50 protein-coding genes, 1 tRNA gene and 1 pseudogene (2 of these 52 cut by a window edge) are annotated in these 56,666 nt (G+C 73.4%); 21 read left to right on the forward strand and 31 right to left on the reverse strand.

Annotated features, from left to right (window positions below):
- From ABVB68_RS20275 to ABVB68_RS20290, 4 genes are all read right to left on the reverse strand, one after another.
- Positions 1-988, reverse strand: partial view of a Cys-Gln thioester bond-forming surface protein gene (locus tag ABVB68_RS20275; protein ID WP_353602483.1) — the 5' portion only. 398 nt of this gene lie to the left of the window's left edge; 988 of the gene's 1,386 nt are visible here — the first part of the coding sequence; the start codon lies at positions 986-988; the stop codon falls past the left edge of the window.
- A 456-nt stretch (positions 989-1,444) separates the two neighbouring features.
- Positions 1,445-1,921 (reverse strand): single-stranded DNA-binding protein, encoded by a 477-nt coding sequence (locus tag ABVB68_RS20280; RefSeq protein ID WP_353602484.1) that lies wholly within the window; start codon positions 1,919-1,921, stop codon positions 1,445-1,447.
- 853 nt (positions 1,922-2,774) lie between these two features.
- The gene (locus tag ABVB68_RS20285) at positions 2,775-4,577 is read right to left on the reverse strand and encodes a YfjP family GTPase (protein WP_503006206.1); all 1,803 of its coding nucleotides are present in this window, start codon (positions 4,575-4,577) and stop codon (positions 2,775-2,777) included.
- A 2,091-nt stretch (positions 4,578-6,668) separates the two neighbouring features.
- On the reverse strand, positions 6,669-8,276 hold the full coding sequence (locus ABVB68_RS20290) for a dynamin family protein (RefSeq protein WP_353602485.1): 1,608 nt from the start codon (positions 8,274-8,276) through the stop codon (positions 6,669-6,671).
- Between the two features lie 319 nt (positions 8,277-8,595).
- Here ABVB68_RS20290 and ABVB68_RS20295 point away from each other — a divergent pair.
- Positions 8,596-8,671: transfer RNA gene (locus tag ABVB68_RS20295), tRNA-Arg, on the forward strand.
- A gap of 116 nt (positions 8,672-8,787) precedes the next feature.
- Here the strand turns inward: ABVB68_RS20295 and ABVB68_RS20300 are convergent.
- From ABVB68_RS20300 to ABVB68_RS20315, 4 genes and pseudogenes are all read right to left on the reverse strand, one after another.
- On the reverse strand, positions 8,788-9,420 hold the full coding sequence (locus ABVB68_RS20300; RefSeq protein ID WP_353602486.1) for a site-specific integrase: 633 nt from the start codon (positions 9,418-9,420) through the stop codon (positions 8,788-8,790).
- A 234-nt stretch (positions 9,421-9,654) separates the two neighbouring features.
- On the reverse strand, positions 9,655-9,993 hold the full coding sequence (locus tag ABVB68_RS20305; RefSeq protein ID WP_353602487.1) for a hypothetical protein: 339 nt from the start codon (positions 9,991-9,993) through the stop codon (positions 9,655-9,657).
- Positions 9,990-10,651: pseudogene (locus tag ABVB68_RS20310) on the reverse strand (GntR family transcriptional regulator). The gene ABVB68_RS20305 and the pseudogene ABVB68_RS20310 overlap by 4 nt, the downstream one beginning before the upstream one ends.
- A 630-nt stretch (positions 10,652-11,281) precedes the next feature.
- A complete protein-coding gene (locus ABVB68_RS20315; protein ID WP_353602488.1) occupies positions 11,282-11,560 on the reverse strand; it encodes a hypothetical protein in 279 nt (92 codons plus the stop codon).
- A 79-nt stretch (positions 11,561-11,639) separates the two neighbouring features.
- Here ABVB68_RS20315 and ABVB68_RS20320 point away from each other — a divergent pair, with 79 nt between their 5' ends.
- Together ABVB68_RS20320 and ABVB68_RS20325 are read left to right on the forward strand one after the other, a co-directional pair.
- Positions 11,640-12,395, forward strand: coding sequence for a GntR family transcriptional regulator (locus ABVB68_RS20320; RefSeq protein WP_353602489.1), 756 nt, complete (start codon positions 11,640-11,642; stop codon positions 12,393-12,395).
- 53 nt (positions 12,396-12,448) lie between these two features.
- On the forward strand, positions 12,449-12,697 hold the full coding sequence (locus tag ABVB68_RS20325; RefSeq protein ID WP_353602490.1) for a DUF7660 family protein: 249 nt from the start codon (positions 12,449-12,451) through the stop codon (positions 12,695-12,697).
- Positions 12,698-12,908: 211 nt separating this feature from the next.
- Here ABVB68_RS20325 and ABVB68_RS20330 read toward each other — a convergent pair whose 3' ends face one another.
- Entirely contained in the window at positions 12,909-13,676 is a 768-nt protein-coding gene (locus tag ABVB68_RS20330) for a hypothetical protein (RefSeq protein ID WP_353602491.1), read from the reverse strand.
- Between the two features lie 250 nt (positions 13,677-13,926).
- Here ABVB68_RS20330 and ABVB68_RS20335 point away from each other — a divergent pair, with 250 nt between their 5' ends.
- On the forward strand, positions 13,927-14,886 hold the full coding sequence (locus tag ABVB68_RS20335) for a D-2-hydroxyacid dehydrogenase family protein (protein WP_353602492.1): 960 nt from the start codon (positions 13,927-13,929) through the stop codon (positions 14,884-14,886).
- Positions 14,887-15,232: 346 nt separating this feature from the next.
- Here the strand turns inward: ABVB68_RS20335 and ABVB68_RS20340 are convergent, their stop codons facing one another.
- The gene (locus ABVB68_RS20340; RefSeq protein WP_353602493.1) at positions 15,233-15,796 is read right to left on the reverse strand and encodes a DUF2087 domain-containing protein; all 564 of its coding nucleotides are present in this window, start codon (positions 15,794-15,796) and stop codon (positions 15,233-15,235) included.
- Positions 15,797-15,971: 175 nt separating this feature from the next.
- Here ABVB68_RS20340 and ABVB68_RS20345 point away from each other — a divergent pair, with 175 nt between their 5' ends.
- A complete protein-coding gene (locus ABVB68_RS20345; RefSeq protein ID WP_353602494.1) occupies positions 15,972-16,244 on the forward strand; it encodes a chaplin in 273 nt (90 codons plus the stop codon).
- Between the two features lie 410 nt (positions 16,245-16,654).
- Here the strand turns inward: ABVB68_RS20345 and ABVB68_RS20350 are convergent, their stop codons facing one another.
- The 8 genes from ABVB68_RS20350 to ABVB68_RS20385 form a co-directional block, all read right to left on the reverse strand.
- Positions 16,655-17,521, reverse strand: a complete 867-nt coding sequence (locus ABVB68_RS20350) for a tyrosinase family protein (protein ID WP_353602495.1) — start codon at positions 17,519-17,521, stop codon at positions 16,655-16,657.
- Positions 17,505-17,999, reverse strand: a complete 495-nt coding sequence (locus ABVB68_RS20355) for a tyrosinase family oxidase copper chaperone (RefSeq protein WP_353602552.1) — start codon at positions 17,997-17,999, stop codon at positions 17,505-17,507. Before ABVB68_RS20355 ends, ABVB68_RS20350 begins: the two co-directional genes overlap by 17 nt.
- A 253-nt stretch (positions 18,000-18,252) precedes the next feature.
- Positions 18,253-18,765 (reverse strand): hypothetical protein, encoded by a 513-nt coding sequence (locus ABVB68_RS20360; protein ID WP_353602496.1) that lies wholly within the window; start codon positions 18,763-18,765, stop codon positions 18,253-18,255.
- A 101-nt stretch (positions 18,766-18,866) separates the two neighbouring features.
- Positions 18,867-19,040, reverse strand: a complete 174-nt coding sequence (locus ABVB68_RS20365) for a hypothetical protein (RefSeq protein WP_353602497.1) — start codon at positions 19,038-19,040, stop codon at positions 18,867-18,869.
- A gap of 178 nt (positions 19,041-19,218) precedes the next feature.
- The gene (locus ABVB68_RS20370; RefSeq protein ID WP_353602498.1) at positions 19,219-19,722 is read right to left on the reverse strand and encodes a DUF5949 family protein; all 504 of its coding nucleotides are present in this window, start codon (positions 19,720-19,722) and stop codon (positions 19,219-19,221) included.
- A 171-nt stretch (positions 19,723-19,893) separates the two neighbouring features.
- Positions 19,894-20,178, reverse strand: a complete 285-nt coding sequence (locus ABVB68_RS20375; protein ID WP_353602499.1) for a hypothetical protein — start codon at positions 20,176-20,178, stop codon at positions 19,894-19,896.
- A 374-nt stretch (positions 20,179-20,552) separates the two neighbouring features.
- The gene (locus ABVB68_RS20380; RefSeq protein WP_353602500.1) at positions 20,553-21,341 is read right to left on the reverse strand and encodes a hypothetical protein; all 789 of its coding nucleotides are present in this window, start codon (positions 21,339-21,341) and stop codon (positions 20,553-20,555) included.
- A 171-nt stretch (positions 21,342-21,512) separates the two neighbouring features.
- Positions 21,513-21,752: a chaplin gene (locus tag ABVB68_RS20385; protein ID WP_353602501.1), complete on the reverse strand. Its 240-nt coding sequence runs from the start codon at positions 21,750-21,752 to the stop codon at positions 21,513-21,515.
- A 234-nt stretch (positions 21,753-21,986) separates the two neighbouring features.
- On the opposite strand from ABVB68_RS20385, the gene ABVB68_RS20390 reads away from it, so the two are divergent.
- The 9 genes from ABVB68_RS20390 to ABVB68_RS20430 all read left to right on the forward strand — a co-directional run bounded on the left by ABVB68_RS20390 (position 21,987) and on the right by ABVB68_RS20430 (position 32,736).
- Positions 21,987-22,436, forward strand: a complete 450-nt coding sequence (locus ABVB68_RS20390) for a hypothetical protein (protein ID WP_353602502.1) — start codon at positions 21,987-21,989, stop codon at positions 22,434-22,436.
- A 53-nt stretch (positions 22,437-22,489) separates the two neighbouring features.
- Positions 22,490-23,770, forward strand: coding sequence for a glycosyltransferase (locus tag ABVB68_RS20395; protein WP_353602503.1), 1,281 nt, complete (start codon positions 22,490-22,492; stop codon positions 23,768-23,770).
- On the forward strand, positions 23,767-25,188 hold the full coding sequence (locus tag ABVB68_RS20400) for an exopolysaccharide biosynthesis polyprenyl glycosylphosphotransferase (RefSeq protein ID WP_353602504.1): 1,422 nt from the start codon (positions 23,767-23,769) through the stop codon (positions 25,186-25,188). Before ABVB68_RS20395 ends, ABVB68_RS20400 begins: the two co-directional genes overlap by 4 nt.
- Positions 25,189-25,191: 3 nt before the next feature.
- Positions 25,192-26,553: an O-antigen ligase family protein gene (locus ABVB68_RS20405; protein ID WP_353602505.1), complete on the forward strand. Its 1,362-nt coding sequence runs from the start codon at positions 25,192-25,194 to the stop codon at positions 26,551-26,553.
- A gap of 440 nt (positions 26,554-26,993) precedes the next feature.
- The gene (gene murJ / locus ABVB68_RS20410) at positions 26,994-29,066 is read left to right on the forward strand and encodes a murein biosynthesis integral membrane protein MurJ (protein WP_353602506.1); all 2,073 of its coding nucleotides are present in this window, start codon (positions 26,994-26,996) and stop codon (positions 29,064-29,066) included.
- A gap of 52 nt (positions 29,067-29,118) precedes the next feature.
- Positions 29,119-29,811 carry a polysaccharide deacetylase family protein gene (locus tag ABVB68_RS20415; RefSeq protein WP_353602507.1) on the forward strand — a complete coding sequence of 231 codons (693 nt, stop codon included), beginning with the start codon at positions 29,119-29,121 and terminating at the stop codon, positions 29,809-29,811.
- Positions 29,808-30,965, forward strand: a complete 1,158-nt coding sequence (locus ABVB68_RS20420; protein WP_353602508.1) for a glycosyltransferase — start codon at positions 29,808-29,810, stop codon at positions 30,963-30,965. Before ABVB68_RS20415 ends, ABVB68_RS20420 begins: the two co-directional genes overlap by 4 nt.
- On the forward strand, positions 30,962-31,615 hold the full coding sequence (locus ABVB68_RS20425) for a lipopolysaccharide biosynthesis protein (RefSeq protein WP_353602509.1): 654 nt from the start codon (positions 30,962-30,964) through the stop codon (positions 31,613-31,615). Before ABVB68_RS20420 ends, ABVB68_RS20425 begins: the two co-directional genes overlap by 4 nt.
- Positions 31,612-32,736: a GNAT family N-acetyltransferase gene (locus ABVB68_RS20430; protein WP_353602510.1), complete on the forward strand. Its 1,125-nt coding sequence runs from the start codon at positions 31,612-31,614 to the stop codon at positions 32,734-32,736. The genes ABVB68_RS20425 and ABVB68_RS20430 overlap by 4 nt, the downstream gene beginning before the upstream one ends.
- On the opposite strand, the gene ABVB68_RS20435 is transcribed toward ABVB68_RS20430, so the two are convergent.
- Positions 32,733-34,055, reverse strand: a complete 1,323-nt coding sequence (locus ABVB68_RS20435; RefSeq protein WP_353602511.1) for a glycoside hydrolase family 26 protein — start codon at positions 34,053-34,055, stop codon at positions 32,733-32,735. The two genes, ABVB68_RS20430 and ABVB68_RS20435, sit on opposite strands and share 4 nt — an antisense overlap.
- A 153-nt stretch (positions 34,056-34,208) precedes the next feature.
- On the opposite strand from ABVB68_RS20435, the gene ABVB68_RS20440 reads away from it, so the two are divergent.
- Positions 34,209-35,522, forward strand: coding sequence for a carboxylate--amine ligase (locus tag ABVB68_RS20440; RefSeq protein WP_353602512.1), 1,314 nt, complete (start codon positions 34,209-34,211; stop codon positions 35,520-35,522).
- The gene (locus tag ABVB68_RS20445; RefSeq protein ID WP_353602513.1) at positions 35,522-36,778 is read left to right on the forward strand and encodes an NAD(P)-binding domain-containing protein; all 1,257 of its coding nucleotides are present in this window, start codon (positions 35,522-35,524) and stop codon (positions 36,776-36,778) included. The genes ABVB68_RS20440 and ABVB68_RS20445 overlap by 1 nt, the downstream gene beginning before the upstream one ends.
- A 79-nt stretch (positions 36,779-36,857) precedes the next feature.
- Here ABVB68_RS20445 and ABVB68_RS36980 read toward each other — a convergent pair whose 3' ends face one another.
- The 3 genes from ABVB68_RS36980 to ABVB68_RS20465 form a co-directional block, all read right to left on the reverse strand.
- Entirely contained in the window at positions 36,858-37,889 is a 1,032-nt protein-coding gene (locus tag ABVB68_RS36980; protein WP_503006204.1) for a chaplin, read from the reverse strand.
- 116 nt (positions 37,890-38,005) lie between these two features.
- Entirely contained in the window at positions 38,006-38,233 is a 228-nt protein-coding gene (locus tag ABVB68_RS20460; RefSeq protein WP_353602514.1) for a chaplin, read from the reverse strand.
- A gap of 242 nt (positions 38,234-38,475) precedes the next feature.
- Entirely contained in the window at positions 38,476-38,874 is a 399-nt protein-coding gene (locus tag ABVB68_RS20465; protein WP_353602553.1) for a rodlin, read from the reverse strand.
- A 246-nt stretch (positions 38,875-39,120) separates the two neighbouring features.
- On the opposite strand from ABVB68_RS20465, the gene ABVB68_RS20470 reads away from it, so the two are divergent.
- On the forward strand, positions 39,121-39,525 hold the full coding sequence (locus tag ABVB68_RS20470; protein ID WP_353602515.1) for a rodlin: 405 nt from the start codon (positions 39,121-39,123) through the stop codon (positions 39,523-39,525).
- A gap of 51 nt (positions 39,526-39,576) precedes the next feature.
- Here the strand turns inward: ABVB68_RS20470 and ABVB68_RS20475 are convergent, their stop codons facing one another.
- The 9 genes from ABVB68_RS20475 to iolC form a co-directional block, all read right to left on the reverse strand.
- Entirely contained in the window at positions 39,577-41,496 is a 1,920-nt protein-coding gene (locus ABVB68_RS20475) for an AMP-dependent synthetase/ligase (protein WP_353602516.1), read from the reverse strand.
- Positions 41,497-41,632: 136 nt separating this feature from the next.
- Complete coding sequence (locus tag ABVB68_RS20480; protein ID WP_353602517.1) at positions 41,633-42,496, reverse strand: ABC transporter permease; 864 nt, start codon at positions 42,494-42,496, stop codon at positions 41,633-41,635.
- On the reverse strand, positions 42,493-45,144 hold the full coding sequence (locus ABVB68_RS20485) for a CocE/NonD family hydrolase (RefSeq protein ID WP_353602518.1): 2,652 nt from the start codon (positions 45,142-45,144) through the stop codon (positions 42,493-42,495). Before ABVB68_RS20485 ends, ABVB68_RS20480 begins: the two co-directional genes overlap by 4 nt.
- Positions 45,145-45,363: 219 nt before the next feature.
- On the reverse strand, positions 45,364-46,836 hold the full coding sequence (locus ABVB68_RS20490; protein WP_353602519.1) for an APC family permease: 1,473 nt from the start codon (positions 46,834-46,836) through the stop codon (positions 45,364-45,366).
- A gap of 546 nt (positions 46,837-47,382) precedes the next feature.
- The gene (mmsA, locus tag ABVB68_RS20495) at positions 47,383-48,885 is read right to left on the reverse strand and encodes a CoA-acylating methylmalonate-semialdehyde dehydrogenase (RefSeq protein WP_353602520.1); all 1,503 of its coding nucleotides are present in this window, start codon (positions 48,883-48,885) and stop codon (positions 47,383-47,385) included.
- A gap of 16 nt (positions 48,886-48,901) precedes the next feature.
- A complete protein-coding gene (gene iolD, locus ABVB68_RS20500; RefSeq protein ID WP_353602521.1) occupies positions 48,902-50,788 on the reverse strand; it encodes a 3D-(3,5/4)-trihydroxycyclohexane-1,2-dione acylhydrolase (decyclizing) in 1,887 nt (628 codons plus the stop codon).
- The gene (gene iolB, locus ABVB68_RS20505; RefSeq protein ID WP_353602522.1) at positions 50,785-51,609 is read right to left on the reverse strand and encodes a 5-deoxy-glucuronate isomerase; all 825 of its coding nucleotides are present in this window, start codon (positions 51,607-51,609) and stop codon (positions 50,785-50,787) included. The genes iolD and iolB overlap by 4 nt, the downstream gene beginning before the upstream one ends.
- Positions 51,610-51,616: 7 nt before the next feature.
- The gene (locus ABVB68_RS20510; RefSeq protein WP_503006207.1) at positions 51,617-52,501 is read right to left on the reverse strand and encodes a Cgl0159 family (beta/alpha)8-fold protein; all 885 of its coding nucleotides are present in this window, start codon (positions 52,499-52,501) and stop codon (positions 51,617-51,619) included.
- Positions 52,502-52,560: 59 nt separating this feature from the next.
- Positions 52,561-53,511: a 5-dehydro-2-deoxygluconokinase gene (iolC, locus tag ABVB68_RS20515; protein ID WP_353602524.1), complete on the reverse strand. Its 951-nt coding sequence runs from the start codon at positions 53,509-53,511 to the stop codon at positions 52,561-52,563.
- Between the two features lie 383 nt (positions 53,512-53,894).
- On the opposite strand from iolC, the gene ABVB68_RS20520 reads away from it, so the two are divergent.
- The 4 genes from ABVB68_RS20520 to ABVB68_RS20535 all read left to right on the forward strand — a co-directional run.
- A complete protein-coding gene (locus ABVB68_RS20520; protein ID WP_353602525.1) occupies positions 53,895-54,095 on the forward strand; it encodes a helix-turn-helix transcriptional regulator in 201 nt (66 codons plus the stop codon).
- A 162-nt stretch (positions 54,096-54,257) separates the two neighbouring features.
- Positions 54,258-55,208: a PrsW family glutamic-type intramembrane protease gene (locus tag ABVB68_RS20525; RefSeq protein WP_353602526.1), complete on the forward strand. Its 951-nt coding sequence runs from the start codon at positions 54,258-54,260 to the stop codon at positions 55,206-55,208.
- A gap of 73 nt (positions 55,209-55,281) precedes the next feature.
- Complete coding sequence (locus tag ABVB68_RS20530; RefSeq protein ID WP_353602527.1) at positions 55,282-55,521, forward strand: heavy-metal-associated domain-containing protein; 240 nt, start codon at positions 55,282-55,284, stop codon at positions 55,519-55,521.
- 86 nt (positions 55,522-55,607) lie between these two features.
- A protein-coding gene (locus ABVB68_RS20535; RefSeq protein WP_353602528.1) for a heavy metal translocating P-type ATPase crosses the window boundary here: on the forward strand, positions 55,608-56,666 show its 5' portion. It continues 1,188 nt past the right edge of the window; 1,059 of the gene's 2,247 nt are visible here — the first part of the coding sequence; it begins with the start codon at positions 55,608-55,610; its stop codon lies beyond the right edge, outside the window.

Here is a 56,666-nt window from a genome sequence, read left to right on the forward strand (position 1 = left end):
CCACTCCGCCCCTGGCGCAGTTCCTGCGCGCCGACACCGCCGGTATGGCGCCCTTGGCCGCCCAGGTGGCCGTCGCCGTGGCGGAGACCGTCGACTCGCTGGAACCGGCGAGGATCTGGGTCTGGCTGCGGCTGTCGGAGGCGAACGCACGGCCCACGGGCACCGTGGTCGACCCCTGCAGGGTCAGCTGGGCGCTGCCCGCCGCCGCGGCCTCGGGGACGTGGAAGTAGAGGCGGCTGCCGTCCTTGGCGGAGGTGAGCACCTTGCCGGTCTTGTCGGTGATCCGCACCCCACTGCCGGCCGCGTCCGCCGGGGCGCTCACCGCGACCGCGTCCGCGTTGGTGTGCACGGTCACCGGCCCGAGCAGGTCTCCCGACCGTCCGGAGACAGCGGGCGGGTCCAGGGTGAGGGAGGCCTGCGGCTCGCCGAGGTTCCCGGCGGTCTTCTGCAGGTAGTCCGCGAGCTTCTCGGCCTGCGGGTCGACGGCGTCGACCTTCGCGCCGTCCGAGTAGCGCCAGATGGCCACCTGCGTGCCGGCGGCCGCGTCCTGCTCGGTGAGGCTGCCCACGCCCGCCCGCCGGGCCAGTTCGGCGAGGTCGTTGACCTGGGGGTAGGAGTTCTGCAGGATCCAGCCGATCTTGCCGGCGTCCCTGTTGGCGCCCAGCGACGTGCCGTTCCAGGACGTCTCCTGGTACCGGGCGTCACGCTGGGTGGGATTGTGGAGGTCCACGCAGTACGTCTGCAGCGTGCCGCCGCCGTCCACGGACATCTCGAACAGCCCCGCCGAGACCCGCTGATCGACGCCGTCCCCGTGGATCACGGCCTCGCCGTAGGTCTTCAGGCCGTTGATCGTGGCCGTCGCCCCGCCCTGGGCCTGCGGAGTCCCGTCGGCCGCTGCCGTACCGGCGCCGGACAGCACACCGGCCGCGACGAGACCCGACACCGCGGCGAGGGCGGTCAGGCGGGCCGCTCCGGCGGACCGGCGCAATCCAGAGAGCGAAGAAAACACAGAATTCCCCTCCGAGCAGGACCCGTTGGACGTGGGGGGCGGTCCCACCAGCAGAATGAGCGGCCCCAAGGGGCACGCCCGGCATCCTATGGATCAGGCGGAGCATGACCGGCCCGTCGGATCATCCGACGGCCGATCCGATCCGTAATCGTTATCGCGAGAGCCGTTCGCGAGCTGGGCGTATCGACAAATCCACCTGCTGCAGGGGGTGTTCGGGCCGGAGTTCACCGGCACGCCTTGCCCGGAGCGGCACGCCTTGCCCGGAGCGGTACGACCAAGAGCGGCCGCGACGCCCAGCATCGGCCGCGAACGTCCACGAGCGCTCCGGGCGGCTCCCGGGCTGCCACGGGCGGCCATGTGCTGCCACGGGCAGCCACGGGCTCGACGTCGCCCGAGTATCGCCTCGCCCAGCCGGAGTTGACGGTTCGCCTGACGTCACGTCACCGCGATTGCCTCCGCCCCGGCTTGGATCGCATGGCCGTCCGGTGCGTCACCCGGGCGCGGTGTCTCCCAGTTCGGCTCCGGGCGGGCCGCCGCCGGTGGTGTCTCCGGTTTGGCCGCGCGGTGGAAGACCGCGGTGCCGCGGGCCAGGTCATGGCCGATCGCCACGGCGTCGATGTCGGCGGACGCCCACTGCTGCTGGCCTTCGCGCACTTCCGTGCGCACCTTCAGCCGGCCCTGCACCACCACGGGCTGGCCCACCTCCACCGAGGCGGACACGTTGACCGCGAGCTGGCGGTTGGCCCACACCGTGAAGAAGTTGGTGTGTCCGTCCGTCCAGACGCTCTTCTCCCGGTCCCAGTAGCGGGCGGTGACCGCCAACCGGAACCGGGCCGACGGACCCGCCGGCGACTCCCGGTACACCGGCGGGGTCGCCACGTTGCCCACCACACAGACGACGGTCTCGTTCATGCCCTCGCTCCCCTCCCCCGGCCGGTCCCAGCCGGCCGGGCGGACACGCGTACGGGCCCTTCCCGTACGGCTGCGTCTGCCGTGCCGGCACGTACGACTGCCGTACGCGCCCGCACAACCAGCCGACCGCCGCACCCCCGCCCTTCCTCCGGGCGGACCCGCCGTGCGATCGACGTGGCCTCAGACTGCCTCCGCCGGGCCGAGCCCGCTGAGCGCTGTGGACGACCGTGCCATCTGTGGAAAACCCCGCCACCCGCACGAGTGGCGCCTCTCCCGGTACCCCCTCGCCCACCCCACGCCACCCCAGCCCATCCCGCCCCCCGCGGACCACCCACTACGGCGGACCACTCACTACGGCGGACCACCCGCGGCACCCCACCCACGATGGCGGCCCGCCTACGCCACGACACTCACGGTGGCGGCCCGCCTACAGCCGCCACGCACCTCACCCCGTGGCTCCCCACTGGCCCCGGCCACCCGGCCCACGGCGGGCTCATCGGACCCGGAACTCCCCGCTCCCACGACGGCCCGTCGGATCCGAGACACCCCATCCCCCACGACGGCCCACCGGACCCGAGACACCCCGTCCCCACGCCGGCCCACCGGACCCGACGAACTCCGTCCCCACGACTGCCCACCGGACCCGACGAACTCCGTCCCCACGACTGCCCACCGAACCCGACGAACTCCGTCCCCACGACTGCCCACCGAACCCGAGACGCCCCGTCCCCACGACGGCCCGTCCGACCCGGACACGCGGCTCCACGCCGCCGCCCGGGCCGACCCCGCGCCGCCGAATCCCCGGCACAGGCACCGGCACCAACGCGGGCACCGGCACCTCAACCGCTCCTCCTCAGCCTGCCCCGGCCCCGCTCCGTACGACACGCCCGTACTGCTCGCGCACCTCCCGGTACCGCAGCAGCTCGGCCGCCACCGGATCCAGCACCCGGGCCCGGCCGCAGCTCCCGGCCGCCTCCCGCAGCCGCCGTTCCGCGTCCTGGCCGTAGCGCCGGGCGGGTCCCCGCGCCGCCATCCGGCAGCCCCACTCCACCAGCGGCCCGCCGACGATCCCGCAGATCATCAGCAGCACCGGAACCCCCAGGTTGGGGGCCATGACACCGGCGATCTGGCCCGCGAGCCACGCACCGCCCACGATCTGCAGCAGCGTCATGGACGCCTGGACCAGCACCGCCATCGGCCACCAGCTCGGCCGGGGCGGACGGCCCGGCGGCAGTCCTGCTCGCCCCGCCAGCTCGTCCAACGCCTCGGACAACCCCTGCGAGCCGCGTACGGCCGCCTCGCGCACCGCCTGCGCCCACGGCGCGGGCAGCCCGGCGGAGGCCCGGTCGGCCACCGTACGGACCGCCTGTTCCACGCGCTGCCGGGCCGTGGCCTCCTCGTCGGCCTGGGTGCGCACCGCGATGCGGCCGGTGGTGCGCTCGCCGCGGCCCTGGTACCAGCGCCACAGCCGGAGCCAGGGAGTGCCGCAGGCCCGGTTGGCATTGCGCAGCCAGGCACGCTCGGCCGCCTCGCCGGCCGCCGTGGCGCCCACCGAGTCCGCGAGCCGCGCGGCGAACTCCTCGCGTGCCTCCTCACTGAGGCCGACCCGCCGCCCGGCGGCGTACACGGGCCGCAGCTCGGCCGCGGCGGCGTCCACGTCCGCCGCGACCCGACGGGCCGCGGCACCGCGTTCGGCCACGAACTCGCCGAGCGCCTCGCGCAGGTCGCCCACGCCGTCACCGGTGAGGGCGGACAGGGCGAGCACGGTGGCGCCCGGTTCGCCGTACTCACCGAGCGCGACGCCGTCCTCGTCGAGCAGCCGCCGCAGGTCGTCCAGGACCTGGTCGGCGGCTTCTCCGGGCAGCCGGTCGACCTGGTTGAGGACGACGAACATGACCTCCGCGTGTCCGGACATGGGCCGCAGATAGCGCTCGTGCAGTACGGCGTCGGCGTACTTCTCCGGGTCGACCACCCAGATCACCGCGTCGACCAGCTTGAGGATCCGGTCGACCTGTTCGCGGTGCTGCACGGCGGCGGAGTCGTGGTCCGGCAGGTCGATCAGGACGAGCCCGCGCAGCTGCGCCTCGGCCTCGGGGCTCTGCAGCGGGCGGCGGCGCAGCCGGCCCGGGATGCCCAGCCGGTCGATGAGGCCTGCCGCGCCGTCGCTCCAGCTGCACGCGATGGGGGCGGCCGTGGTGGGGCGCCGGACCCCGGTCTCCGAGATGGCCACGCCCGCGAGGGAGTTGAACAGCTGTGACTTGCCGCTGCCGGTCGCGCCCGCGATGGCTACGACGGTGTGCCGGCCGGAGAGCTTGCGGCGGGCGGCCGCCTCGTCCAGGACACGGCCCGCCTCGGCGAGGGTGCGGCTCTCCAGGCGGGTGCGGGAGAGCCCGACGAGTTCGCGCAGGGCGTCCAGTCGGGACCGCAGCGTCCCGTCGTACGCCAGCGGGGCGGGATTGTGGTTGCTCGGCGCGCGGACCGGGGCCTCCAGGGCGGTGGCGCGTTCGGCGGCCAGCGCCGCGGCGGCGGCCCCCGTCACGCGCCGAGCGATCAGACCGTCGTCCCAGGCCTCCGCGGATTCGGGGTCCACGTCGTTCGCCGCGCCATCCCCGGGACGCGCTGTCCCCGCGTCTCCGGAGGGCCGCGACTTGGACAGCTCCTCGACCGGGCGGGACTTCGAAGGCTCTTCGGCCGGGCGGGACTTCGAGAGCTCTTCGGCCCGGCGGGACTTCGAAGGCTCTTCGGCCGCGCGGGACTTCGGTGCGTCCTCGCCGGGGTCGGACTTCGGTGCGTCCTCGCCGGGGTCGGACTTCGGTGCGTCCTCGGTGGGGTCGGGCTTCGGTGACTCGCCGACGGGACGGGTCTTCGGCGCCGCGTCCGCAGGTCGCGACTTCGACGGCTCCTCGACGGAGTCGGAATTCGACGCGTCCTCGCCGGCGTGAGACTTCGACGGCTTCTCAGCGGTAAGGGACTTCGGCACCGCCTCAGCCGGTCGCGGCTTCGACGGCTCCTCGACGGAGTCGGAATTCGGTGACTCGTCGACGGGGCGGGGCTTCGGCGCGTCCTCTGTGGGCTGGGGCTCAAGCACGTTTCCGGCGGGACGGGGCTTCAGCAGCTCGACCGGCTTGCGGGGCACCAGCGCGTCCTCGACGGCACCCGCCGCCGGACGGTTTCCCCCGGTACCCGGTGCCGACGTCCCCTCGACGGAACCGGACCTTCGCTCGTCCTCGACGGTACCGGGCTTCCGCGCGTCCTGGTCGGGAGCAGGCTTCTGCGCGTCCTCGTCAGGACGGGGTGTCCGCGCGTCCTCGTCAGGACGGGGTGTCCGCGCGTCCTCGGCGGGCGCAGACCCCAGTACGTCGTCCAGGGAACGGGACTTCAGTCCGTCCTCGACGGGAGGTGTCGTCAGTACGTCCTCGGTCGGGCGGGACTTCAGCACGTCCTCGGCGGGGTGAGTCTCCACGTCCTCGGTCCGGCGGGGATTCAGCACGTCCTCGGTGGGACGCGGCTTCAGCAGTTCGACCGGCTCACGGGGCACCGACGCATCCTCGACGACGCCCGCCGCCGACGTGCCCTCGACGGACACGGGCTTCCCCGGCGCCTCGACCGACCCGGACTTCCGCGCATCCTCGACCGAACGATGCGTCCGCGCTCCCTGGACGGAGCCGGGCGCTCCCGCGTCCTCGACAGACCCAAGCGCCCGCTCGCCCTTCCCAAGCACCCGCTCGCCCCCGGCAGACCCCCGCGTCCGCCCATCCTCGGCGGAAGCGGGCGTTCGCCCCTCGGTGGCGGGCCCGGGCTCCGCCGCGTCCTCGACGGGACGGGAGTGTCGTGTGAGGTCGCCGAAGCGGAAGCGGGATCGCGGTTCACCCTCGGCGGGCAGGTCCCGCAGCAGGTCCTCGAGAGAGCGAGACCTCAGCCCGTTCTCGGCGGGACGGGATGTCCGCGTGCCCTCGGCGGGACGGGCCGTTCGTGTGCCGTCGACGGGACGGGCCGTCCACGTGTCCTCGATGGGACGGGCCGTCCACATGTCCTCGACGGGACGGGCCGTCGGCACGTCCTCGACCTGGCGCGGTCTCGGCGTGTCCCCGGTGTTGCGCGGCTTGGGTGTGTGCAGGCGCGCACCGGTACCGGCGTCGCCGCTCGCCCCCCGCTCCGGCCGGTTCTGATACGCGCTCGCGTCCACCACGGGTGCGTGCTTCTCGTCGCCTACGCGCACAGGCTCTCCGTCCTCCACGCGCGCGTGCCTCTCGTCTCCGCGCGCGAGCCACCCGTCCGCGCCCATGAGCCTCTCGTCACCCACGCGCGCGTGCCGCTCGTAGGCCGGCTCCACATCCGCGCCACGCGACTCGTCTCCTCGCGACTCCATGCCCCGATCCCCCGGTCCGCTGTCCGCGCCCTCGTCCGTAACGTCCCTCACACGCGCGTACCGCACCCGCGGCACGTCCTCGCCCACACCCGCACCTTCCACACGGGGCCCCCACGAGCCCTCGGCCCGGTGTCCGGGGCCCACGAGCCCCGAGCCGACGTGTCCCTCAGGCTCCGCGGCCCGTCCGGGGCTTCTGTCACCGCCCTGCGCATCGCGTCCCATGGGGTCGATGTCGCCGCCGTGCTCTCTGTGCGCGGAGTGGTCGGTTTCACCGGCGTGCTCTCCGTGCCCGGAGTGGTCGGTTCCGCTGCCGTGCTGTCTGCGTCCGATGTGGTCGATGTGATCCGTGTGGTCCTGGTCAGTGACGGCGGTCACCGGTCACCTCTCCTTCTGCAGTAGCGACAGCGCCGCGATGAGTTCGGCCTGGGGCTCGGGGTGGACGTCCAGGGCATCGAGCGGGGCGAGGCGCCGCTCGCGTTCGGCGAGCATCACGCGGTCCACGTGCTCGCTGAGCAGCCGTCCGGCCCGGTCCCGCAGCCGCAGTGCGCCATGGGGGCTGAGCCGCTGGGCGAGCCCCTCACCCGCGTTGCGGGCCCGGCGCCCGCCCAGCAGGGCGGTGGCGACCAGGGCGGCGACGGCCTCGGAGTCGGGCGCCGTCGTGCGCTCCAGGACCCGCACCTCGTCCTCGGCGTACTCCTCCAGCTCGCGCCGCCAGCGCCGTACGGCGAGGCCGATTCGATGCTCGGCGCTCTCCACGGAGGCGTCACGGACGGCCAGCTCCGGGGCCGCCGCGGCGGGCTCGCGCCGCCAGATCTCGTCGACCCGTTCGTCGGCCGCGGTGACGGAGCACAGCAGCAGCGCGCCCAGGCTCTCCACGAGGGCGTTGAGCAGTTCGCCGGCGGTGCAGTCCAGGGGGAAGGCCCGCCACCGCTTCAGGGCGTCCCCGGCCAGGACGGCACCGGACTGGAGGCGGCCCCGCACGCGTGCCTGTTCCGCGTCGTAGGCGGAGTCCACGGCGGAGGTGAGCCGGAGGGCGGCCGCGTACTGGGCGGCCGCGGCGGCGGCCAGCTCGGGCATGCGGGCCTTGAGCGAGTCGAGGACTCCGTGGGCCGTGCGGGCGATGACCTGCTGCCGGGCTCCTGCGTCCTGGGCGTGGTGGACGAGCCAGCTGCGCAGGGCCGCGACGGCGGTGCTGGGAAGGAGGCCGGCGCCCCAGGCGGACTCGGGCAGCTCGGGCACGGTGAAGCGCGGTACGTCGCCGAGACCGGCCTTCGTGAGCAGGGCGCCGTACTGCCGGGAGACCTCGGAGACGACCTGGTGGGGAACCCGGTCCAGGACGGTGACGAGGGTGACGTCGTACTCCTTGGCGGTACGCAGCAGATGCCAGGGCACGGCGTCGGCGTAGCGGGCGGCCGTCGTGACCATCACCCAGATGTCCGCGGCGCAGATCAGTTCGGCGGCGAGAACACGGTTGTCGGCGATCAGGGAGTCGATGTCGGGGGCGTCCAGGAGGGCGAGCCCTCGCGGAACGGAGTCGGCGGTCTCGACGCGCAGCACCCGCCCTGGGGCGTCAGCGGGTGCCAGGAGGTCGTCGACCGGGTCCTGGTGGGCTGTCCACACGCGCGTGAGGTCGGGCAGCACGCGCATGCCACTGAACCAGTGATGATCCTCCGGATGGCAGACGAGGACCGGTGTCCGGGTCGTCGGCCGGAGCACGCCCGCCTCGCTCACCCGTCGACCGACGACGGAATTGAGGAGCGTCGACTTGCCGGCGCCGGTGGAGCCGCCGATGACGGCCAGCAACGGCGCCTCGGGGTGTCGCAGCCGGGGTAGCAGGTAGTCGTCGAGCTGTGCGAGGAGTTCGTCGCGGTTGGCACGCGCGCGTGGGGCCCCGGCCAGGGGCAGCGGAAAGCGTGCGGCGGCGACACGGTCGCGCAGAGCGGAAAGTGTGTCGAGCAGCTGAGGCCGTACGTCCAAGGTCACCACATGCGAAGAATGCCCAATTTTAGGGGAATTCTGAAGCATATAGACATGTCTGCGTGCCGACGGTTCGGATCGGACAGAAGGGACGACCGGGACACCGGCCCAGTCCAGGCATAACGAGTGCACAACACCCGGTGCGTCAGGCGTCAAAAGCGATGCACGATTCGCACCTGCCTGCGATTATCAGGACCGCTTCACCGAACCTCCACATCGAGCCACGGAGGCGAAGCGACAGGGGCAAGGAACAGGGAGCCCTATCCTTGTCCCCGGCAGCGTCACGGATCAGCCCGCCCAGGGCGCCGGGTACAAAGCCGGCCACCAGGCCCCCGTAGCTCAGTGGATAGAGCAGGCGCCTTCTAAGCGCTTGGCCGCAGGTTCGAGTCCTGCCGGGGGCGCCATCTCTCGCCCTCCCGAACGGGAGGGCTTTTTGCTGGTCAGAGACGTTTCACCCGGCACGACGAAGCCCCGGCCCCTCCCCCGACGATCAAGGGAAGGCGCCGGCACTGTCCGGCTCTCACCGGGTTTTCGCGGGTGACCGTGTCGCATACGTGCCGAAATTCTCGGCCAGGCGCGGTCGGGAGTCAGTCGGCGTCCCACTGTCCGGGGAGGTCCCCCGCGGCTTCCAGCCGCCGCTCGAGATCAGCCAGCTGCACCTCGACACAGCGGGCGTAGCGGCCGGGAGCACGGGGACGCCGTTTCCGGCCCAGTCAGCCACCTGAGCGGGCGGGATCCCGTCGTTGAGCCGCTTCGTCAGGTGCGTGTGCCGGTCGTCGTACACGCGCTTGCCCGTGGGCGACTCGAAGACGTGCTCAGGCAGCACCGCCCTGCGCGCACTGCGCCAGGCGCGCCGGATGACGGAGCCCGCCAGAATGCCGCCTGTCGCGCTCTGGACCAGAAGATCACCCGGTTGGAGCTGCCCGTCCTCGATGTGCTGCCGCAGGATGCGCGTCAGGGCCGGATGTCCGGGCACGGTACGTGTCTCGCCCTCGGGCCGGCCCTTCAGGTCGCGCTCTTCGTGGATCTTCCCGGTGTCGGTCCACTGCTTGCCGACCCGCCTGCCGATCTCCGGCGTCGCTGTGTGGATCAGCAGCTCGCTCCACTGGTCCGCGGCGTCTGGGCCGGGGAGGGTGACGTCCTGCACACGCATGGCTACCGCTCCCTCCGGCCGGAGACCGCAGTAGTACAGCGTCGCGAAGAACGCGTGCAGCCGCTTTCCGCCGCGAGGCCGGCGTCGGATGCAGTCGAGGAGCGCCGCCGCTTGGTCCGCGTTCAGCAAGGACCGCTTGTCGACGGCGTTGCTGGTCCTGGTGACGATCCGTCGACGACTCCTTGCCCTTGGGAAGCGGGTTGGTCCGCAGGACGCGCCGCCGGATGGCGTGCTTCATGGCGACGTCGAGCATCCGCCGGTGGCGCTTCCGGGACCAGGTGCTGCCTCGAGGTGACCGCGGCTGGTTGCGATGCGGAGCACGTCTCGCAATGCCCCGGTCAGTTCCTTGGCCAACCGGCGCAGGTCCTCCGGGCCCTGGTCGTGGTCGTGGTCGCGGTCGTCGAGGGTGTCCAAGGCATGCTCCAGCAGCTCGGCAGCCGTTCCCAGTTGTACCGCTTCGATGTTGTCCGCCAGGCGGGACATGTAGCCGCCCTTGTCGTCGGTGTTCAGGTAGCAGGGCTTGCCTTCCGGCCCCGACCACGGGAGGAGTCGTAGTTCGTTCGGTGCCGTCATCCTTGGGTCTGCCTCTCATCGGTCACGTGATGGGTGGTGAAGACCGCGTCGACGCGATCCCCAGGGAACGCCAGTAGGGCGGCTTCGACGACTCGCCCGGCGGTGTCGGTCGCGACGCGTGTGATCGCGAGGACGGTCTTGGAGGAGCTGGTCCGGAGGGCCGATGCTTCATCCGGCGTTGATGGGCGGACGCATACCGTCTCCCGATCCGTTGCCGACGGCGAGCCCAGAATGGCGAGTCGTAGGGCGGTCTCCTGCCAGGAGGGTTCGTCGTTCAGCGCTTCGGCCGGGACCAGGTCGCCCGGGATGTAAATGCGGGCCAGTCCGTGCGGTGGCTCTCTCCCTCGTGGCTGACGCAGAAAATCTCAGCGAGTGGACTACCCGTCGGCACCTTGAGCAGCGTCGTCAGGTGGCTGTCTCCCGGAACCGTGGTGGTGCGCACGGTGACGCACAGAGCCGCTTCAGCAGCGGTCCACGGGTCCAACGTCCCCCATCCGCCGACGTACACGATGTTGGGGGGTGGTCGACGGACGAAGTTGCCCTTGCCGTGGATCTTCTTGACCAAGCCTTCGCCCTGGAGGACCGCGAGGGCACTCCGCAGTTCGGCGATGTGGGCCTCGGATGGAAGACGTTTGCCGGGCTTCATGCGCCCGGCCATGATCTGCTGCCGAGTTGGATGACATCGCCACGTTGCACGGTGGCCGCGGTGATCTCGACGTTGGACACCAGCGCACCGCCGGGTGTCCAGCCGCTCACTGCTCCACCTCCGCGGGCGTCGAGTGGTGGGACGCCGAGTGACACGGGCAGGCGCACGTCTCGTAGACAACCGGCAGGTCGATCGGTGCGGAGACCGGCGAGGACTCCGTGCAGGCAAGGTGCGTGCCGATACGGCAGGCAGTCGACCGGTAGGAGACGGTCGAGGCATCGGTGATCTGGGGCTGTTGGCGGGGAGGCATCAGCTGACTCCCGCAGGCCGCGACCAGGCTTGAGCGGGCAGGTGGGAAGCAACTACCACCGCGCGCGGTCGTACTCGTTTCTCCCAAGCCAGCACGTACGGGCGGACGAGTGCGTTGTCCTCCCCCGCGAGCCCCGCGAGCGGGTGCCGGTGGTTCGCGCCGTCGGAAGCCCGGCCCAGGTTGACCGTCGTCGGGTCAGCGGACGGAGGGAAGACGGGGGCGGCCGGCGGCCTGGAAGGCGTTAAGGGGCGGCGGTGCCTGCCCTTGGGGAAGTACCGCGCTGTGGTGAGCGACACGGCACGGCGGATACGGTTGAGCACGCTGCTCAGCTCCTATCGCTGATGGCTCGGTCCCCCGACATCGCCCGTCGTGGGGACCGCTTTGTGCACGACCGCCCAGAGGGTGCGGCCGTTCAAGCTGGTGGCGAGGAGCCCGAACCGATCGGCCTCGGCCACCACTTCCAGGACCTCCCTCCATGACTCGGCGGAGAGCGATTCCGGTAACTCCGCTTCGACCGACGTGTACCGGTCGTGCTCCTCCACGCGCGTGGGAAGCCCGACGGCGGACAGCCGGGCAGCAATGGCTGCCGCGCTAACTCCCCAAGCGGGCACAGGGCAGCCTCCGTCAACTGGCGATCACTTTAAGTGAAGCTAGTTAACTAGCTTAGAGCTAGTGGACTAGATTTTCCATATGCCTGAGCAGCCGCCCTATCTCCGCATCGCCGATGAACTCCGGCGCCGGATCGCGGAGCACGTATGGGAGCCCGGGGACCGTCTGCCGTCCCGCGCCCAGATCGGCCAGGAGTACGGGGTCGGTGAGAACGTGGTTCGCCGGGCTCAGGAGCTGCTGATCTCTCAAGGTGTACTGGAGGGCCGCGCCGGTTCGGGCACGTACGTCGCCGAGCCCCGGCAGCGGGTACGGGTGGTCCGTTCGTCCGCGCGTGAGCGGCCCGACGGGTCTCCGTTCCGGGCGGACATGAAGGCCGTGGGCAGGCAAGGCGATTGGGAGAGCCGGACTGAGGCCAAGGTGCCGGCGCCGGCGGACATCGCGGCGCGACTCGGCATCGCCGAGGGCGACCTGTGCGTCCGGACAACGTACGAGTTCCTGGCCGACGGCAGGCCCGTACAGCTGTCCACGAGCTGGGAGCCGTACGACCTCACCGCCGGCACTCTCGTCGTCCTCCCCGAGGGAGGGCCACACGCGGGAGCCGGTGTCGTGAACCGCATGGCCGCGATCGGCGTCACCGTCAGCCACGCCGTGGAGCAGCCCGAGCCGAGGCAGGCGACCGCCGAGGAGGCGTCCCTCCTGGGCATTCAGAAGGCCGCACTCGTCACGCACATCCGGCGGACGTACTACAGCGACCAGGGGCGGCCCGTGGAGACGGCGGACATCGTGGTGCCCGCCGCTCACTGCGAGATCGTCTACGAGATCCCGATCAACCGCTAGCTCCGCTCGCACAAGGCGCCTTCAGGTTGGCGTGCCAAGTAGGGTCCGCAGGCATGACCACCTCTCCCGGTCGCGTCGGCAGCAGAGAAGAACTGGCAGCGTTCGTCCGCTCCCTGCGTCTCAGCTACGCCGAAGAAGGAAGCTCATGGGAGAACGCGGACCTTCCGAGCTTCTTGGACGCCTTGGTTTCCTGGATCGACGATGCGGACGGGTGGTACGGCAACACCGGCCGGGAGTTGCCGCCCGGCGGTGACTGGACGTTCTTCGCCCGAGCACTGCAAGCGGCGACCATGTACGAGTAGGCCGAGCCGTGCCGAAGGCCAGTCGATGACGCACTGGAGCTGCTCGCCTCCGGTGTCCTGCCGCTGGAGACGCGTCGAGCGGGGGTGTCCGGGCACTGTCCGCGAAACCCCCGGACGTGACCAGGGCCTCCCATGGTCGATCGGCCGGCTGTCCCACGGAACCGATCACGATGCTCTGCCCGGTCCTGGCGTCCCACTGCCCCGTCCTCGTTCAGTACCGGTGGCCGGGCCAGTGTGGGTCCGTCCAGCGGGCTTCGCCGTCGAGTCCGAGCAGCCGTATCCGGTGCTGCAGATCCGCCGGTGCGCCCGACTCGCGGAGCCGGGACGCACCGGGGCCGAGGAGCCAGGCGACCAGTCGGGCGCGCATCTCCTCCGCGTCATGGTCGTACCAGCCGACCGTCCACGGCAGGCTGTCTCCCAGCAGTTCGTACTCCCATTTCGCCGCCGCCTCGGCGAGACGCCGGTCGCTGAGGTGCCCGGTCCGCTCCTCCCATTGCGCGAGCCAGGGGCCGACCGAACCGGACGCCTCGGCACACAGGACGAAGACCCGATGCGCCGGGACGACCGCGTGCGGATCGGTGAGGCTCTGCTCCCACCAGGCGTGCAGGAACTCGCGCACCGCACCGGCGTGGTCCTCGGGCCACTGCTGCCAGCGGCCACGGGCGAAGGAGGCTCCCGCCTCTTCCGGTTCGTACCGGGGAGCCGCGCGGCCGGCGACCAGGGCCCGGGCGAACTGCGGCAGGATGCGGCGCAGCACGGCCGCGTGATCGGTCCAGTCGACGGCCTGCCAGGTCCGGCGCAGGAGATCCGGCTCCAGCTCCGCGTCCGGCGTCTTCAGCAGGGAGATCTCCTGCGAACTTCCCCAGTGACATTCGCAGTTGTGCTCGTCCGGATGTGCGGTCATGCCGCGGAACGTCACGTCGAGGTCGTCCAGGGCGGCGCCGAGGCGGCGGCGTGCGGGATGGTCGGCGAGATGCATGGAAGGCCCGGCCTCCGAGGACTCCGTACGGCTTCCGCCGACCGAAGATCGCCACGTTACCGCATGGCGCGGCGCGGCTCTACGGCCGCTGCCCCGGGGGCGGTTCGGCCCGCGGCGAGTCGGCGGGCGGGCCGTGGGAGAGCGAGCGCTGTACGGCGTCACCTCAGGTCACGGTCCTCGTGAAGCCTGCCGTTAAAGTCGTCCTCGAAGCTGCCGAAGCCGTCGGAACCGGCGTGGGGGGAGAGATCGCGTGCGACTTCGCTGTGTGGTGCTGGACGACTTCCAGGGTGTGGCCACCACGATGGCCGACTGGTCGGTGATCGAGGACGAGGTCGAGGTCGTCACGCTGCGCGAGCACCTCGACGGCGAGGACGCACTCGCCGCGGCCCTCGCCGGCTACGACATCGTCGTCACCCTGCGCGAACGCGTGCCGTTCCCCGGCTCCTTGATCGCCCGTCTCCCCCGTCTGCGGCTGCTCGTCGCCTCCGGCATGCGCAACGGCGTCATCGACTACGCCGCCGCCGAGGCGCACGGCGTCACCGTGTGCGGTACGGCGAGTTCGGGCACCCCGCCGGTCGAGCTGACCTGGGCGCTGCTGCTGGGTCTGGCCCGCGGGATCGTCGAGGAGAGCAACGCGCTGCGGGCGGGCGGTCCCTGGCAGTCCACGGTCGGCGCCGACCTGCACGGCAGCCGGCTGGGTCTGCTCGGGCTGGGCCGGATCGGCAGCCGCGTGGCCCGGGTCGGACTCGCCTTCGGTATGCGGGTCAGCGCCTGGAGCCGGCACCTCACCAAGGAACGCGCCGCGGAGATCGGCGTCGAACTCGCCGCGTCCAAGGAGGAGTTGCTCGCGAGCAGCGACTTCGTCTCCGTCCACCTGGTGCTCGGCGACCGCACCCGGGGCCTCGTCGGCGCCCCCGAACTGGCGCTGATGAAGCCGACCGCCTACCTGATCAACACGTCCCGCGCAGCCATCGTCGACCAGGACGCCCTGCTCGACGCGCTGCACGCCGGGCGGATCGCGGGGGCCGGCGTCGACGTCTTCGACATCGAGCCGCTGCCCGCCGCCCACCCGATGCGCACGGCCCCCCGCCTCCTCGCCACGCCCCACCTCGGCTACGTCTCGCAGGCCAACTACACGACGTACTACCGCCAGGCGGTGGAGGACATCCAGGCCTACCTGGCGGGCTCCCCGGTGCGACGACTTCCCTGACCCCGGCCGAACGCCCGGCCGAACGCCTGGCGGAAGGCCGGGCGGAAGGCCGGGCGGAAGGCCGGGCGGAAGGCCCGGCCGCCAGGCGTCGCCCCCGGCGTCACGCCGCCGTCGCCCCCGCCGTCACGCCGCTGTCCGCCCCCGCCGTCGGACCACACCGTCGCGCCGCCGTCACCATCCGCCCCCACCGTCACGCCGCCGTCACCCCCGCCGTCACGCCGCTGTCCGCCCCCGCCGTCGGACCACACCGTCGCGCCGCCGTCCAACGGCACCGTCACCCCCACCTTCACGTCGTCATCCGCCCCCGCCGCCACGCCTGCCCCCACCGTCGGGCCCGCCCCCACCATCACGCCGTCGTCGCCTCCGTCGGCACCAGGGCGTAGATCCCCTCGCTCCGGCGCAGGTGGTGCAGGTCCACCAGGTAGCGCCGCAGCGTCACATGGTCGATCTCGTCGGAGTCCTCGCACCAGGCCCGGAGCCGCTCGTTCACCACGCGTTCCGGGTACTCGACATCCGGCTCGAAGGTCTGTTCGGCGATGTGCCGCAGCACCCGCTGCTTGCGCGTCCAGCGGGCCGGCAGCCGTACGAGACGGCCGTCCCGTACGAAGGTGTCCAGTACGTCGCCCCCGGCCCGCCGCGCGGGCCGCTGCCCGCGGGCCAGCTCGCGCAGGAGGTCGTAGGCGACGGTGAGCCCGCCGTCCGCCCCGTCCGCCACCGCGCCCTGCTCGCGCAGCCTGAGCAGCGCGAGGGCCGTGTCCTTCGCGCTGAGGCCGGCCGCCTCGGCGACCTTCTCGGGACGGTCCGCGCCCAGCACCACGGCGGCGAAGGCGCGCAGCCGCCCCTCCTCGGCGAGCAGCCCGATGAGTTGCCTCGACCGCTCGGCCGCGCCGGAGAGTGTGTCGGTGTCCATGGGCCGCAGGCTAGGGGAGCGCCACCGCCCGGCGCCTTCGAATATCGCCGGGGCGACGTATCAAAGGGTGATCCGCCGCTGATCACCGTGACCACGCCCGGGCGGCGCCGTTGAACGGGGAGTGCGGCGGCTGGCCTGCCGCTGCGCCTTTTCCGAGCAACAAAAGGAGAACGAGATGGCTCGCATCGCGAAGGCGGCCGCTGTCGTCCTCGGTACCGGCGCTGTGGTGATCAGCGGGGCCGGACTTGCCCTGGCCGACGCGGGCGCCCACGGCGCGGCCGCCGGCTCGCCCGGCGTGCTGTCCGGCAACCTGGTCCAGGTTCCGGTCCACATCCCGGTCAACGTCTGCGGCAACACCATCGACGTCATCGGCCTGCTGAACCCCGCGTTCGGCAACGCCTGCGCCAACCCCGGCACCCCCGGCAACCCGGGCGGCTACGGCAACTGATCCGACGCACGGACAAGGAAGGGCCCCGGCACTCCGAGCGCCGGGGCCCTTCCCCCTGCCGGGTCACACCCACCGGCCGACCGGCACCCGCTCACCGGCAGGCACCCATCGGCCGCACAGCCGCCGCCCACACCCACCGGGCAGGCACCCATCGGCCGCGACCCACACCCACCCCACCGGGCGGGCACCCGTCGGCCGCAGCCCCCGCCTACACGCACCGGCACGAAACCATCAGCCGCAACCCCCGTTCACCCCCACCGGCGCCACCGCCACGGGCCCGCTCACCCTCACCGGCGGCATCCCCCACGGGCCCCGCTCACCCCCACCGGCGGCATCCCCCACGGACTTCGCCCCCTCAGCGGCATCCCCCACGGACTTCGCCCCCCAGCGGCACCCCTCACGGACCCCGCTCACGCGTACCGGTAGATCCGGCTCGCGTCCTCCAGCTGGTCCGGTGTCTCGCTCCACGGCGGGAGTTTCTCGTGGCGGCCCACGACCCGGTCGTGCTGTCTGTCGGCGATGCCGGGCGGTTCGGCGGGCAGATAGCGGTGGGTGCGGTGGGCCCGCTGCCAGCGGTACCACTGCAGGTCAAGGAAGGCGTGGTGGAGCCAGAACACCGGATCGTTGACCGAGGCGCCGCCGAGCATCGCGCCGCCGACCCAGCGGTGCACCCGGTTGTGGTTGTGCCAGGACGCGCTGCCGGTACCGGTCCCCCAGCCCTCCAGCTTGTTGCGGAAGCCCTTGCGGACGGTCGAGTCCCAGGGCCACGCGTCGTAGACCGGGTCGTCGAGTGCCCACTTCAGCTCGCTCTTCGTGGGCAGCTGGATGGGGGCGGCGGCGCGGCCCAGGTCCCGGGTGAGGAACCGGCCGTCCGTGACGCCCTCCTTGATGGTCCAGTGGCCCGCGGAATAGGCGAAGGGGCCTGTCATCACCTGCCGGTCGGAGCGCCGCCCGTTGCCGCCGAGCAGGTCCTTCGTCCAGGGCACGGAGGTCGTCGTACGGTCCCGGGTCCAGTCCCAGTACGGCACCGTCACCGAGGAGTCCACGCGGCGCAGCGCCCGCTCCAGTTCCAGCAGGAACCTGCGGTGCCAGGGCAGGAAGGAGGGCGCCATGTGGGCGGTGCGCAGGCCGTCCTCGCCGTCGGCGGTGTAGAAGTCGATGTGCATGCGCACGAACTCGTCGTACTCGCCGCGCCGTTTCAGCTGCAGCAGCGCGTCGACGAACCGCCGCCGTTCGCCCGAGGTGAGCGAGCGGACGTTCTTACGCACGTACGCCATGCCGGCCCCCCATGTGCGCGTGGCTCCCGGGGTGTTCGCCACCCATCGGGCCCGGTGCCAGGTCACGCAGCCGCTGCCCGGGGCCGATCTGGTCCACGGCCGCGCGCGTCGCCTCCAGCGGGGTCGCGTACGACGTGTAGTGGTCGGCCATGCTCAGCCAGGTGCCGTCGGCCCGGCGCATCAGGTGCAGCGGGCGGCCGTCGACGGTGATCTGCCAGGCTCCGTCGGCAGCCCTGCGCCCCACCGCCGGCACCAGGACGCCCTGGATGCGGCGGCCCCGGTAGGTCTCGTCGAAGGATCGGCCGTCAAAGGCCCCGGCCGGCGGCACGGGCCGGGAGGCGGCGACGACCGGGGCCAGCGCCAGGGCGGCGGCGGAGGCCAGCAGCCCTCGCGCCACCTCTCTCCGGGACGGTCTGCGCACCGCCGTTGTGACCTGCTGCTCCGTGCCCACCGCCAGTCCGCCGGCACCGATGACCATCGCGCACTCCTCGTCCGGGTTCCAGATCATGTCCGTACCGGTAACCGCCGAAAGGCGGCCGGGGTCACCGCCCGAGGGCCATCCGATGGGTACGAGGGCCATCCGGTGTACGGGGCGGGCGTACGGGGGCCGGTGTACGGGGGCACCCCGGCAGGACGGCAGCCGCAGGACGGGGCGCAGCCGCAGGCGGGGCGCAGCCGCAGACCACGGCGAACTCCGTGGTGGTGGCGGCCCGTGCCGTGGGGCCGGGAGGTTACAGGCCCGGGCCGGTGGTCAGGTTCGCGTCGGTGACCGTCTGGAGGACCGGTGCGAGGACGCCGGCCTCGGGGAGCTGGGCCTGCGGGAGCCCGAAGTTGTCCGCCCTCGGCGCGGTCAGCGGCGCGTCCACGGACAGGCCGGGGGCGAGGGCGCGCAGGTCGGAGGCGGGCGCGTCGACGCCCACGTGGTCGAAGCCGTCACCGAGGACGTGGGGCAGCGGGGACCTGGCGTCCAGGCCGGGCAGGCCACCGCTGACCGGCAGCTGGGGCAGGGCCCGGTCCGGCAGCAGCCGGCCGGTGACGTACCGCGGCCCGTCGGGGGCGCCCGGCTTCACCAGCGGCAGCTCCGCGGCGAGATGGGGCACCTCCATGTCGAGGGCCGTGGAGACGCCGCCCAGGGGCACGGGCACGGGGACCGTACCGGCCGCGACGGCGGGACCGGCGGTCCCGACGGTGGCCGCGATGCCCGTGACGACGGCGGCGAGGGTTCCTCGAGTGGTCGACTTCATGTCAGGTACGGTCCCTTTCAGGATGCGGGGGGTTCGACGTCCGTACCGCGTAACGAGCCGGAAAGTGCATCAGTTCACAATTCCCCCGGGTGCCGTAATAGTCAGTTCTTCCAGAAGTCCCACCAACGGGTCGGTACCAGCATGGCGGTCACTCCGATATGCGGCAGCGGAAGCACCCGGGTGAATTCGGCGAGGAATGCGTTGGGCCGTTCGGGCGCGGGCAGGCCCGGCGTCGGATCGGAAAGTCCGGCCACCGAGGTCTGTCCGCTCTCCATCACGATCACGCTGCCGCGGGAGACCACCGGATTCAGGCCGCACCCGGGCACGAGGGCGGGGGTCCAGGAGCAGTCGGAACTCGTGGAGGGTGATGATCCGGGACGCGAGCGGGCCGGCCGCCCCCCGTGAGCATGATCAGCAGGGCGGGGGCGCGGCCGCCATCCGCCTGCCGGCGCATCAGACCCGCAGGCTGCGGGCGGGCAGGAAGGCGTGCGCGGCGGCGTCGGTCGTCTCCGGGGAGCCCGCGAACACGGCCAGGGCCTCGCCGTCGACCGGCCGGCGGGGGCCGGTCGAGGGGCAGACGCGGGTGGTGAGCATGAAGTAGGTGTAGCCGAGCTTCTCGACCGCCCGCAGCCAGTCGGCCGGAGGGGTGACCTGGCTGCTGATCTGGGGCATCTGCAGGACGATCTGCCCGGCCGCGACGAGCATGCCGACCTTCAGGCTCGGCCGGGTGGTGCCGTCGACGGGCTCGCCGCCGATGTGCAGGCCGAGGTCGCCGATGAGCCGCTCGACGGCGGCCGACGCGGCCTCCGGGCCGTCCGGGCCGTCGCCCAGGGAGCAGGCGAGGAGACAGGGCGTCCTGCCGTCGCCCTCCTCGTTCCTGGCCATCCAGGCCAGCAGGACGAAGGTGCCGAGGTCGGCGGCGCGGAAGGGACGGAGTTCGCTGGATGCTGAGGTCACCGCGCGACCATACAGACGGGCCCCGGCCGTCCCGGGCGGCTTCTCACCCTTCCGGAGCAGCGCCCCGGGAGGCTCCACACGATCGGGGGACGGTGCCCCGGAAGCGGCGCGGGCCGGTCCCGCGCGTGCGGTACCGGCCCGGGAGCCCGTCGACGTCGGCGGCGCGGGGCGTCACCTTTCCAGGGGCAGGCCGCCGAGCAGTCCCCGGTTGAGGGAGGCGGAGGCGTCGTTGAAAGTGCTCAGCACGGATTCCTTGTTCTCGGTGTCGAGCGCGTCCGACTGGTGCTGCAGCGGCATCAGGTCTTTCACGGTCGGGGGGTTCTTGGCGAGCGTGTCCACCGCGCCGTTGAGGCTCATGGGCGGCAGGTGGCCGGCGTCGTAGGCGAACGCGGGCGCGGCGGCGCCGGCCAGGGCCAAGGAACCGGCGACGACGACGGCGGCCTTCAGGGACTTCATCGTGTTCCTTTCTTCGGCGACTCACGTCACCCCAGGGAATTCCGGTGCCGTGCCTAACGATTTCCGGCCGGGCCGGAAACCCCGCGCTCACAAGACATATGAAATTCCCCGAAAAGCATTGCGCCGCACCGTGCCCGGTACGGGGCTCGGCACCGCGCTCGGTTCCGGCTCGCTACCGGGCCTGACAAGGGCCCAACAAGGGCTCGACAAGGGCTCAAAGGGCTCGACCAGGGCGCGATACGGCGGCTCCGCACGGCGTTCCGTCGCCCTCCGCGGCGCTCCGCGCAGCGTTCCGGCATCCTCCGCGGCGCTCCGCGCAGCGCTCGGCCGCCGGGCTGGTGGGCCAGGCGGCCGAGCGCTGGGGTGTTCCGGCGTCACTCAGCCGCCGTCGACGGTGCCGGGGGCAGGCTCAGCGAGGGCAGGGCGGCCAGGGAGGGGGCGGCGGAGGTGACGCCGCCCAGGGACGAGCCGAGCAGGCCGAGGAGGTTGTTCAGCACGCCGGTGGCGGAGGACAGGACATCGTTGAGCTTGGAGGTGAGGGATCCGACCAGGTTGTCGATCGCCTGGTTCAGCGTGGCGAGCAGGTCGTCCACGGCGTCGCGGGCCATGGGCTGCTTGGCGTCTTCGCCCTGCTGCGCGGTGACCGGCACGGCCGCGGCCGGGGACTGCGACGGGCTGGCCGCCACGTCCGGCATCGCGGGCTGGCTCGGGGCGGCGGGCGTGGTCGGGGCCGCCGGGCTGGAAGGTGCGGCGGGGCTGAGGGGCGCCGTGGGGGCGGTGGGCGCCGTCGGTGCCGTGGGGGCGGTGGGCGCCGTCGGTGCCGTGGGCGGGGTGGACGCCACCGGCGGCGCCGGGTCCGCCGCGACCCGGGCGACGGCCTCCTTCGCCGCGTCACCGAGCCGCTTGGCCTGGTCGGCGGACAGCCGGCCCTTGGTCAGGGACTGCTCGAGCAGGTCGGCCACCGGATCGAGGGCGGCGTCCGCGTCGCGGAGGGCCCTGGCCTGGGCCAGCAGCTTCTCGCCGCCGGGGACGGCCATCGGGGAGGTGGCAGGGGTGTGTTCGCGCGCCGAGTCCGCGGCGACGACGGCGGGGCCGGTGATGCCGACCAGGACGGCAGCGCAGAGGACGGTGGACGCGAGACGCCGGGGCGGCAGACCACGCATGGTGGGTGTTCCTTTCGGTGAGCGTCGGGACCTGAGCCCACCGTCCGTTCGCCGATCGCACCCCGCAACCGCTCGGACACCCCGCGTGATCCATCCGGGGGAGCGAAACCGGCCGCCCGCCCCGCGGGGTTTCGCGGGTCGGGCGGCCGGCCGAAGGAGTGCGTGCGGACGTCAGTCGTTGACGCAGGTGTTGCCGAACGCGGGGTTCAGCAGAGCGATGACGTCGACGGTGTTGCCGCAGACGTTGACCGGCACGTGGATCGGGACCTGGACGGCATTGCCCGACAGAACGCCCGGGGAGTGGGCGGCGACGCCGCCGGCGCCGGAGTCGGCGGAAGCCACGCCGGCACCACCGGCGACGGCCGCGACGGCGGCAGAGGTCAGGACCAGGCCCTTCGCGATACGCGACATGGAGAGGTGCTCCTTGGGATCGACACAACATCCGGGCGGATGCCCGGCGCTGTGTCAACGCGCGGCCCCCGTCGGAGTTGTGCGGCCAAAGGAGTGATCCACCCGGGAGGCGCCCCGGGATTGCGGAAGAACACGTTCACGCTTCCGACACACTTGCCCTATTTGACCGTATTAGTGCTGATGGTGACTAGAGTTGCCAACTTCTCCAGCACGTGCGAAAGGGCACCGCCGGTCATGCGCAAGTCTCCGCAGCGCCACCACGCCGTGCGACTCGGCGGGTTCGTCCGCGCGGTCGGCTCACCCCTCGGCCCCGGCCGCCCGCGGGCGCACGCCTGCGCCACGTACGCCCACTCCGCGCACGCCTGCGCCGCGCACGCCTCCTCCGCGCACGCCCGCGTCGCGTACGTCCACTCCGCACACGCCTGCTCCCGGCGTACGCCGGTCGCACCGCGCGTCGCCGCCCCTCCACCGGACGACGTACCGGACTCCACGACCGGGGGGCCCGACGACGTACGGGCCCGGCGGGTCCCGGCCTACGTCAGGCCGCCGGGCCGCGACCGCGGCGTGTTCGATCTCGGTACGGCTCTGCGCCCCGGCGGTGACCCGGGGGGCTTCCGGCTCGTTCCCCAGGGGGACGCGGCGTGGGCCGGTGGGCTCGTCGACGCCGTGGACGTCCGGCAGTGAGGCGCGTCCCCGACCGCAGTCCCGAGCGCCCCCGTGAGCGAGGAAACCCGCGAATGCACCAGTCAGCACCCGAGCCCGGGACCCGGGTCCTGCACCTCGCGCAGCCCGTCGACGGCGGTGTCGCCCGGGTCGTACTGGACCTGGCACGGGCCCAGCTCGCGGCCGGCCTGGACGTCACGGTGGCCTGCCCCGGCGGCTCGCTGGCGGCCGGGCTGCGCGAACTGGGCGCCGGGGTACGGCACTGGCGGGCCGGCCGGTCACCGGGCCCCGGCCTGCCGGGCGAGGTACGGCGACTCGCACGGCTGATCGACGAGGTACGGCCCGAACTGGTGCACGCGCACAGCGCCAAGGCCGGCCTGGCCGGCCGGCTCGCCGTGCGCGGGCGCGTGCCGACCGTCTACCAGCCGCACGCATGGTCGTTCGAGGCGGTCGGCGGCCCCACCGCCGCCCTCGCGCTGCGCTGGGAGCGGTGGGGGGCGCGCTGGGCCGACCGGGTGGTGTGCGTCAGCGAGGCGGAGCGCACGACGGGAATACGCGCCGGCGTACGCGCCACCTGCACCGTCATTCCGAACGGGATCGATCTCGACCGTTTCCGACCGGACCCGGAAGCCGTCCGCCCAGAACCGGAACTCTCCTTCCCGGAACCGCGAACGCCTCGCCCGCAGCGGAAGGCGCCCTGCCCGAACCCGGACGTCCCCGCCGCCGCGCACGCCACGGCGCCCGGTGCCGCCCGGGCCGCCGTCCTGCCGGACCTCGGTCCCACCGCCCCCCTGGTGGTCTGCGTCGGGCGGTTGTGCCGGCAGAAGGGCCAGGACGTGCTGCTGCGGGCCTGGGAGGACGTCCTCGGCGCGGTGCCGGGGGCCCGGCTGGCGCTCGTCGGCGACGGGCCCGAGAGCGCCGGACTACGCCGACGGGCCCACCCGTCGGTGCTGTTCACCGGCGCGGTCGAGGACGTGGTGCCGTTCTACCGGGCCGCCGACCTGGTGGTGCTGCCCTCGCGCTGGGAAGGCATGGCACTCGCCCCGCTGGAGGCGCTGGCCTGTGCCCGGACCGTCGTGCTCACCGACGTCGACGGCGCCCGCGAGAGCCTGCCGGCCGCCCTCGCCGCGCGCTGCCTGGTCCCGCCGGAGGACCCCGTGGCGCTGGCCGGGGCAATCGCCGGGCTGCTGACCGACCCGCCGCTGCGCGCGGCGCTCGGTGACCAGGGGCGCCGGCACGTCATGTCCACGCACGACGTGCGGCACACCGCCGAACAGGTCGCGGCGCTCTACCGCGAACTCCTCGGCGTCCGGCCGCCCGTGTCCTCCGAGTGCAGGGAGTCCATCCACTCGTGACTGCGGAAAGTACCGTCCCGTCCCCCGGCGCGCAGCCGTGGGACCGCGGACTCCCACCCGTGTCGGTCCTGCCGTCCCGCACGGCCGGCGGCTTCCGTTTCCCGCTGCGGCGCCCGCCCGCGCGGCCCGCCTCACCGCTGTCACTGCTGACCACGGACCTGCTCGCCGCGCTGGTGGGTGCGGTCGCGCTGGACGGGGCCGCCCAGCGTCCGCTGCCGGTCGCGGCCCTGCTGTCCGGCGCGCTGCTGCTGCGCCCGCACTCCGTGCGGCCGGTGCCCGGCGTGCTCGACGAACTGCCGGTGGTGTGCGGGCGGATCGCGGTGGCCTGGCTGGGCCTCGCGGCACTGCTCGCCGCCCTCGATCCGCAGCGCGCCCTGTCCGCCCGGACCCTGCTGGCCGGCTGGGGGCTGCACGCGGCGGCCGCCTGTGCGGGCCGGGCCGTGGTGCACTGGCGGCGCCGGACGGTGCTGCTGCGCCGGCCGAGCACCGCGCTGGTGATCGGGCCCGCCGCGACCGCGCAGCGCGTGGCCGCCGCACTGCTGCGGCACCCGCGCTGCGGGGTGCGGCCGGTCGGCGTCGTGTCGGAACACCCGGAGAACGGCGGCGGGTTGCCGGTGCTCACCAGCGGCGAACAGGTGGAACGGGCGCTCGTCCAGAACGGGGTACGGGTCGTGCTCACCGTCGACCCGGCCGTACGCACCCGGCAGGGTCCGCTGCTGCGGGCGCTCACCGAGTCGGGGTGCACCGTGTGGGAGGTGGACGCGGACAGCCCGGCCTACGAGGTGCGCGAGCAGCTCGCCGGGTTCGCCGTGCGCCGGCTGCGCCTGGGCTCCCGGCGGCGCACGAGTGCCGGCAAGCGGCTGCTCGACGTGGTGGTGTCCGGGGCGCTGCTGGTGCCGGTCAGCCCGCTGCTGCTGCTGTGCGCGGTCGTGCTGCGGCTCACCGACGGGCCCGGCGTGGTCTTCCGTCAGGAGCGCATCGGCAAGGACGGCCGGCCCTTCACGCTGCTGAAGTTCCGCACCCTGCGCCCGATCGACGAGCGCGAGGCGGCCACCCGGTGGAGCGTGGCCGGCGAGCGCAGGATGAGCCCCTTCTGCCGCTTCCTGCGGCAGACCTCGCTGGACGAGCTGCTCCAGCTGTGGAACGTCTTCCGCGGTGACATGAGCCTGGTCGGCCCGCGTCCGGAACGGCCGTACTTCGTCACGCAGTTCAGCCGCGCCTACCCCGGTTACGCGGCCCGCCACCGCATGCAGACCGGCATCACCGGCCTCGCCCAGATCAACGGGCTGCGCGGGGACACCTCCATCGAGGACCGGGCCCGGTTCGACAACGCCTACATCGACAACTGGTCGCTGTGGCAGGACGTCTGCATCATGCTGCGCACCGCGGCCGCGCTCGTGCGCTCGACGGGGAGCTGACCGATGGCCCTGGACCCGCCGCTGCGCCGGCCCCCGCGGTTCTCCCCGGCGCTGCCCGTGGTGGCCGTGGTCGCGCTGCTCGCCCTGCCGCTCCCGCCCGGCGGTGAGGGCGGCGCGGGCCCCGCCGACGCGCTGTCCGCGCTGGTCGTCGGCTACTGCGCGGTACGGCTGCTGCGCGAACGCCGTCGCCCGCTGTCCCGGACCGCCGCCCTGGTCCTCGGGCTGCCGGTGGCCGGGCTGTCGCTCGCGGCGATGAACGCGCTCTCGCCCGGCGCCGGCGTCACCGGTCTCGGCCGCTACCTCCAGATCTTCGTGCTGGTCCCCGCCGCCGTCGTGCTCCTCGTCCGCGGCCGGGCCGACTTCCGGCTGCTGGCCTGGTCGTTCGTGGCGCTCGCGGCGTGGCAGGGCGGGATCGGCGTGCACCAGTACGTCACCGGGACCGGCGCCTCGTACCAGGGCGAGGACATCCGGGCGGTCGGCACCTTCGGGGCGGCGGACGTGATGGGCATGGCCACGGCGGTGTCCTTCGGGCTGGTGTGCGCGGTGGGCCTGGCACTCGGCCGCTCGTCGGCACGGGAGCGGACGTTCGCCGCCGTCTGCGCCCTCGCGCTGCTCCTGCCGCTCGCCCTGTCCTTCAGCCGGGGCGCCTGGATCGCCGGCACCGTCGCCGTCACCGCGCAGCTGCTGCTGGCCGGGGTGCGGCGGGCGCTGAAGACCGGGGCGGTGGTGGTGGCCGCGTGTGTGGTGCTGGTGGGCGGGTTCGGGGTCGGTACGGCGATGCTGCAGGAGCGGATCGGCAGCATCACCCAGGTCACCGCCGCGCCCGACCAGTCGGTCACCGACCGGTACACGATGTGGGCGGCGGCGGTCGACATGTGGCGCGGGCGTCCGCTGACCGGCGTGGGTCTGAAGGGCTTCCCGGAGTACCGCGACGGACACGCCTCCCTGGCACTGTCGTCCGGCAGCGACACCGAGGGGGCGGGGGCCGCCTTCCGCCGGCAGCCGCTGCTCTCGCCGCACAACATGTATCTCCTGGTCCTCGGCGAACAGGGCCTGATCGGGCTGCTGTGCCTCGCGGGCGGCTGGCTGGCGCTGCTGGTGTGCGCCCTGCGCGGCCTGTGGCGGATCCGGGCGGCCGGCGGCCCCGGCCTGGAATGCGCGCTCGTCGCCTGCGGGCTGCTGGTCTGGCAGCTCGTGGACTTCGTGTACGCCGACATCGGCGGCCCCTCCACCGTGCTGACGGCGGTGTGCTTCGGGCTGGTCGCCTGGTGGGCGCTGGTCGGCGGCGACGAGATCACCCCACGCGACGGCACCGGCGTCCGGGGCGGGCGAACAGTGACGACAGGTGAGGCGGCCCTGCGATGACCAGCCCCAGGACCGGCGGGGCCCCGGGTCCGGAGACCGGAGCGGTGCCGGGTGCGGAGACCGGAACGGTGCCGGATCCGGCAACCGGCGCGCTGCCGGGGACAGGGAACGGAGCGGTACCGGGGACGGGGTCCGGAGCAGTACCGGGCGCGGGGACCGGCGCGGGGCGTGGCCCGGCGGCGAACACGGCGCGGCGCCCGACGGCGGATGCGGCACGCGGGCTCACGACAGACCCAGCGTGCGGGCTGACGTCGGACACGCCACGCGGGCTCACCGCAGACGCGGTGTGCGGGCTGACGGCAGACCCAGCACGCGGGCTGACCGCTGACTCAGCACGCGGGCTCACCGCAGACCCAGCACGCGGGCTGACCGCAGACCCGGCACGCGGGCTCACCGTAGACCCAGCACGCGGGCTGACGTCGGACGGGGCGCGCGGCTCGGTGGGCGACACGGCCGGCGGTCCGGCGGACGCGCTGTCCGCGCGCCCGGGCGGCCGCCGGGTCCGTCCGCGGCTCGCCACACGGGGCGCACGCCCGCGGACCGCCGCCGACGCCACCCCGGCCACCCTCCCGGTGGCCCGCTCCGCCCCCTCCGGCACGCAGCAGCGGACGCCCCACCCCGACACCGGCGGAGCCGGAGCCGGACAGCCTCCTGCCCTCTCCACGGCCCCGCCGGCGAAACGGCCGACGCCCCCCGCCACCCCCGCCCGCGCCGGACGACCGCCGGTCCCCCTCACCGACCCCGGCGCCGAAGAGCACGGGCCCCGCCCCCACACCACCGGTTCGGGCACCGGCACCGGCACCGACGGCGGCGGCGAACAGCCGACCGCCCCCTCCCCCACCCCCCGACAGCCGGCCACCCCCACCACGGCCCTCCCCGCCGCCCCGGCCCGCCCCGCCGTCGCGGAAGCCGGTTGGGAGGCCGGGGGGTTCGGGCAGGTCGTGCCCAGCAGCCGGTTCCTCGCCAAGGCCACGCTGCTCACCGCCTCCCTCTCGGTCGCGGCGGCGCTGCTGGGGCTGTTGCGGGACCAGTCGCTGGCCCGGTTGTTCGGGGCCGGGCAGGACACCGACGCCTTCCTGGTCGCCTGGACCGTGCCGGAGTTCGCGGCCACCCTGCTCATCGAGGACGGGCTGGCCTTCGCGCTGGTGCCGGCGTTCAGCATGGCCCTGGCCCGCCGCGCCCAGGGTGTACCCGGAGACCCGGTCCGCTCACTGGTCGCCGCCACCCTGCCCCGGCTGTGCCTCGCGTTCGCGGCGGTGGGCACGCTGCTCGCCCTGGCGGCACCGCAGTTCGTCGCCGCTCTGGCGCCCGGCCTGCCCGATCCGGGGCTCGCCGTCGACTGCACCCGGATCGCCTCGACCTGCGTGCTCAGCTTCGGGCTCGCCGGATACTGCAGTGCCGCGCTCCGTGCCCACGGCCGCTTTCTGGCGCCGGCCGCGATCTACATCGCCTACAACGTCGGCATCGTCACGGCGATGTACGCCCTCGGAGGCAGCTGGGGGGTGCGCTCGGCCGCGTTCGGGGTCGCGGCCGGCGGCTGTCTGATGGTGCTGGCCCAGCTGCCGTCGCTGCTGAGGCAGTTGGGCCGGCACCGGCGCAGCGGGGCGCGCCCGGTAAAGGAGGCCGGGGCCGGGGCGCGGCCGATGGCGGGGCCGCTGCTGGCCACCGTGCTGCTGTTCGCGCTGTGCCGGCAGTCGCAGGTGCTCGTCGAGCGGTTCCTCGCCTCCAGCCTGCCCGCCGGGGCCATCTCGCATCTGAACTACGCGCAGAAGGTCGCGCAGATCCCGATGACCCTGTCGATGATGCTGTGCACGGTCACCTTCCCGGTGGTGGCGCGGGCGCTGGCCGAGGGCGACGCCGAGCGGGCCCGGGTCCGGGTGGAGCGGGATCTGGCGGTGGCCGCCGCCCTGGTGCTGCTCGGCACGGCGGCGGTGATGGCCTGCGCCCCCCAGCTGATCCAGCTGCTGTTCCAGCGGGGCGCGTTCACGGCCGGGGACACCGCGGCCACCGCGGGGGTGATGCGTGTCTACGCGCTCGGGCTGCTCGGGCAGACGCTGACCGGCGTCCTGGTCCGCTCCTACTTCTCGGCCGGCCGCGCCACCTGGTACCCGGTCGCGGCGATGACCGCCGGGATCGCGGTCACCACCTGGATGGGCGCCCGGACGGTCGGCGCCTGGGGGGTCACCGGGATCGCCGCCGCCAACGCCGCCGGCATCACCCTCACCGCCGCCCTGCTGCTCGCCGGCATGCGGCGGCGGAGCGTGCCCGTGCGGACCGGGCGGGTGCTGCACGAGCTGAGCCGGCCGGTCGGGGCGGCGGCGGGCGCCGCCCTGGCCGGCGGTCTCGCGGCGCGGCTGCCCGCGTCGCCGCTCGCCGGACTCGCCGTCGGCGGCACCACCGTGGCCGTCGCGTTCGCCCTGCTCGGCCGGGCCCTGGGCGTCCAGGACGTGGCACCGGCACTCCGTTTCCTACGCACCCACACCCGAAGGCTCGCTCATGCTCTCCTCCGTTGAGACCGCCGCCCCCACGCGGCCGGCCCGAACGTGCCGCGTCCCGTGGATCGCGATGTACCACTCGGTCGGCGACTGCTCCGACGACCCCTACCGCATCACGGTCACCCCCGACCGGCTGGACCGGCAGCTGCGCTGGCTGCGCGAACACGGGCTGCACGGGGTCTCGGTGGCCGAACTGCTCGCCGCCCGCGCCAGGGGCGAGGGGCGGGACCTGGTGGGCCTCACCTTCGACGACGGCTACGCCGACTTCCTGGACCACGCTCTTCCCGTGCTGGCCCGCCACAAGTGCACGGCCACCCTGTTCGTGCTGCCCGGCCGGACCGGCGGCGACAACGCCTGGGATCCGCGGGGCCCGCGCAAGCCGCTGCTGACCGCCGAGGGCATCCGGCGTGCCGCGGACGCCGGTGTGGAGATCGGTTCGCACGGCCTCACCCACGTCGACCTCACGCGCGCCGACGACGCCCTGCTGAAGGCCGAGACCGCCGACAGCCGCACGCTGCTGGGGGAGCTGACCGGGGTGCCGGTCACCGGCTTCTGCTACCCGTACGGCACGGTCGACCGGCGCGCCGTGGACGCCGTACGGCAGGCCGGTTACGGCTACGCCTGTGCCATCGACCCCGGCGGGCTGACCGGCCCGTACGTCCTGCCGCGCCTGCACATCGGGCAGAACGACACCCCCGTGCGCCTGTTCCTCAAGTACCGGCTGCACCGCTTGCGCCGGCGGCCCGTCGAGGGGCTGCGGTGAGGGCCCTGCACATCATCACGGGGCTCGGGGTCGGCGGGGCCGAGCAGCAACTGCGGCTGCTGCTACGCCACTTGCCGGTGGCGTGCGATGTGGTGACGCTGACCAACCCCGGGGCGGTGGCCGCCGGGCTGGCGGCCGACGGGGTGCGGGTGGAACACCTCGGCATGGCCGGCAACCGCGATCTGGCCGCGCTGCCCCGGCTGGTGCGCCTGATCCGGGACGGCCGCTACGACCTCGTGCACACCCATCTGTACCGGGCCTGTCTGTACGGCCGGATCGCCGCCCGGCTGGCCGGTGTCCGCGCGGTCGTGGCCACCGAGCACTCCCTCGGCGACTCGCAGCTGGAGGGCCGGCCGCTCACGGCGGGGGTGCGCGGCCTGTATCTGCTGGGCGAGCGCCTCGGCCGGTCCACCGTCGCCGTCTCCGCCACGGTCGCCGAACGGCTCACCCGCTGGGGCGTGCCCGAGCGGCGCATCGCGGTCGTCCCCAACGGCATCGACCTGGCCCGGTTCGCCTTCGACCCGGTGGCCCGCCGCCGCACCCGCGAGCGACTCGGCCTGCCCCCCGACGCGTTCGTCGTCGGCGGCATCGGCCGCCTCGCACCCGGCAAGCGCTTCGGCGTGCTGATCGAGGCCTTCGCCCGGCTGCCGGCCGACTGCAGGCTGCTGCTGGTCGGCGGGGGCCCGGAGGAGGGCGCGCTGCGCCGGGCCGCCGAGCGGGCGGGGGTCGCCGGCCGGGTGCTGTTCGCGGGCGAGCGGCCGTACGTCGCCGACGGTTCGCCCGGCCCCGACCTGCCCGCGCTGGTCTCGGCGATGGACGTACTCGCCGCGCCGTGCCCCGAGGAGGCGTTCGGACTCGCGGTCGTGGAGGCGCTCGCGGCCGGCCTGCCGGTGCGGTACACGTCCTGTCCGGCCCTGGAGGACCTGCCGCCCGAGGCCGCGCCGTACGCGGTGCGCGTCCCCTGCGACGCCGGCGCCTACGCCCGCGCGCTCGCCGGTGTCCGGGCCGCCGGGCCCGGCCCGCGCGCCGCCCCGGAGGCGGCCCGCCACTACTGCATCACCCGCAGCGCCACCCGGCTCATGGACGTGTACGCGGCCGCGCTCGCCCGCACGTCCCCCCAGGTCCCGATCCAGCAGGGAGCAAGCCCGTCATGACCGAGATCCACACTCCCCGGCACACCCACACCTCCCGACTCCGCCGCGCGCTGCCGTCCTGGTCGTTCGTGGCGGCCGGGGTCCTCGCGGGCGGGCTGCTGGGCGGCGCGTACGGGGCGCTGAAGACGCCCACGTACACGGCGACCAGCTATGTCATCGCGGTGCCCACGGGGAGGTCCGACACCGCCACCGCCCTGGGTTTCGCACAGGCCTACGGGCGGGTCGCCACCCAGCTCGCGGTGCTCGGCGACGCCGGGAAGTCGGCCGGGGTCCCGGTGAACACCCTGCGCGACAGCGTGCGCACCGCGACCTCCCCGGACGCCCCGATGGTCGCCGTCTCCGCCACCTCAGCCCACCCGGCGCGGGCCGCCGCCATGGCCGACGCGGTCGCCCGCGCGCTCACCCGGCAGGCCGACGGCGTCAAGGCCGACACACACGTCGAACTCCTGCAGTTCTCCAAGGCGGTGAAGCCCACCGCGCCGGCCTCCGCGTCGGCCGGGGTGACGGGGCTGGTCGGGGCGAGCGCGGGCGGCCTGCTCGGCGGTCTCGCGCTGCTGACGCGGCCGCGGCGCCCGCCGGCCGGAGAGGCCGCGCCGGTGGCCTCGGTGCCCGGTCCGGCCGTCGCCGCCGACGCGCACGGCCGGCCGTGACCGCGACCTGCACGGCGCGCGCCGCCCAGCCCGCTCTCGCCGCCGAACTCGTCACCGACGAGGCCGCCTTCGCGCGCCTGGCCCCGGCCTGGGACCGGCTGTACGCACGGTGCGCCGCCGCGACCCCGTTCCAGAGCCACGCCTGGCTGCACTCGTGGTGGCTGTCCTACGGCAGGCCTGGCCGGCTCAGGCTGGTGCTGGTGCGCTCCGGTGAGGAACTGGTGGCCGCCGCCCCCCTGATGCTGGTCCGCCGGCCGCTGCCCGCGCTGGTACCGCTCGGCGGGGCGATCTCCGACTACGCGGACCTGCTGCTGGACGACGACGATGCCGGGGGCGCGGCCGGCGCGCTCACCGAGACGCTGGCGGACACGGCCCGTACGGCGCTGATCGACTTCCGCGAGGTGCGGCCGGGCGGCGCGGTGGAGCGGGTCTACGACCGCTGGCCCGGTCCGCGTCGCGTGCTGCGGGACTCGGTGTGCCTGGAGCTGCCGGCCGTGCCCATGGACGAACTGGTGGCCCGGCTGCCGTCGAACAAGGCCCAGCGGGTACGGGCCAAGCTGCGCAAGCTGACCGCGCTCGGCGTACGGCGGCGGGCGGTCGGTCCCGAGGACGTGGACGCGGCGCTCGGCCGGCTGCTGGAGCTGCACCGGCTGCAGTGGCAGGGGCGCAAGGTCACGTCCGAGCATCTCAGTCCCCGCTTCCGGGCGCACCTGGTGCGGGCGGTCGGCCCGATGGTGCGCTCCGGGAGCGCGGTGGTCACCGAGTTCCGGCTCGACGGAGAGGTGGTGGCCGTCGATCTGAGCCTGCTCTCGCCCGGCCTCGCCGGCGGTTACCTCTACGGCGCCCATCCGGGCCTGCGCGAACGCAAGGCGGACGTGGCGGTGATGCTGCTCGACGCCTGTGCCGAGCAGGCCGCCGCGGCCGGGCGCGGCACACTGAGCCTGCTGCGCGGCGACGAGCCGTACAAACACCACTGGCGTCCCGAACCGGTCGTCAACCAGCGGCTGCTGCTGGCCCGGCGGCGCACCGCCCCGCTGCTGACGGCCGCGCTGTGCGACGCGGCCGCCCGGCAGCGGGGCAAGGAGGTGCTGCGCCGGTGGCGGGAACGCGGCCAGGGCTAGCGGCTGCGCGACCACCAGTCGAGCCGGAGGCAGAGCTTGCCGCCGAGCCAGTGCTCGACCCAGTCGCCCAGTTCCAGCGGCGAGCAGTTGGCCGGCGGCTTCTGGGTGGGCGTCGGGGCCGGCTCGGTCGCGGGAATCGGGATCGGCATCGGTGTCGGGGTGGGGGTGGGGGCCGGCTGGTCGGTGCGGCCGTACAGCGCCGCCCGGTAGAGCCGGGACGCCCGGGGGTTTCCCGTGCACTGCCACACGCCGTGCGGGCAGTAGTCGGTCAGCGTGTTGTACAGCGGCTGGTGCTCGTCGATCCAGGCGAGCATGCGCCGCATGTACTCGGCGTTGTCACCGTTGCGGAAGAGCCCCCATTCCGGGTAGGAGATGGGCTTGCCGTGGGCTTTCGCGAAGTCCACGTGCTGCTGCAGGCCGTAGGGCTCCCTCACCTGTTCGTCGAACGACATTCCGGTCGGCTGGTCGTAGGAGTCCATGCCGATGATGTCGACCGTGTCGTCGCCCGGGTAGCACTCGGTCCAGGGCACGGCGTCCCGGCCGCGGCTGGGCGTGAAGTCGAACCGGAACCTCTGGCCCGGCACCGACCGCATGGTGGTGACGATCCTGTTCCAGTACGTCTTCCAGGACTGCGGGTCCGGTCCGCACCGATGGGTGTAGGTGACGCCGTTCATCTCCCAGCCGAGCACGATCACCGTGTCCGGCACGTTCAGCCGCACCAGCCGCTCGGCCAGGGCCTTGAAGTGGTGGTCGAACGCGCCGGCCGCGGCCTGCCGCAGCAGCCGCCGCACCTCGGCGTCGGAGACGTGCTCCTCGTTGCGTTCCTGCATGGGCACGTTGAGGACGAGGGTCCGGTCGGCCTTCTCGAGCCGCCAGTGGGCCCATACGTCCAGGAAGCCGGGCGGCCCCTCGATGTCCTCCCACTGGCCGCCGGGCAGATAGGTGTGCGCCACCTTCAGCTCGGTCCCGCCGAGCCAGTGGCCCAGCTCGGCCATGCGCGCCACACCCCTCGGCCCGGAGTCGAGGAAGGCACCGAAGGGCGGGACGGCCTTGGCGGTCGCCGGGGCCGCCGGGGTGGTCGGGACGGCCGGGCTGACCGGGGCTGTCGGGGTGGCCGGGCTGACCGGGGCTGTCGGGGTGGCCGGGCTCGGCGGGCTCATCGGGCTCGGCGCGCCGGTCGGCGCCGGGACGGGCGGATCGGCGAACCGCACCGCCCCGGCCGCCGTTCCGGGGCCGGCCACCAGAGCGGCCGACGCGGCGACCGCCACCGCGACCACGGTCAGCCGGCGGAAGCGGTCCCCTCGCTGCTGTGCAGCCATGCCTGCTCCTCCCTCCACACCACTGCGTTTCCACTGTCTGCTTCCTGTTATTGACACACAGTCATATCAATATGAATTCCGTCGGCGGGGTTACGGCTTTCAGGTGGGCCCGAACCGCCGCACGGGCGAACGGACGAGAAGGGAAGAACACCCGTGTCGCTGCTGGACATCCGGGTCCCCGCAGTTCTGCTGCGCCTCGACCCCAATCCCTTTCACCACGGCACCCTGGGCGCCGTACGCTCCCTCGGCAGAGCCGGAGTGGACGTGCACGTCGTCGCCGACACCACCGCAAGCCCGGTTCGCGCCTCGCGATTCGTGCGCCGGCTGCACCCCCCGCCGCGGCCCGGCGCCTCCCCCGGCGAGATCGCCGCGGTGCTGCGCCGGGTCGCGGCCCGCATCGCACGCCCCGCCGTGCTCGTCCCGCTGGACGACGCGAGCGCCGTCGCCGCCGCCCGGCTCCGCGAGGAACTCGCCTCCTCCTATCTGCTGCCGCAGCAGCCCCGCCTGCTGCCCGAACGGGTCGCCGACAAGGTGCGGCTGGCCGAGGTGTGCGCCGCCGCCGGCATCCCGCACCCGGTGACCCTGGTCCCGGACAGCGCCGACGACGCGGCGGCGGCCACCTGGCGGCTGGGTCTTCCGGTGGTGGCCAAGTGGAGCCGTCCCTGGCTGGTCCCCGCCGGCCGCGGGCTGCGCTCCACGGTGGTGGTGCGTTCGGCGCGGGAGGCGCGGGAGCTGTACCTGCGTGCCGGGGAGGCGGGCAGCGCGCTGCTGTTCCAGACGTTCCTGCCGCCGGGGCCGGACCGCGACTGGTTCTTCCACGGGTACAGCGACCGCACCGGCATCCTGCGGGCCGGTGGATCCGGCCGCAAACACCTGGCCTGGCCGCGCGGCGCGGGACTGACCGCGGCCGGCCAGTGGACACCCAACCCGCAGGTGCGGGCACTGGCCGAGCGGCTCACGGCCGAGCTGGGCTACCGGGGCGTCCTCGACCTGGACTTCCGTCGCTGCGGCAGCACCGGCCGCTACCACCTCCTCGACTTCAACCCCCGTCCCGGCGCCCAGTTCCGGCTGTTCACCGACAGCACCGGCCTGGACGTCGTACGCGCCCTGCACCTGGACCTCACGCACCGGCCGCTGCCGGACGGCGCGCCGCGACCCGGGCGGCGGTTCGTGGTGGAGAACTACGCCCCGCTGACCGCGCTGCGCCGGGCGCCCGAGGGCCGGGAGCTGGCCTGGTACGCGGCGGACGACCCGGCCCCCGGCCCGGCGATGTGGGCACTGTGGTGCCGCCACGCGCTGGGCCGCGTCACCGGACGCCTGCGCCCCCGGCCGGCCCCCGCACCGGTGGGCCCCGCGCGGCCGGCGCACCCGTCGGACGGCCTGCCGGACCGGGACGGTGACCTGACGGATCTCCCGGCCGGCCGCGTCGCCGGCTTCCCCGACGAGGAGAAGGCGAGCAGCCGCTGATGTACGACCTGCTGGTGGTGGGCGCCGGCCCGTACGGCCTGTCGATCGCCTCGCACGCCGCGGCGGCCGGGCTCACCGTCCGTGTCTTCGGACGGCCCATGCAGGCCTGGCGCGACCACATGCCCCGCGGCATGTTCCTGAAGTCGGAGCCGTGGGCGTCCAACCTGTCCGACCCGGAGGGCCGCTGGCGGCTCGACGTCTTCTGCGCCTTCCGGGGCATGACGGCCCGGCACGCCGAGCCGATCGGGCTGGAGGTGTTCGCGGAGTACGGCCTGTGGTTCGCCCGCAACGCCGTGCCCGCCCTCGACGAGCGGAACGTGCTCCGGGTGGCCCCGCGCACCGGCGGCTTCGACGTCGTCACCGAGGACCGGGAGACGCTGACCGCGCGCACGGTCGCGCTGGCCGTGGGTGTGCTGCCGTTCACCGAGGTCCCGGCCGCCCTGCACGGCCTGCCGCCCGCCCTGGTCTCGCACAGCAGCGACCACGCCGACCTCGACCGCTTCCGCGACCGGGACGTCACGGTGGTCGGCGGTGGCCAGGCGGCCCTGGAAACGGCCGCGCTCCTCGCCGAACAGGGCAGCCGGGCCCGGGTGCTGGCCCGATCGGACCGGCTGCGCTGGAACGACGTGCCGCCCCCGTGGGAGCGCCCCTGGTGGCGCTCGGCCCGCTCCCCGCACAGCGGTCTCGGCCCCGGCTGGCGGAACTGGTTCTACGCCGGGCGGCCGGGCCTGTACCGGCGGCTGCCGGAGCGGACGCGGGCCCGGATCGCGGCCGGCGCGCTGGGCCCGGCGGGTGCCTGGTGGGTGCGCGAGCGGGTGGAGCGCCGGGTGGAGGTGGTGCTCGGCCGGGAGATCGTGAGCGCCCGGGAAGTGCCGTACGGGCTGCGCCTGGAGACGGCGGGCCGCCGGGGTGGGGCCGGTGTGCTGGAGACCGAGCACGTCATCGCGGCGACGGGATTCCGCGCCGGCCGCGACCGGCTGCGCCTGCTCTCCCCCGAGCTGCGCGCGCTGCTGGCGACGGGCGCCGACGGGGCGCCGGAAGTGGGGCTGGAGTTCGAGTCGTCGTACCCCGGCCTGTTCCTGGCCGGTCTCGTCACCGCGGCGGGCTTCGGCCCGGCGATGCGGTTCGTGCACGGCGCGACCTTCACGGCGGGCACGCTGGTCCGCGGGGTGAGGCGGCGGCTGCGCTCGGGTCCGGCCGGCTGGCGTGTCCCGTCCGGCAGGCGTGACGGCCTGCCGGAGGCGGTACGGCGCTGAGAAGGCTGCGACGGGCACCGGTACCCGGGGCGCGTCGCAGCCGCGGGGGTGCCGGGCACTGGGCTCCGGCACCCGCGCGCTACTTGCCGGTGGTGGCCCGGCCGCGGCGGTACAGGATCGTGCCGGCCGCGATCAGCGCGGCACTGGCGGCTGAGGTCGCGAGCATGGCCCGGCCGTCACCACCGGTGTGCGGAAGGGAGGGCGGGGACCCCGGGTGGTGCTCCTCGCCACCGGGGGGTGGCGGAGTGGTCTCCCCACCAGGTGGAGGTGTCTCCTCCCCGCCGTACGGGGGCGGGGTGGTGTGGTCGTCACCACCGTACGGGGGTGGGGTGGTGTGGTCGTCCCCGCCATACGGGGGCGGGGTGGTGTGGTCGTCACCGCCGTATGGAGGTGGGGTGGTGTGGTCATCACCGCCGTATGGAGGTGGGGTGGTGTGGTCATCACCGCCATAGGGGGGCGGGGTCGTGTGGTCATCACTCCCGTACGAGGGCGGGGTCGTGTGGTCCTCACCGCCGTACGCGGGCGGAGTGGTGCGGTCGTCACTCCCGTACGAGGGCGGGGTCGTGTGGTCCTCACCGCCGTACGCGGGAGGAGTGGTGCGGTCGTCACTCCCGTACGAGGGCGGGGTCGTGTGGTCCTCACCGCCGTACGCCGGCGCAGTGGTGCGGTCCTCTTCGTCGTGCGACGGAGGAGTGGTGCGGTCCTCGTCGCCGTACTCGGGCGCACCGGTGTGGTCCTCACCCCCGTACGCGGGCGCGGTGGTGTGGTCCTCTTCGTCGTGCGACGGAGGGGTGGTGCGGTCGTCGGAGTCGCCGTAGCCGGTGTCCTGCGTGTCATGGTGCGGCTTGCCGACGACGTCGGTGTGCGAACCGTGGTTGGCACACTTGTTGGCGAACGCCGGGTTCAGTGCGGCGGCCGCGTCCACGGAGTTGCCGCAGATGTTGACCGGGACGTTCACCGGGGCCTGGACGTTGTTGCCGGAGAGCACGCCGGCCGATCCCTGGGCGGCGCCGTGTGTTTCCGTGTCGGCGAGCGCTGAGCTGCCGTACAAGGACAGCATGCTGGTCGCTGCGGCGGCGACGACCATGCCCTTGCTGAGGGTCTGTCGCAATCTCGTTGTCTTCCTGCTCGAAGGAGTGGAAAAGGCCGGTCCCGGAACGAAGAATCGAGGTTCGACGATCCAAGACCGGCCACGACACAGCCGGGGCTGGTGCTTTGTGCTGCGCCTCAGTCGTTGACGCAGACGTTGCCGAACGTCGGGTTCAGCAGGCCGATGACGTCGACCGTGTTCCCGCAGACGTTGATCGGGATGTGGATCGGCACCTGGACGACGTTGCCGGACAGGAAGCCCGGCGAACCGACGGCCGCACCCTCGGCACCGGAGTCGGCGAAGGCGGGCCCGGCCAGACCCAGCGCCAGCAGGGCGCCCGCGACGGCAGCAACGCTCTTCTTCATGAAAGTTCCCTTCTCTGGGGTCATGCCCCGATGACGGCCAGAACCGTGTGAGCACGACGTGGACGGTCGTGGCACGGAGTGAGGCATAGACGCAAGGGTGGGCGGCGGAACTCGAACTGAGCGATAATCACTCTTTCGCACCGCCTTTCCCACACGTGTGCTCCTCGGCCGAAATTGCGTGGAAAAAAGCCCGGGCAGTCCGCAGACAAATGCAGCGGACGGCCCGGGCCGGCTTGAACGGCTCAGCCTTCGCCGTTGGCCGAGAGAACCGACAGGTCCTCCAGGACGTGCGAGATCGCGCCGTCCCGCTTGGTGTTCGTGGAGTTGTCGGCACACTGCTGCTGCAGGTGGTCGGACAGGACCGGGATGTCCTGGACCGTCACGCCGATGAGGGCGTCGACCGCGACATCCACGTCCTGGATGCCGACACACGGCTTGTTCAGCGTGCCCTGCACCAGCGACAGCTGCGGGCTCATGTCGCCCCGCGTGGCCGAGTTGCCGAACGACGACACGGCGCCGTTGCCATTCGCGACGGTCGGCCCGTCGTCGTTGCCGATGGCAAGCGCCTGCGGCGCGGCCGCCACCGCCATTCCCACGACAGAAGCGGCGGTCGCAGCGGCGACCATTGCCTTCTTGAGCACTTCGCGTTCCTTTCCTCGTAGCGACGCATGCCCTACGGCGACATCAACCCGACGCATCGGGAATGGTTGCGCCCATTCACCCGGTTGGCCCGCAAGATCCTGACAGGGGCCGGAAATCACGAAGTCGGAAAAACGCACGACCAGCCCAGTCATCGTCCGACGGAGTGAACGGGAGAAACCACACGGGGTCCGTGGAGTTGACCAGAACGCTCCGGTGGACGGGGTTTTCTCAGAAAGGACTGGCCAATGATCAGGAAGATTGTTGCCACTGCGGCCGTCGCCGCATCCGCCATCGGCGCCTCCGCTGCCGCGGCACCGCAGGCGCTGGCGATCGGAAACGACAGCGGGCCGACCGCCGCCAACGGCAACGGCTCGTGGCAGAGCTACGGCAACTCGGCCACGTACGGGAACATGAGCCCCCAGATCGCGCTGATCCAGGGCTCCTTCAACAAGCCGTGCATCGCGGTGAACGACATTCCGGTCGGCGTCGGCGCCCTCATCGGCGTCAATGTCCAGGACATCCCGATCCTGTCGGACCACATGCAGCAGCAGTGCACCGAGAACTCCACGAACGCCAAGCGCGACGGTGCGCTGGCGCACCTGCTGGAGGACGTGTCGATCCTGTCGCAGAACTCCGAGGCCGGCAGCTGATCTCGTCACCGGAGCGGGCCGCCGAGTGTCTCGGCGGCCCGCTCCCGCGTGTCAGCGGCGGTACAGCGCCTCGATCCGCTCCGCGTACGCCGCCGTCACCGCGTGCCGTCTCACCTTCAGCGACGGGGTGAGCAGCCCGTTCTCCTCGGTGAACTCCCCCTCGACGAGTGCGAAGGCACGGATCGACTCGGCGCGCGAGACCGCCTCGTTGGCGTAGTCGACCGCCTTCTGCACCTCCGCCCGCAGCCGTTCGTCGCGGGCCAGCTCGGCGACAGAGGTGCCGGGCGCCAGCCCACGGACCGCCAGCCAGTGCGCGAGTGCCTCCGGGTCGAGGGTGATCAGGGCGGCGACGAAGGGCCGGTTGTCGCCGACGACCACGCACTGCCCGACCGGCGAGCGGCTGCGCAGCCGGTCCTCCAGGACGGCCGGCGCGACGTTCTTGCCGCCGGAGGTGACGAGGATGTCCTTCTTCCGGCCGGTGATGGTGAGGTAGCCGTCCTGGTCCAGGGAGCCCAGGTCGCCGGTGGCGAACCAGCCGTCGGCGAGCACGGCGTCCGTGGCCGCCGGATCGTTCCAGTACGAGCCGAACACGACGCCGCCCTTGACCAGCACTTCGCCGTCGTCCGCGATCCGTACGCAGACCCCCGGGACGGGCAGGCCGACCGTGCCGGGGCGGGGCGCGAGCGGGGGCACGATGGTGGCGGCGGCGGACGTCTCGGTCAGGCCGTAGCCCTCGTAGACGATGATGCCGGCGGCGTGGAAGAACAGGTTGAGGTTGCGGTCCAGCGGGGATCCGCCGCTGATGGCGTAGCGCATGCGGCCGCCCAGCTCCTTGCGGATGCGCCGGTAGACCAGCAGGTCGTACAGGGCCCAGGCGGCGTACAGGCCGGGGCCCGGGCCCTTGCCGGTGCCGAGGAACTTGTGCAGGTAGGCCTCGCCGAAGCGGACGGCGATCCGGTCGGCCCGGTCGAAGGAGGCGGCACGGCCGATCTTCTCGGCGGTGGCCCGGCCGGTGTCGTGGATCTTCTCGAAGAGGTACGGCACACCCACCAGGAAGGTGGGCCGGAACTCCCTCAGTGCGGGCCTGAGCTCGTCGGGCCGGACGCTCGGGAAGTGGCCGGTCTCGATGCGGGCCAGCAGGCAGGCGAGTTGCAGGGTGCGGCCGAGTATGTGGGCGAGCGGGAGGAAGAGCAGGGTGGAGGCCGTCCGGCCGGTGACGGCCTGGAACACCGGGTGCAGCAGCTCCACGGTGTTGGCGGCCTCGGCGTGCAGGTTGGCATGGGTGAGGACGCAGCCCTTGGGCCGGCCCGTCGTGCCGGAGGTGTAGCAGACGGTGGCGACGGTGCCGGGGGTCAGCGCCCCACGCCTCTTGAGGAGTTCCTCGTCGAGGACGTCACGGCCGAGACCGGTCAGGTCGGCGAGGGCGCCCGCATCGAGCTGCCACAGGCGCGGGGGGCGGGCGTGGCCGGCCGTGCCGGTGGTGACCGTGACCGCGTTCCCGGCGGTCTCGGTGACGGCGAACCGGGCACCGGAGTCGCGGACGATCCACTCCACCTGCTCGGCGGAGGAGGTGGGGTAGACGGGCACGGACTGGCCGCCGGCCGCCCAGATCGCGAAGTCCAGGACGGTCCACTCGTAGCGGGTGCGGGACATCACGGCCACCCGGTCGCCCGTTTCCAGTCCGGCGGCGACCAGCCCCTTCGCGACCGCGGCGACCTCGGCGGCGAAGGCCGCCGCGGTGACCGGGTGCCAGGCGCCCCGCTCGCGGCGGCGCAGCAGCACCGCGGTGGGGGTCTCGGCGGCGTGCGTGAACGGCAGGTCGGCCATGGAGCCGGTGGTGAGCGGCGGTGCCAGGGGGGCCGCGCGGACCTCGCGCACGGTGCCCGTCGCGTCCCTGACCAGCTCCACCGACCCCCGGGCCGCCAGGTCGGCGCGCCGCCGTGCCCGTTTCAGATCCCTGCGTACGCCCATGACGGCTCCCGGATGCGGCTCGTGCCCTGCAAGGTCCTTACCGGTGCGTCAACTTACTCGTAAGTAAGGAAAGGTCAATGGGCTGTGCGAACGCGGCGTCGGGCGGTTCGTCCTCGGCGGCGATCGCCGTGCCGGCCTAGGAGACGACGTCCTTGCGGGCGAATCCGCGGAAGGCCAGGGCGAACAGCACGACGGCGTACGTCACCGAGATCGCCGTGCCCTGGATCATGCCGGACCACTCGGGGTGCGGCTGGACGGCGTCGGCCCAGGCGAACTGCCAGTGCGCGGGCAGGAAGTCGCGCCAGTGCCCCAGGGCGGTGACGGCGTCCAGCACATTGCCGACGATGGTCAGCCCGACCGCGCCGCCGACGGCGCCGAGCGGCGCGTCCGTCCTGGTCGACAGCCAGAACGCCAGTGCGGCGGTGACGAGCTGGGACACGAAGATGTACGCCACGACCACCAGCAGCCGCTGCGCCGCCGTACCGGTGGCCAGCGCGCCGCCGGTGGGTATCTGCAGCGGGCCCCAGCCGTAGGCGGCCGTGCCGGCGGCGAGGGCCACGACCGGCAGCAGCACCATCGCGGCGAGGCTCAGCCCGAGCGCGACGACCAGCTTGGACCACAGCAGCCGGGCCCGGGGCACGGGCGCGGCCAGCAGATAGCGCAGGGAGGACCAGCTCGCCTCCGAGGCCACGGTGTCCCCGCAGAACAGGGCGACCGGGACCACCAGCAGGAAACCCGCCGACACGAACAGGTTCACGGCGGCGAAGTTGGCACCGGACGCGGTGGCCGTGTCCATCAGCGTCACCTGGTTGTTGCGGCCGTCCGGGGTGCCGCCGACGGCGAAGGCGATCAGCAGGACGAACGGCAGCGCGGCCAGGATCGCGCCCATGACCAGGGTGCGGCGCCGCTTGAGCTGGCGGACCAGCTCCACGCGCAGCGGCAGCGTGCGGCCCGCGTGGTAGCCGGTCGCCGTCTCGGTGCGCTCGGCGAGCGTGCTCATGCGGAACCTCCGATCAGGGTGAGGAAGGCGTCCTCCAGGCGGCGGTGGGGGCCGACCGAGGCGACCGGCACCGCCAGGCGGACCAGCTCCACGACCAGCTGCTCGGCCGTGCCGCCGGGTTCGAGCCGGACCAGCAGTCCGTCGTCGGTGCGCACGGCGGAGGCGACGCCGGGCAGCGCGGCCACCTTCTCCGCGGCCGCTTCCTCCACCGGCGTCGCGGTGCCGACCAGCAGGGTGTCGCCGGAGCCGATGATCTCCCGTACGGGGCCGGCCTGGACGAGCCGGCCGCGGTCCATCACCACCAGGTGGGTGCAGGACTGCTCGACCTCGGCGAGGAGGTGGCTGGAGACGATCACCGTACGGCCGCCGGCCGCGTAGCGGATCATCACCTCGCGCATCTCGCGGATCTGGGGCGGGTCGAGGCCGTTGGTCGGCTCGTCGAGGATCAGCAGGTCGGGCAGGCCGAGCATGGCCTGGGCGATGGCGAGGCGCTGGCGCATGCCCTGGGAGTAGGTGCGCACCGCGCGGGCGAGCGCGTCGCCGAGCCCGGCGACGCGCAGGGCCTCGTCCAGATGGGCGTCCTCGGGCGGCCGGCCGGTGGCGCGCCAGTACAGCTCCAGGTTCTCCCGGCCGGAGAGATGGGGCAGGAAGCCGGCGCCCTCCACGAACGCGCCGACCCGGGACAGCACCGGCGCGCCGGGCCGGACGGGGTGCCCGAAGACGCGGATCTCACCGTCGTCCGGCTTGATCAGGCCCATCAGCATGCGCAGGGTGGTGGTCTTGCCCGCGCCGTTGGGTCCGAGCAGGCCGAGCACCTGCCCCTTCTCCACGCGGAAGGACAGCTCGCGCACCGCGTACCGGTCGGTGGAGCGGGCGTAGCGCTTGGTCAGGCCCTCGATCACCAGCGGCACTTCGGCCGCCGCGGGGCCGGGGGCGGGGGCGGCCGTGCGGCGGCGGCCGGTGAACAGCAGGGCGAGCGCGAGCAGCGCGCCGGTCGCGGGAAGCCACCAGACCCAGGCGGCCAGCGGTGCCGCGGCGGTGGTGACGGCGGGGGCCGTGGGTACGTCGAGGGCCCCCTTCAGGGAGACGGTGTAGGTCGCCGGGGCGGCCGGGGAGGCGTAGCCGAGGTCGGTGGAGGCGAGGACCAGCCGGAGCCGGTGGCCCTTCTGCACCTCGTGGTCGATCGCGGGGAGGGTGACGGTGACGTCCTTGCCCGCCCGGGCGCCGGTCACCCGGAAGGGGGTGACCAGTTGGGCGGGCAGGACCTGCCGGGTGCCGTCGGGGCCGACGTCGTAGACCTTGCCGAACAGGACGGCGTCGTCGCGGGTGGAGGTGACGTGGACGGTGGCGGTCGGCGCGCCGGTGATCCGCAGGTCGCGGGTGAGCGGCGCCGAGTCGAACCGGGCGGACTGGCCGGGGAAGTCGAGGGAGACGCCGACGCCGAGCGCGGACAGCTGGGCGAGGCCGCCGGAGCCGCCGAGGCCGGGGAGCGCGGAGACGCCGGGCGGGCTGGCGCCGGGCGGGTTGACGACGTGCTGCTCGCCGCCGGTGAGGGCGACGGCGTGGCGGTGGTCGTGCAGCCCGGGGTAGGCGGCGGCACTCGCGCCGCGCAGCCGGGCCGTGCCGTCGGTGGAGTCGACGCCGCCGGTGCGGGTGACCCGGAAGGCCGGGCCGGTGCCGGCGCCGCGGTCGCCCTTCAGGTACCGGTCGAACCAGGCACGCACGCGGGTCCGCACCCGGCCGGTCTCCATGTCCCCGCCGTCGTGGCCGCCGGCGATCCAGTCGACGTCGACCGGGGCGCCGTTCGCGCGGATCGCCCGCGCCGCGGCGTCGGACTGGCCGAGCGTGAACAGGGAGTCCGTCTGGCCCTGCGTCAGCAGGGTGGGCACCTTGATGCGGTCGCCCACGGCGGACGGCGAGCGCGCCTCCAGGAGCGCGCGGGCGGCCGCGTCCGGCGTGCCGGACTCGGCGACCCGGTCGTACATCCGGCACAGGGCGGGCTGGAAGCGGGCGCAGCCGCCGCCGGTGTTGAAGAAGACGCCGGTCCACAGCTTCTTGAAGACGCCGTTGGGGAACAGGGCGTCCGCGAGGTTCCAGTAGGTGATGGCCGGCGCGATGGCGTCGACGCGGTGGTCGTGCGCGGCGGCGAGCAGGGAGACCGCACCGCCGTAGGAGCCGCCGGCCATGCCCACGCGCGGGTCGCCGGGCCGGTCGAGGCGGACCTGGGGCTGTTTCGCCAGCCAGTCGATGAGCCGGGAGACGTCGGTGACCTCGCCGGCCGGGTCGTTGAGGCCGATCTTCCCGGTGGACCGGCCGAAGCCGCGCGCGGACCAGGTCAGGACCGCGTACCCGTCCCGGGCGAGGTCCTCTGCCTGCTGCCGCATGTCGTCCTTGCTGGCGCCGAAGCCGTGCGCCAGCAGGACGGCGGGGTGCCGGCCGGCGTCGGCCGGGGCGAAGAACGAGGTGTCCAGGCTCTCCCCGTCGACCGCCATGATCCGGTCGCTGACGCGGACCGGCCGGGCGTCGCCGGAGGCGACGGCGGCCGTCCAGGTGCCGGCGCCGGCGAGTACCACGACGGCGGCCGCGGCGGCGACGAGCCGGCGCGGCCGCCGCCGCAGCCCCCGCAACGCGGGCAGTCGAAGATCCATGGCTCAACGGTACGGGGCGGCACCGGCAAGCGCTGCCGACCCCGGGTCGACCGGTCACCCCTCCCTCGGGAGGAGAGGTTCGACGTGCCGTACCGCGGTCGTGGTACGGCACGTCGGGTCGGTCTCCACCGGGATCGGCCCGCTACGGGTTCGCGGTGGCCGATCGCGTGGTTGTCCCCGCCCCCTTGAGGCCCCTCCGGTCGACGCCCCTCCGGGCGGTCAAGGGCGCGTGATCCCCTCGGCCGCCGGCCGGCCGGGCTGGGCCGGGATGGCCGCCGTGGTCTGCGGGAGCTGTGCGTCCTCGGGGATCGACACCAGCCAGCGGGTCTCGCGGCGCGGGCGCAGGTAGAGCGCCCAGTACAGGGTGGCGACGGCGGTGATGCCGCCGGTCCACAGCAGGTAGCCCGTCTCCTGCTGGGTGAGGATGTACGCGAGGACGGCGATCAGGAGGACCGGCACCACGGGCCACAGCGGCATCCGCCAGGCGGTGGTGTGCTTGTGGGCGCCGCGGCGGCCCAGCAGGGCGGCGACCGCGACCAGCAGGTACATGCCGGTCACCGAGACGCCGGTGACGCCGTACAGGGTGTCCAGGTTGACGAAGCAGAGCAGCGCGCCCGGGACGCCGACGGCGAGCGTGGCCACCCACGGGGAGCCGAAGCGGCCGAGCTTGGAGAAGACGTTGTTGACCGGGCCGGGCCAGGCCTTGTCGCGGGCGGAGGCGAACAGGACGCGGGAGTTCTGGATGACCATGACGATGCCCGCGTTGATGATGGCGAGGGCGACGCAGAGGCTGACGAAGGTGCCGACCGCGGAGTTGGACCAGGCGGTGACCATGGAGCTGATGTCGCCGCCGGTCAGCTCCTTCAGGTCGCCGGCGCCCAGGGTGATGGCGGCGACGGGGACCAGGATGATCACGGTGGAGATGGCCAGGGTGGCGAGGACCGTGCGGGCCACGTTGCGTCGGGGGTGCTCCAGTTCCTCGGAGAGGTACACGGCGGTCGAGAAGCCCTGGGTGACGAAGAGGGCGATGGCGAGTCCGGACACGACCAGCATGGCCGTCACGGTGTCCGTGTGGCCGTGCTCGCCGGCCACCTGCATGGAGACCAGGCTGCCCACGCCGCGGTGGCTGTGGGTGAAGCCCAGCAGCGCGACGACGCCGGCGGCGATGACCTCCAGGACCAGGAAGATGCCGGTGATCCAGGCGTTGGCGCGCAGGTCGAGCAGGCCGGCCAGGGTGGCGAGCAGCATCACGCCGGCGCCGGTCATCGCGGGGTCGAGGTGCACGATCGGGGCGAGGTAGTCGGCGGTGCCCATCGCGATGACGGGCGGCACGATCATGACGACCAGCAGGGAGAGCACGAAGACCAGCCAGCCGGCGAGCCGCCCGGCCATGGTCGACACCATCGCGTACTCGCCGCCCGCGCTGGGGATGAGGGTGCCCAGTTCGGAGTAGCAGAACGCCACGGCGATACAGAGGAGGGAGCCGATGGCGATCGTCAGGGCGGTGGCGGTGCCGAGGGAGCCGAACAGGTCCGGGACGACCACGAACAGTGTCGAGGCGGGCGTGACGCAGGAGAGCGTCAGCAGGGTGCCGCCGACCACGCCGATGGAACGCTTGAGCTTCTGGGGGCTGTCAGCGGCCACGGAAGGTGCTGTGACGGCTGTCTCGACAGGGCGGAGCGTGTCGCTCATGCGGCGGTTCCGATCGACTCGTGCGACTGAGGGGGGCGGGAGCGCTATCGCCTCCGGCGGATCGTCGTACGTTCGTCTCGTCCGCTCCCGGCGCTGCCTAGAGAACCCCGACGAAAACCACCACGTCAATGGCCGTTTACCTTCGGAATCCGCAATCGTCGGGAGCGTCGAGCCGCATCACTTTCCCAGGCGATGGGAGCCGATAAGCGCATCCAGCAAGCTCATGTGGATGGTGACCTTGGTTTCAAAGGTCATATCGCTGCAATCCCTTCGTCACCCGTTTCGTCCGTCGTGAACGGGAACCGCAGCCAAGGTGACAAAAAAATGTCTGCGTGTCCGGTATCCGGACCCGTGGAGGGTCGCGTTCGTGCCGGTCCACGCGCTGCCCCGCCCGCCGCGCGCACCCGCGAACTCACCCGCGGTGACCGAGGAGCGGCGCACGCGGCGGCGTGGAACGCAGCGGTGCCCCGTCCTCTTCCGCGGAGAGGACGGGGCACCGTGCTGTGCGGCTCGGTGGCCGCTGTCGGCTCAGTGGCCGCCGTCGGCTCAGTGGTTGCGCGGGAAGCCCAGGTCGACGCCCGCCGGGGCGTCCGCCGGGTCGGGCCAGCGCGTGGTGACGACCTTGCCGCGGGTGTAGAAGTGCGTGCCGTCGTTGCCGTAGATGTGGTGGTCGCCGAAGAGGGAGTCCTTCCAGCCACCGAAGGAGTGGTAACCGACCGGGACCGGGATCGGGACGTTCACGCCGACCATGCCGGCCTCGACCTCCATCTGGAAGCGGCGGGCGGCGCCGCCGTCCCGGGTGAAGATCGCGGTGCCGTTGCCGAACGGCGAGGCGTTGATGAGGGCCAGGCCCTCCTCGTAGGTGTCGGCGCGCAGCACGCACAGCACCGGGCCGAAGATCTCGTCCTGGTAGGCCTTCGCGCCGGTCGGCACCTTGTCGAGCAGCGAGATGCCGATCCAGTGGCCGTCCTCGAAGCCCTCGACCGTGAAGCCGGTGCCGTCCAGCACGACCTCGGCGCCCTCGGCCGCGGCGCCCTCGACGTAGGAGGCCACCTTGTCCCGGTGGACCTTCGTGATGAGGGGGCCCATCTCGCTGGTCGGGTCGTTGCCCGGACCGATCTTGATCTTCTCGGCGCGCTCGCGGATCTTGTCGACCAGTTCGTCACCGACGGAGCCGACGGCGACCACCGCCGAGATGGCCATGCAACGCTCGCCCGCGGAGCCGTAGGCCGCCGAGACCGCGGCGTCGGCGGCCGCGTCCAGGTCGGCGTCCGGCAGGACCAGCATGTGGTTCTTGGCTCCGCCGAGGGCCTGCACGCGCTTGCCGTTGGCGGAGGCGGTGGTGTGGATGTAGCGGGCGATCGGGGTGGAGCCGACGAAGGAGACGGCCTTGACGTCCGGGTGCTCCAGCAGCCGGTCGACGGCCACCTTGTCGCCCTGCACGACGTTGAAGACGCCGTCCGGCAGGCCGGCCTCGGAGAGCAACTCGGCGATCTTGAGGGAGGCCGACGGGTCCTTCTCGGACGGCTTGAGGACGAAGGTGTTGCCGGTCGCGATGGCGATCGGGAACATCCACATCGGGACCATCGCCGGGAAGTTGAACGGCGTGATGCCCGCGACGACGCCGAGCGGCTGGCGCAGGGACGAGACGTCGACGCCGCTGGCCACCTGTGTGGACAGCTCGCCCTTCAGCTGCACGTTGATACCGCAGGCCAGGTCGACGATCTCCAGGCCGCGCGCGACCTCGCCGAGCGCGTCCGAGTGCACCTTGCCGTGCTCGGCGGTGATCAGCTCCGCGAGGGCGTCCCGGTTGGCGTCCAGCAGGGCCCGGAACCTGAACAGGATCGTGGTGCGCTGGGCCAGCGAGGACCGGCCCCAGGTGGTGAAGGCGTCCTTGGCCGCCGCGACGGCCGCGTCCACCTCCTCGACGGACGCGAACGCGACCTTGGTGGTGACCGCGCCGGTCGCCGGGTCGGTGACCGGCCCGTACGTGCCCGACGCGCCTTCGACGGTCTTGCCGCCGATCCAGTGGTTGACGATCTTCGTCATGCCCAGAGACTCCTTATTACAGATGGCGGCGTCGGGTCGAGACGTGCCGTTCGTACAGCTCACGGGCCTTGACCGCGGACGGTCGGGTCGCGGTCTCGGCCACAGGAACATCCCACCAGGCCTGCGCCGGAGGCGCGCCCGACACAGTGTCGGACGTTTCGGTCTCCACGTAGACACATGTGGGAGTGTCGGCGGCCCGTGCCTCGGCCAGCGCCGTGCGCAGGTCGCGCACGGTCTTCGCGCGCAGCACCCGCATGCCGAGGCTGGCCGCGTTGGCGGCGAGGTCGACGGGGAGCGGGGCGCCCGTGAGGGTCCCCTCGCCCGTCGGGTACCGGTAGGCGGTGCCGAACCGCTCCGCGCCCACCGACTCCGAGAGGCCGCCGATCGAGGCGTACCCGTGGTTCTGCACCAGCAGGACCTTGATCGCGATGCCCTCCTGGACGGCTGTCACGATCTCCGTCGGCATCATCAGATAGGTGCCGTCGCCGACCAGCGCCCACACGTTCCGCTCGGGCGCGGCGAGCTTGACGCCGATCGCGGCCGGGATCTCGTAGCCCATGCAGGAGTAGCCGTACTCCAGGTGGTACTGGTCGCGGGAGCGCGCCCGCCACAGCTTGTGCAGGTCGCCGGGGAGCGAACCGGCCGCGTTGACGATGATGTCGGACTCGTCCACCAGCGCGTCCAGGGCACCGATCACCTGCGGCTGGGACGGCCGGACGTCCGGTTCGTCCGCCTCGAAGCAGGCGTCGACGCGCTGCTCCCAGCGCTCCTTGTCCTCGGTGTACTCGGTGACGTACGCGTCGGAGACCGTGTGCCCGTGCCGCGCCAGGGCCTCGGTCAGCTCGGCCAGGCCGCTGCGGGCGTCCGCCACGAGCGGAAGCCCGGCCAGCTTGTGGCCGTCGAAGGGCGCGATGTTGAGGTTCAGGAAGCGGACGTCCGGGTTCTCGAAGAGGGTGCCGGAGGCCGTGGTGAAGTCGCTGTACCGGGTGCCGACGCCGATCACCAGGTCCGCGGTGCGGGCCAGCTCGTCGGCGGTCGCGGTGCCGGTGTGGCCGACGCCGCCGACGTCCTGCGGATGGTCGTGGCGCAGGGAGCCCTTGCCGGCCTGGGTCGAGGCGACCGGGATCCGGGTGGCCGCGGCGAACTCGGCGAGGCCCTCCTCGGCCCGGCTGTGGTGGACTCCGCCGCCCGCGATGACCAGCGGCCTGCGTGCCGCGCGGACCGCCCCGACCGCCGCGGCCAGTTCGGCGGGGTCCGCGCCCGGCCGGCGTACGGTCCACACGCGCTCGGCGAAGAACTCCTCCGGCCAGTCGAAGGCCTCGGCCTGCACGTCCTGCGGCAGCGCGAGGGTGACCGCGCCGGTCTCCACCGGGTCGGTGAGGACCCGCATGGCCTGCAGCGCGCCGGGGATCAGCTGCTCGGGGCGGGTGATGCGGTCGAAGTACCGGGAGACGGGGCGCAGGGTGTCGTTGACCGAGAGGTCGCCCGCGTAGGGCACCTCCAGCTGCTGCAGCACCGGGTCGGCGGGGCGGGTGGCGAAGACGTCGCCGGGCAGCAGCAGGACCGGCAGGTGGTTGACGGTGGCGAGGGCGGCGCCGGTGACCAGGTTGGTCGCGCCGGGGCCGATCGAGGTCGTCACCGCGTGCGCGGAGAGCCGGCCCGACTGGCGGGCGTAGCCGACGGCCGCGTGCACCATGGACTGCTCGTTGCGGCCCTGGTGGAAGGGCATGGCGTCCGCGTACTCGACCAGCGCCTGGCCGAGCCCGGCGACGTTGCCGTGGCCGAAGATGCCCCAGGTGGCGGCGATCAGCCGGCGCCGCTCGCCGTCCCGCTCGGTGTACTGGGCGGTGAGGAAGCGCAGCAGTGCCTGCGCGACCGTGAGCCTCGTCGTCGAGGTGGTCATCGGTAGCCCCCTGTGCTCTCTACGTGGTCCGGGTGGAAGCAGATCCGCCACTCCCGGGTCCCGCCCGGACCCGCCATGACGTTCAGGTAGTACATGTCGTGTCCGGGCTGGGCGATGGACGGGCCGTGCCAGCCGTCGGGGACGAGGACGGCGTCGCCGGTGCGGACCTCGGCGAGGACGTCGGATCCGCCCTCCCGCGAGGGGAACACGCGCTGGTAGCCGAGGCCGTTCGGGCCGTCGATCTCGAAGTAGTAGATCTCCTCCAGCTCGGACTCCTCGCCCGGCCGGTGCTCGTCGTGCTTGTGCGGCGGATAGGAGGACCAGTTGCCGCCCGGGGTGATCACCTCGACGGCGATGAGCTTGTCGCAGTCGAAGGCGTCCGCGGAGGCGAAGTTGCGCACCCGGCGGGCGCAGGTGCCGCTGCCGCGCAGTTCGACCGGTACCTCCGGCGCGGGGCCGTAGCGGGCGGGGAGTCGTCGCTCGCACTTCGCTCCTGCCAGGGCGAAGCGGCCTCCCGCGCCGGAGGCGATCTGGACCCGGGTGTCCCGGGGCGCGTACGCGAAGTCGGAGACGTCCGCGAACACGTTCTTCCGGCCCAGGAGTTGGAACTCTTCTTCCTCGATTCGCACGGTACATCCGCCTTCCAGCGGAAGCACGATCCATTCGCCGTCCCCGGTGGTGAACGTATGGGTACAGCCCGGGGTCAACTCGACGATCCGCAGGCTGCTGTGGGCCAGGGCGCCGCGTCCGGGGCCGATGTCGACGGCGTACCGGGCGTTCGCGGTGGCGCCCTTGCGCAGGTGCAGGTCGATGCTCGTCATGCGGCCCTCACAGCAGTCCTACGGCGGTGTCCACGGCGGCGGCCACATCGCCGTCCGCCGGGTACAGCAGCGAGCGGCCTGCCACCAGGCCGCGCACGGTGGGCAGTTGGAGCGCGCCGCGCCACTTCTCGTAGGCGGCGTCCTGGTCCCCGGGAGAGTCGCCGATGTCTCCGCCCAGCAGTACGGCGGGCAGGGTGGAGGTCTCCATGACCCGGGCCATGTCGTCGGGGTTCTCGGTGACCGGCACCTTCAGCCAGGTGTAGGCCGAGGAGCCGCCGAGACCGGAGGCGATGGCGATGGACCTGGTGACCGCTTCCGCGGACAGGTCGTTGCGCAGTCGCCCGTCGGGGGTGCGGCGGCTGATGAACGGTTCCACGAAGACCGGCAGCCGGCGTGCGGCCATGTCGTCGATGGCGCGGGCGGTGGACTCCAGGGTGGTCAGGGAGCCCGGGTCGGCGTAGTCGACGCGCAGCAGCAGTTTGCCCGCGTCGAAGCCGGCGCGCTGGATGTCCTCGGGGCGGTGGCCGGTGAACCGGTCGTCCAGCTCGAAGCTCGCGCCCTGCAGGCCGCCGCGGTTCATGGAGCCCATGACGACCTTGTGTTCGAGGGCACCGAGCAGGAGCAGGTCGTCGAGGATGTCGGCGGTGGCGAGGACGCCGTCGACGCCCGGCCGGGACAGTGCGAGGCACAGGCGTTCGAGCAGGTCGGCCCGGTTGGCCATGGCGAGCTTGCGGTCGCCGACGCCGAGGGCGCCGCGTGCGGGGTGGTCGGCGGCGACGATCATCAGCCGGCCGCTGTCGTTCAGCAGCGGCCTGCGGGCCCGGCGGGCGGCGGCCTCGGCGATCGCCTCCGGGTGGTGGGTACGGACGCCGACCAGCGCGCCGACGTCCACGCGGGGCCGCCGGGTGCCGTCGCCGCCCTCGTGGTGGGTGCCCGCGACCCTGCCCGCCCTCACAGCACCGCTCCGGCCTCGAGCGCGGCGGCCACCTCGTCGGGGGTCGGCATCGCGGAGGAGCACTCCAGACGGGAGGCCACGATGGCGCCGGCCGCGTTGGCGTGCCTCATGACCGTCTCCAGGTCCCAGCCGGCCAGCAGGCCGTGGCACAGGGAGCCGCCGAAGGCGTCGCCGGCGCCGAGTCCGTTGAGGACGGTGACGGGCAGGGGCGGCACCTCGGCGCACTCGCCCGAGGCGCTGACGGCCAGCACCCCCTTGGGCCCCTGTTTCACCACGGCGATCTCCACCCCGGCGGCCAGCAGCGCGCGGGCGGCCGCGTGGGGTTCGCGTACCCCGGTGGCGACCTCCACCTCGCCCAGGTTGCCGACGGCGACCGTGGCGTGGCGCAGGGCCTCGGTGTAGAAGGGGCGCGCGGAGCCGGGGTCGGCCCAGAACATCGGCCGCCAGTCCAGGTCGAACACCGTGGTGCCGGCCTTGGCCCGGTGGGCGAGGGCCGCGAGGGTCGCCGTACGGCTGGGGTCCTCGCTCAGGCCGGTGCCGGTGACCCAGAAGATCCGGGCGTCGCGGACGGCGCCCAGGTCCAGGTCGCGGGCGTCGATCTCCAGGTCGGGCGCCTTGGGCTGCCGGTAGAAGTAGAGCGGGAAGTCGTCCGGCGGGAAGACCTCGCAGAAGGTGACCGGGGTCGGCAGCCCGGGGACGGGGGTGACCCAGCGGTCGTCCACGCCGAAGCCGCGCAGCGCCTCGTGCAGATAGGTGCCGAACGGGTCGTCGCCGGTGCGGGTGATCACTGCGGTGTGCCGGCCGAGCCGGGCCGCGGCGACCGCGACGTTCGTGGCCGACCCGCCGAGGAACTTGCCGAAGGACGACACCCGGGCGAGCGGGACGCCGGTCTGCAGCGGGTAGAGGTCCACTCCGATCCGCCCCATGGTGATCAGGTCGTAGGCCATCGGCTTCCCTTCGTCGCGGCTCTCCCCGGCTTTCTAGTCCCGTACCGCGCACCCTGTCAATGTTTTGTCCGGACATTCGGACCAGCTGACCGGGTGTCCTCGGCCGGACCCACCGAGCCCTGCCGGGTTGCGGGCCCCGGAGTCAACGCGCCGCGCCCGCGGGCCGCGGACCGTCTTTGCGGCGGCTGTGTCACAAACACCCCCTTCGTGTCACAACTGTCGCGTGTACGCGGGTTCTCGGTCACACCCGGCCGACAGCCCCTGCCCCCTGGTCACTGTGCGTCGTTCACCGGGCACAGGCTTGGTGATCGCCAGCGAAGCGCCCGGCTCCCCCGACGACCGTCCCAGGTCGCCGCCGCGGCGCGCGCAGGGAGGTGCAACTCATGACCGACCGAAGGCTCTGGTCCTACAAGGAGATCGCGGCGCACATCAAGGTGCAGCCGGACACCGTACGGTCCTATCGCAAGCACGGGCTGCTGCCGGCGCCCGACCACGTGGAGGGCGGCAAGCCCTACTGGTACGCCGACACCGTCCGGGCCTGGGTCGCCTCCCGGCCCGGCAACCGCGGCCGCAGACAGGACTGAACGGACGGGACCGAACCCGGCCGGACGTGCCCCGGGGGGCGTCGGGACCCGCCGGACGTGACCCCGGCGGGTCTCCTGGACTGCGGACATAGGCCGCATCTGCCTAGAGTGCGGATGAATCGCCGTGTGCGGACCAGTTCGCCCAGCAGCCCGAGGACCCACGTGACGCAGTTCCCGCCGCCCGGCACGCCCAGGGCCCGCATCCCCGGCCAGCAGCAGCCCCCACCGCCGTACCCGCGCATCGGGGCCGGCCTGTGGCGACGGGGCCTGTACGGCGGGCTCGCCGCGTGGGCGCTGACCGCGGGGGCCGTGTACGCCACGCGGAGCACCGCACCGCTCCCGGCGCTGATCCTGCTCGGCGGCTTCCTGGTGCCGGTCGTCTTCGTGCTGTGGGCCTATGAGCGGCACGGCCGGGACCTGGGCGTCAGCGCCGTCCTCGGCTGCTTCCTGGCCGGCGGCGCGCTGGGGCTCGCCGGTGCCGCGCTCATGGAGGCGTACCTGCTGCGGCCCCGGCTCGGGATGTTCCTGTGGATCGCCCTCCTGGAGGAGGCGGCCAAGGCGGGAGTGCTGATGTTCGCGCTGCGCCGGCAGCCGGGCATCCGCGGGGTGCGGGCCGGACTGGTGCTCGGCGCGGCCGCCGGCCTCGGCTTCGCGGTCCCCGAGAGCGTCGCGTACGCCTTCGAAGCGGCGCTGACCACCGCGGGCACCGATCCGCGGATCCTGCTGGAGACGGAGCTGCTGCGCGGGGTACTCGCCCCCTTCGGACACGGCCTGTGGACGGCGATCACCGGGGGTGCGCTGCTGTCGCTGCGCCGGCCCGACGGGCACTTCCGGTACGCCCCGCCGCTGCTCGCCGCCTGCACGGGCGCCTGCCTGCTGCACACGCTGTGGGACTCCACGCACGGCCTGGCGATCCGGTTGGTGGCGCGCCTGACCGGCACGGGCTTCGGCCCGCAGCCGTTCGCCCAGGGCCGTCCCGGCCGGTCCGGCGCCGCGCAGGAGCACCTGTTCACGCTGTTCTCGGTCGGCGGCCTGGCCCTGGTGGCGCTGGTGGGGATCGGCTGGGTGCGGTCGCTGGCGCGCCGGGACACCCTTTGGAGAAATACCCCCTAGGGGTATACTGTGAGGACCATGGGGTTCCCTCGTGGGCCCCGCCCGCCCCACACGCCTCGACGAGGAGAACGACATGAGTGCCCAGACCGACATCCCGGGCTCCGTCACCGCCGTCTACAAGGTGACCGGCATGAGCTGCGGCCACTGCGAGGGCTCGGTCTCCGGTGAGATCTCCCAGCTCCCCGGGGTCAGCTCGGTGAAGGCCGTCGCCTCCACCGGCGAGGTGACCGTCGTCTCCGAGTCCCCGCTGGACGACGAGGCCGTGCGCGCCGCGGTCGACGAGGCCGGCTTCGAGCTGGCCGGCAAGGCCTGAGGAACCCGCTCACCTTCCCCGACCGGGCCGCGCCGACCAGCTGATACTGGCTCCGTACGGCCTGGTCCGATGTCTGGAGTCCGGACATGACCAGCACATCCGCAGACACCGTCATAGGCACGGGCCCGGCCTCCCGGGCCGAGCTGCTGATCGGCGGAATGACCTGCGCCTCCTGCGCCGCCCGGGTGGAGAAGAAGCTCAACCGGATGGAGGGCGTGAGCGCCACCGTCAACTACGCCACCGGAAAGGCGCGGGTCGCCTACGCCGACGGCGTCCAGGTCGCCGACCTGATCGCCACCGTGGTGAGGACGGGCTACACCGCCGAGGAGCCCCCGCCGCCGGAGCCGGCACCCGAGACGGCCCCGCAGGCGTCCGGGCGGGACCCGGAGACGGACGCCCTGCGCCACCGGCTGCTCGTCTCCACCCTGCTCGCCGCGCCCGTGGCCCTGCTCTCGATGATCCCCGCGCTGCAGTTCGACAACTGGCAGTGGCTCTCGCTCACGCTCGCCGCGCCCGTCGTCGTCTGGGGCGGCGCCCCCTTCCACCGGGCCGCCTGGACCAACGCCCGGCACGGCGCGGCCACCATGGACACCCTCGTCTCGGTCGGCACGCTGGCCGCGTTCGGCTGGTCGCTGTGGGCACTGTTCTTCGGCGACGCGGGCATGCCCGGCATGCACGACGAGTTCCGCCTCACCGTCTCCCGCGCGGACGGCGCCTCCACCGTCTACCTGGAGGTCGCCGCCGGGGTGGTCGCGCTGATCCTGCTCGGTCGCCATCTGGAGGCCCGCTCCAAGCGGCGCGCCGGTGCGGCCCTGAGGGCGCTGATGGAGCTGGGCGCCAAGGACGTGGCGGTGCTGCGCGACGGGCGCGAGGTGCGCGTCGCGGTGGACTCCCTCGCGGTCGGCGACCGGTTCGTCGTCCGGCCCGGTGAGAAGATCGCCACCGACGGCACCGTGGTCGACGGGGTCTCCGCGGTCGACGCGTCCATGCTGACCGGCGAATCGGTGCCGGTGGACGTCGGCCCGGGCGACCGGGTCACCGGCGCCACGGTCAACGCCGGCGGCCGGCTGGTCGTCGAGGCCACCCGGGTCGGCGCCGGCACCCGGCTCGCCCGGATGGCGAAGCTCGTGGAGGACGCGCAGAAC

The organism is Streptomyces sp. NPDC096012 (assembly GCF_040426375.1).
GTDB lineage: Bacteria > Actinomycetota > Actinomycetes > Streptomycetales > Streptomycetaceae > Streptomyces.

Excerpts from the sequence above, each read along its gene's own strand:
- ABVB68_RS20395 (WP_353602503.1), top strand. The coding sequence starts at position 22,490 with ATGCACCAGTCAGCACCCGAGCCCGGGACCCGGGTCCTGCACCTCGCG.
- mmsA (WP_353602520.1), bottom strand. The coding sequence starts at position 48,885 with ATGACGAAGATCGTCAACCACTGGATCGGCGGCAAGACCGTCGAAGGC.
- iolC (WP_353602524.1), bottom strand. The coding sequence starts at position 53,511 with ATGGCCTACGACCTGATCACCATGGGGCGGATCGGAGTGGACCTCTAC.
- ABVB68_RS20460 (WP_353602514.1), bottom strand. The coding sequence starts at position 38,233 with ATGAAGAAGAGCGTTGCTGCCGTCGCGGGCGCCCTGCTGGCGCTGGGT.
- ABVB68_RS20445 (WP_353602513.1), top strand. The coding sequence starts at position 35,522 with ATGTACGACCTGCTGGTGGTGGGCGCCGGCCCGTACGGCCTGTCGATC.
- ABVB68_RS20305 (WP_353602487.1), bottom strand. The coding sequence starts at position 9,993 with ATGACGGCACCGAACGAACTACGACTCCTCCCGTGGTCGGGGCCGGAA.
- ABVB68_RS20485 (WP_353602518.1), bottom strand. The coding sequence starts at position 45,144 with ATGGATCTTCGACTGCCCGCGTTGCGGGGGCTGCGGCGGCGGCCGCGC.
- iolB (WP_353602522.1), bottom strand. The coding sequence starts at position 51,609 with ATGACGAGCATCGACCTGCACCTGCGCAAGGGCGCCACCGCGAACGCC.
- ABVB68_RS20385 (WP_353602501.1), bottom strand. The coding sequence starts at position 21,752 with ATGTCGCGTATCGCGAAGGGCCTGGTCCTGACCTCTGCCGCCGTCGCG.
- ABVB68_RS20415 (WP_353602507.1), top strand. The coding sequence starts at position 29,119 with ATGTACCACTCGGTCGGCGACTGCTCCGACGACCCCTACCGCATCACG.
- ABVB68_RS20405 (WP_353602505.1), top strand. The coding sequence starts at position 25,192 with ATGGCCCTGGACCCGCCGCTGCGCCGGCCCCCGCGGTTCTCCCCGGCG.
- ABVB68_RS20520 (WP_353602525.1), top strand. The coding sequence starts at position 53,895 with ATGACCGACCGAAGGCTCTGGTCCTACAAGGAGATCGCGGCGCACATC.
- ABVB68_RS20325 (WP_353602490.1), top strand. The coding sequence starts at position 12,449 with ATGACCACCTCTCCCGGTCGCGTCGGCAGCAGAGAAGAACTGGCAGCG.
- ABVB68_RS20280 (WP_353602484.1), bottom strand. The coding sequence starts at position 1,921 with ATGAACGAGACCGTCGTCTGTGTGGTGGGCAACGTGGCGACCCCGCCG.
- ABVB68_RS20330 (WP_353602491.1), bottom strand. The coding sequence starts at position 13,676 with ATGCATCTCGCCGACCATCCCGCACGCCGCCGCCTCGGCGCCGCCCTG.
- ABVB68_RS20480 (WP_353602517.1), bottom strand. The coding sequence starts at position 42,496 with ATGAGCACGCTCGCCGAGCGCACCGAGACGGCGACCGGCTACCACGCG.
- ABVB68_RS20435 (WP_353602511.1), bottom strand. The coding sequence starts at position 34,055 with ATGGCTGCACAGCAGCGAGGGGACCGCTTCCGCCGGCTGACCGTGGTC.
- ABVB68_RS20365 (WP_353602497.1), bottom strand. The coding sequence starts at position 19,040 with ATGGAGAGCGGACAGACCTCGGTGGCCGGACTTTCCGATCCGACGCCG.
- ABVB68_RS20360 (WP_353602496.1), bottom strand. The coding sequence starts at position 18,765 with ATGAAGTCGACCACTCGAGGAACCCTCGCCGCCGTCGTCACGGGCATC.
- ABVB68_RS20320 (WP_353602489.1), top strand. The coding sequence starts at position 11,640 with ATGCCTGAGCAGCCGCCCTATCTCCGCATCGCCGATGAACTCCGGCGC.
- ABVB68_RS20355 (WP_353602552.1), bottom strand. The coding sequence starts at position 17,999 with ATGGTCATCGGTGCCGGCGGACTGGCGGTGGGCACGGAGCAGCAGGTC.
- ABVB68_RS20470 (WP_353602515.1), top strand. The coding sequence starts at position 39,121 with ATGATCAGGAAGATTGTTGCCACTGCGGCCGTCGCCGCATCCGCCATC.
- ABVB68_RS20300 (WP_353602486.1), bottom strand. The coding sequence starts at position 9,420 with ATGCGTGTGCAGGACGTCACCCTCCCCGGCCCAGACGCCGCGGACCAG.
- ABVB68_RS20340 (WP_353602493.1), bottom strand. The coding sequence starts at position 15,796 with ATGGACACCGACACACTCTCCGGCGCGGCCGAGCGGTCGAGGCAACTC.
- iolD (WP_353602521.1), bottom strand. The coding sequence starts at position 50,788 with ATGACCACCTCGACGACGAGGCTCACGGTCGCGCAGGCACTGCTGCGC.
- ABVB68_RS20350 (WP_353602495.1), bottom strand. The coding sequence starts at position 17,521 with ATGGCGTACGTGCGTAAGAACGTCCGCTCGCTCACCTCGGGCGAACGG.
- ABVB68_RS20475 (WP_353602516.1), bottom strand. The coding sequence starts at position 41,496 with ATGGGCGTACGCAGGGATCTGAAACGGGCACGGCGGCGCGCCGACCTG.
- ABVB68_RS20375 (WP_353602499.1), bottom strand. The coding sequence starts at position 20,178 with ATGAAGTCCCTGAAGGCCGCCGTCGTCGTCGCCGGTTCCTTGGCCCTG.
- ABVB68_RS20390 (WP_353602502.1), top strand. The coding sequence starts at position 21,987 with ATGCGCAAGTCTCCGCAGCGCCACCACGCCGTGCGACTCGGCGGGTTC.
- ABVB68_RS20490 (WP_353602519.1), bottom strand. The coding sequence starts at position 46,836 with ATGAGCGACACGCTCCGCCCTGTCGAGACAGCCGTCACAGCACCTTCC.
- ABVB68_RS20345 (WP_353602494.1), top strand. The coding sequence starts at position 15,972 with ATGGCTCGCATCGCGAAGGCGGCCGCTGTCGTCCTCGGTACCGGCGCT.
- ABVB68_RS20425 (WP_353602509.1), top strand. The coding sequence starts at position 30,962 with ATGACCGAGATCCACACTCCCCGGCACACCCACACCTCCCGACTCCGC.
- ABVB68_RS20530 (WP_353602527.1), top strand. The coding sequence starts at position 55,282 with ATGAGTGCCCAGACCGACATCCCGGGCTCCGTCACCGCCGTCTACAAG.
- ABVB68_RS20380 (WP_353602500.1), bottom strand. The coding sequence starts at position 21,341 with ATGCGTGGTCTGCCGCCCCGGCGTCTCGCGTCCACCGTCCTCTGCGCT.